The following is a 57,494-nucleotide window of genomic DNA, read 5'->3' as shown; positions in this document are numbered from 1 at the left end:
GCCGTTCTTCTGCATGCAGGCCGCGTAGTCACGCTTGACCTTGATCTGCGCGGGGGTGAGCTTGGGCTCGTTGGCCTCCTCCAGACCCTGGGGGACCGTCCCCTTGAGGTCGGCGCACTTCTTGGTCGCGTTGATGAACTTCGGGTCCTTCTTCAGGGCCAGGCCCTGGCCGGACATGTCGACCTGTCCCTTGGAGTTCGGGTCGGGGAGGTCGACTCCGTTCTGCCGCATGCACGCGACCCACTCGCGCTGGCTGTCGACGTACGCGGCCACGTCGCTCCCGCCGCCCTGATCGCCCGTCTTCCCGGCAGTCTTCCCGGCCGACGCGGACGAGCCGCCTCCGCCGGCCGTCGGGACCTCCGAGCCGTCGTCGTCGCTGCCACAGCCGGTCAGCGCGAACGCCACGACCGACGCCGCCGCGGCCAGCAGTACCCGGTTCGTCCTCATCGGTTCTCCCGCTCCTCCCGCCGGACCCGACCGCGGGCGCGGCGGGCAGGCCGACGGTAAGCCGGAGATGATGAAGAACTTTTGAAGAACCTGTCAGCCGATCATGCGCCTGCGGCTCACCTGCACGCCTATACCACGGCAAGTTGTAGATCGGATGCGCGCACGGCCCTCCATTCGTTAATTCTCGGAGAACTCTTGCAACCATCCGCCGCACGCGCCCGTCTGGCTAACGCAGGGATATTCAGGGAAGCCCAGGCGTCCAGGTGTCCGGGCGTTCATGACTCCAGGTGTTCATGTCTCCAGGTGTCCATGAAGAGGAGCTCAGAACGTGACCGTGCGTTCCTTTGCCCGGCGGATGCGACCGCGAGTCGAGCGGAAGGCCGCCGAGAGGGTGTGGCAGCTGCGTACCCTGCGGCGGCGCCGCAGGGCAGCGGTCACGGACCCGGTGCTCCGCCCGGTGGCGGTGCGCGGTCAGCAGCTCTACGGCCGGGTCGTGACCCGATTCAACGCCGCCGAGGCGGCCGCCGCCAACCTCGGCCTCGTCGTCGCCGCGCTGGAGCGGGAAGGCATCCAGTACTTCCTGGTCGGGACCTCCCGTACGCGCCACACGGTCGGCGTGAACGCCGTCGACCGGGAGCGTTTCCTCACCGCCCTCGAGGCACAGAACGCGGGGAAGGCGGTGTTCATCGGCAGACCGCTGCCCGGCGGAAAGCTCAGGCACCCCGCCCTGTTCATGGACGGTGTCCTGCCGGCCCCACTGCGTACGGCTCCCACCCTGCGGGTCGGGGAGAACCACCTCGGGCCCGCGGGCCAGCTGCTCGCCGGGCCGGAGCTCGCCTGCGACGTCGAGTTCTGGGAGGACGGGGCACAGCTCCTCGCCTCCGACGACGGACCTCGCCGACTGGCCAAGGTGCAGCCGCAGGCGTCCGAGGACATCTTCGCCGAGTCCCTCATCGCGCCGCGGAACAACGGCATCACGGACGTACTGCCGGCGTCCGAGCAGACGCCGGTCACGGTGCGCGTCGGCGACCGGGAGCTGCCGAGCTTCGTCCCGCTCACCCTGCCGACCGTGAACGACGTGACCTTCCCCGTCGACGTCGTCTACACCTGGGTGGACGGCGAGCAGCCGGAGATGCGCGCCAAGCGGGCCCGGTACCAGGAGCGCGGCACCGCCGAGATCCTGGACAAGGAGACCAACGCCTCCCGCTACACCAGCCACGACGAGCTGAAGTACTCGCTGCGCTCGCTCGCGATGTACGCCGGATTCGTCCGGCACATCTACCTCGTGACCGACGGCCAGAAGCCGCACTGGCTCGACGACCGGGCCCCGGGGATCACGGTCGTCGACCACCGCGACATCTTCCCGGAGGGTGTCCTGCCGGTGTTCAACTCGCACGCGATCGAGACCCGCCTGCACCACATCCCGGGCCTGTCGGACCACTATCTCTACTTCAACGACGACGTGTTCGTCGGCCGCCGGGTCACCCCTGAGCACTTCTTCCACGGCAGCGGTCTGATGAGGATCCCGTTGTCTCCGCTCAAGATAGGCATCGGCAAGCCGCACGCCGAGGAGACGGCCACCAACTCCGCGAGCAAGAACGTCCGCCGCCTGCTGCTGGAGAAGTTCGGCCGCATGACGACGAACAACTTCATGCACACCCCCCTGCCGCAACAGCGCGAAACCCTACGGACCCTCGAGGAGCTCTTCGCGGAGGACATCAGCCGCACCACGGCATCCCGCTTCCGCTCGCCGCAGGACATCGCCATGACGGCCCCGCTGCTCTACCAGTACGCGCTGATGACCGGCCACGGCGTGCCGGGCAAGTACAGCTACCGGTACGTGAACATCAGCCGCCCGGACGCCGAAAGACGCCTCGCCGATCTGCGCCGCAACCGCCGCTTCGACTTCTTCTGCCTCAACGACGTCGACGTGCCGCCCGAGGAGCGGGAACGGGTCGGCGTCCGGATGAGCGAGTTCCTGGAGAACTACTTCCCCTTCGCGAGCCCCTTCGAGAAGCAGAAATAACAGAGCTGGGCGGCACGGGCACGGGGAAATGAAGGAATAGGGGAAACGGAGGAATAGGGGAAACGGAGGAATGGGGGGAATGGGGGAATGGGGGGAATGAACGTGCGGGGAATGGACATCCGTCACCACCGCTTCGGAATGCCGGGGGGCATCCGAGCGGCCCGGGACTTTCTGACACACCTGAGCCTCTGGCTGTCGGCCCGGCTCTGGGCGCTGCGCGCGACCCGGCCCCGACGGCGCCTGCGAGCCGCCGTCCCCGGACTGCGCCGGGTCACCTTCGGACCGACGCGGCTGTACGGCCGTACCGTCGCCGCCTACACCGCAGAGGACGCCGCCGAAGCCGATCTCGAGCGGGTGTGCACCCTGCTGGAGGGGCTCGGCATCCCGTACTTCCAGGTCCCCGCCGACCCCGGGCACGGCGTGCCGCCGCAGGTCATCGGCGTCGAGGAGGCGCACCGCGACGCGGTCCTCGCCCGGGCCGCCCAGCGCTTGGCGGGCACCGTCCGATACGTCGGCGCCGTCGGGCCGGACGGCGCCGTGACGCACGCGGCACTGTGGGCCGACGGGAAGCTGCCGAGGGCGCTGCGGCGGGCCGCGGTGCTCCGCACCGGCGTGGTGCGCCTGGGCCCGGAAGGCCAGGTCCTCACCGGCCTCGAGACGGGCTGCGACATCGAGTTCTGGTGCCACGGCCGGGACCTCGCCACCGCCCCGGACCCCTCGTGGCTCACCGTGCCCGGCAGCCGGTTGCCGGACGTCTTCGGCCCGGCGCTCGTCGCCCCGCGCCCCAACCCCGTGTCGGAAGTGCTCCCCGTGGCGGCGCAGCGGCCGGCCGCGGTGACGGGCCGCCGCCACAGCGTGCCGACGTTCGCCCCGTTCGCCGAGCCGGGCATCGACGAGGTGCGCTTCCCCGTGGACGCCGTCTACACCTGGGTCGACGGCGACGACCCGGCGATGGCGGCCAAGCGCCGCGCCCACCAGGCGCTCTCCGACCACACCATCGCCCCGCGCGAGACCGGCGCCTCCCGCTACACCAGCCATGACGAACTGAGGTACGCACTGCGCTCGCTGGAGATGTACGCCGGTTTCGTCCGGCACGTCTACCTCGTGACCGACTCCCAGATCCCCGCCTGGCTGAACCCGGACGCGGAGGGCCTGACCGTGATCGACCACCGGGACATCCTCCCGGCCGAAGCGCTCCCCGTCTTCAACTCACACGCGATAGAGAGCCGACTGCACCACATCCCCGGCCTGTCGGAGCACTACCTCTACTTCAACGACGACGTCTTCATCAACCGCCCGGTACAGGCCGAGCACTTCTTCCACGGCAACGGCATAGCCCGCATCCCGCTCTCCCCCCTGAAACTCGGAGTCGGCGCCCCACACCCACTCGAACCGGCCCCGAACTCCGCCGGCAAGAACGCCCGCGAGCTGATCAGCCGCTTCCACGGCAGACACATCACCCACAAGTCGCTGCACACCCCACACCCCCAACTGCTGTCGGTCATGCGCGAGATGGAGAGCCTAGGAATCGAAGAACTCGAGCAAACGGCCTACTCCCGCTTCCGCTCCACCTCCGACGTAGCCCCGGCATCCACACTCCACCACCACTGGGCCATCGCAACGGGCCGAGCCGTCCCCGCCGACTACCGCTTCCGCTACGTCCAACTGGGCACCCCCGACATGCACCGCCGCCTGGCCCGCCTCACGGCCGGCGAGGACATCGACTTCTTCTGCCTCAACGACGTAGACACCGCCCCCGCGACCAGACCGGCAGCCCAGTCCGCCATCCACACCTTCCTGGAGCGGAAGTACCCATTCCCGAGCCGCTTCGAGGATGCCCCTCGAACCACCTCGCGCCCGGTCGCGCGGCTTACGACGAGCCTCCCGCCGCAGCTGAGGCGGGAGGAGGCGCGGCTTCGCGATTGACGGTGCCGGCATTGGGGCCATTTCATTTGATTCTTCAGGTCACGTCATGTTCGGCCCCGGGCCAGTCGTAGCTCGGTGGGTAGCCTTTGCGCCGGTATGTATGAGCGGGGAGCCGTCGACGGCGGGCGATGCGCTTCGGCCGGGCGCTGACTTGCGCGAACGGTTTGGGTGCGCGCGTGACGAGGTCGACGCCTTTAACCGTGATTTCCCGTTGTTCCCCGCTCGACCTGGTGCGCTTGTGGTGCGGCCATGGTGTGCCTGCCTCGGTCGCACCTGCTGGATCCGAAGCTCTGTATAGATCGGTCATCGAGAACTTGCGTGCGTAGCCTCTGCGGACATAAGTTTTGCGGCACGGCTATGGGCACCGACGGCCTTCTAATTACTGTTGGCCGCAGCAGGGTATTTCAGATGGCGACCAGCCACTGTCGAGTTCATCCTTCACTGCCCATATTTGGAGGACGCAAATTCAGTTCAGATGACGGCGTATCCCTAGAAAACTCTACCCAGTAACCGGAAAATTCTTTCGGGGCATGCACGGTTAGGCGATGTCTACCTTCGGAGACGTAATCGATATTTACGATTCTTGAATCGGTTTTAGAGGATGCTCCCACTAGATTGGAGATCGCAATTCTAGGATTCAATCGCTGCGTTTCCATAACCGAGTGTGCAATCTTCTCGACGGCCGCTCCAAGAAGAATGAAGACGTCGCCCATGAGGTCCAACGAGTAGGAGCACCATTCGCTCACGGCATCGATAGCACCCGGTTGCTGAGCGGCCATCCTTGCTTGCTCTGCACCCTTATTTGCGATCGATAGCACATCCTCCAAGGTTCCTTGAGAGTGCAACCAAAGGCCTGCGCTTCTCCAGGTGTTAAGTAGCTTCTCTTTCCTCACAAAGTTTCCCGAATTTGCAGGGACCGACGACGCCAGCCATGCACCCCGACTCTTTGGGTCCTTCGGCACCCCTTCGGCATCCATCGCTGAGACTAGCTGCTTTAGTGCATTGGCAGTGGTGGGGGGATCAACGGCTAGCTCATTCTTGTAGCCTTCGACGACCTTATCGGTTGCATCCATCACCCTTCTAACCTCTGGCGCGAAGCATGCATCGAGGTCAGCTACCGCTTTCACGTCCAATCCGATCTTTGAACAGATCTCAAACCAGAGCGCAACGGCGCCACTCCCGCCGCACTCAACGAGATCCGTTTGTGCCACGACTTCAGGCGGCTGGGTGCGAGCAAGGGAAACCGTCAATGCGGCGACATCGTGTGGCCCCTCGACCAATACCGGACGCGGAGAGAAGACGAGCTGACTTACGAGTTGAGGATTACCTTGGAGTGATGCGGTTACACGACCCTGCTGCACGTCGAGTACGTGTCGGGATAGCTTCGTTGGCGAGCGATTGACACTGAAGTGCCAGATGGCCGCCAAGTCATCCGCGCTCTTCGGTTTGATTAGGGTGGGCTCGTGGGTAATGATGAGCGCTCTTCTGCCGGATCGTTCGCATTCTGCACTGAGCTCGGTAATCCAAAGTCGAGCCATGGATGGATGCAAGTGAAGTTCAGGCTCATCCACGATTAGGAGCTGCCAGTCCTGTCTGTATGCGGCAGCCAGCAAGACGACAAGTTCCCTGAGGCCATGCCCTTCTTCGCGCAGTAGGGAGTACTCGACATTGTCAATCTGTACATAGGGGTCGAGAAATCCTGCACTCTCGCGAAGTTCGATTGTCCTTCCAAGGGCTCGACGCAGGAAAGCTGCTACCCGCAGCCAAACTTCAGGCTGCTCCTTAAGGGAATACAGTTCCTCATTCCCCATGCCCTTATCTTTCGCGGCCCTAGTCATTTGTTGGCGTTCCCTTTCGCCAATAGGAATTCCTTTCATGTCATTCGGCATCGAACCCCAAGGATAGACCGCGTATGACATGAGCCCGGCGAGCCTGTCGGTGGAGAGGATTCTAGTCTGATCGCTCAATCTGCGAGCGATGGCGTGTGCCGTCTTCGATTTTCCGCTTCCATTTCTTCCCACAAAAAAACTAACAGGCATCGACCAGTCGTCCAGAGCGAGAAATTCCTGATTCAGTTCCGAGGTTCCGGGAAAGACCTCGTTCGCCTGAATGGTCAAGTGCGGAAGCGAGTATGAAGCTTGCGTCATGGCGGAATGATCCCAGGTGATCGATGTGTCTACGCCCCAAACGTGCAGATTGCCGTGAGCTCGCAGGACGGCGGAACGGGTTTGGCCGGTGGCCTGCCCGGCGCGGGACCCTGACCGGGGAGGTGGCTAAAGCCGTGGAGTCGGCCGCCCCAGCCACGATGTACCCCTTCTCTGAGGTCAGATGGCGGGTTGCTGTGCGCGCGGCACGGGCGCCGGCCGGGCTGGAGCGGGGCGGAGACAGGAGCGCAGGCCCGGCCGGGGGTCGGGCCGCGTGCGGTGAGCGGAGCGAGCCGCCTTGAACCAGGAGAAAGCTGTAACTCAGTCGGTCTGCTGGGGCTTGTCCCGTCCCGGGAGATGCTTGACGTTTGGTCCCACCTGATGGTTGACAGCGGCCGTGATCGGCTTTCTGCGCGCGTCGTTGCGACGTGTGGCAGGAGGCCGGGATTGGCGCTGGTGGAGTTGCCGGATGTCGAGCAGATATACCGGGCTGTCCCTGGCGGTTCTGGAGTCGCGGCGGCTTCCGCAGCGAGGCGCGTCTGCAGTCCGGCATTTCGAACGGACTGGAGACCGTGCACTGGCCTCGTCCTACCCCAGGTATGGCGCCGGACGGTTTTCCAGGAAGTGGCGGAGCCTTAGGCGCTGGGTGTGGTGCATGGGCAGTGCGTCCAGTTCCGATGGGTCGACGAATCGCACCTCTGTGGACTCGTTGGAGATGGTCAGCTTTCCACCGGTGATGCGGGCGCGGAAGCAGATGTTGAACTGGCGGCGTACCTCGCCGTCGCTGTAGGCGATGACGTGCCGGGGGTCGGTGTAGGTTCCGATCAGTCCGGTGATCTCGATGTCGTAGCCGGTTTCCTCCTTGACTTCGCGGACTGCGCAGCCGGGGAGGGAGTCGCTCATCTCCATGCCGCCGCCGGGCAGGGCCCACAGGTCGTTGTCCCGGCGGCGTTGGAGCAGGATGCGGCCGTGGTCGTCGGTGACGACTGCCGAGGCGGCCACGACGAGGCTGTTCGGTTCCGGGGCTTCGGGGTCGTCGTAGTATTCGGTGCGGGCCACTAGGTCCCCTCCACTGGCCGGGCGGTCTCCCACACGGCGTCGAGGCTGTCGGCGTACATGTCGAACATGCCGCCATTGTCACTTCTGCGTAGATGCCACACCGGGGCAGCGTAGGCGTTCACGCCGAACAGATGGGCGTTGACCAGCAGCTGATCGTCCGCACGGTAAAGACTGTTGTAGAGGGTCGTTCGGTGCGTCCGTACTTCGATGCCGGCTACGCCGATCAACGGCTGGAAGTGCATGAGCGCCAGTCGGCATCGCGATTCGATGCCGTGGCCGAACTTCTCCTCCCTGCCTCGTTGTTGGACGTTGGGGGATTCCGCGTCTCCCAATGCGATGCGGATCGTGCAGCCGGCTTCTGCCCGTTCCCTCAGCAGTTCGTTGAGGCGGGGATACGCCTCGTGCAGGAACACTGCCGCGTACACCAGGACGTCAATGCGCTCACGTGCAGAGGCGAGCAGATCGATGAATGCGGACACCGGCACGTCCGCCCGGTGCCCGTACAAAGTGACCAGTTCAGGGCTCACCGCCCGCGCTGCCTTGGCCTGCCGCAGGGCAGGCCAGAGGGCGTGGACGTCCTCCCTCAGGGCCTCGGCGGCCTTGTGGGCGGTGCGGCGCCGGGGTACGCGTCCCAGATTCACCCACCGTTCCACGGACTTGGGGTCCACCTTCGCCTTCGCGGCCAGGGACTCGCAGGTCCAGCCCCCGGCCGCCATGACGGCCCTCAGCCTCTCATTCGGCATCTCGTTATCCCCCGGGGTACGTCGGGACGCTTTGAGGGACGTTCTACCGCCCGCAGGACGTCCCGAAGTGGCTTTTGGGAGAGGTTCCTCCGTCCCGGGCATCCGCACGACGATCGCGAGACGAGATCCTCGGTCGCCACTGACCCGCTTCCGGGGAAATGGCCAACCCCAGAAAGTGCAGATCGAGATGGCAGAGACTTTGACCCCGGCGGCGACTCCCACATCCTTGTCCAGTCCGTCGCCCCGCGGGAGCGTCGAGGGCTGGCTGGCCTCCGCCCACCCGTCGCCGGTTACGGCACGCAGTGAGTGGGGCAGCGCCGCGAGGCTCGCGCTGATCCCGCTGGGGAGCCGCTTCGAGGCGGTCCGCCTTCCCGAGGGGATCGTGCACGGCGCTGCTGGAAGCGACGCCCTGTCCATCGTGAGCGATCGGCTCGCGCAGTACCTCTGTGGCGGCCCGGTCATCCATGACCCCGGATTCCGGCGCTATTACGCCCTCGTGCCGCCCGGTACCGCGCAGGCGTGGCTCGCACCGGTCGCGGAGTGCCTGGGAGAGGACACCTACCTGGGCGTGCCGCGTGCCGACCGCACCGAGCCGGACGAGCAGACGCTGGCCTCGTACTGGGTAGTGCCCATGGCCCGTCCGGGCCGCCTGTGCAAGGCCGCCGACGTGCTGGCGCTCGTGATGCGGGGCGACTCCTCTGCCGACGAGGACGAGTCGTGACCGAGCCCGCGACTGAGACTCTGCCGTTGGACCTCGAAGTGATGCGCGCCTGTGCGGAGCGCGTACTGACGGAGGATGCCGAGGCGCTCTCCCCCGAGGAGTCGGAGACGCTCACGCTCCAACTGCGCGGACACCTCACGCTCGTCATTCCCGAGATCGAGATGGCTGAGCCGGACCTGTCCGAGGACGACCTGCCGCGTGTCTGTGCCTTCTTCTGCATCGGGGAGGCGCGCTTGCGGCTGCGCGCGGAACCCGGCCGTACCTCTTCCGCCCGGATCGCCCACACGCAACGCCTCGCCCGTTCCGTCATCGCCCTGTGCAACCACTACGAGAACCGGGACCATCGATGCCCGAGCGGCCCCGAGCGGGCCGCGTACCGACGCATGCTGCTGCACTGCCCCGGGTGCCCGGCCTGCCGGACGGTGAATGACGACGGCAAGGTCATCGGCACGTGCGAGACCGCCGACCGGCTGTACGAGGAGTACCGGCAGGCACGGCGCTGCCCCGCCCCCGCCACAACACCGGAATGAGGCGGAAGGTGAGACGGAACACGTCGACCAGCTCGGATCGCGCCAGCCGGTTCCGGTTGTCAGCGAGTTCCACGAACGCCTCCGGACACTGTGTGTCGTGGACTGCGGCGTTCCGGTACGCCGTTGAGACCTTCGGCCCGCTCAGTAACCTCGACAGTTGCCTGTTCTGTCCACGTTCTGCCGAGTCAAAGCCTGATCATTTGCTGAGCTGTAACCGACCCCTCGCATGACATGTTTGCTGGCCTTGTAGGGTCAGGGCTTCCTGAGCGTGACGCCATGGCCAAGCGGGGGCTCGTGTGTCGATCATCATGGTTGCAGCGGCAATCTACGGGGTGCTGCAACTGGCGGTGCTGGCTTCGCCGGTGAGATCGCTGCGACTGTCGACGCTGCTGTTGACTGTCGCGGTCGGCGTGTACGGGAGCGGGGTTGTCGCTGCGCTGATCGAACTCGGATACGCCCACGCCGTGGCTTCGAGTGCGCAGCAGCCGCTTCGGGAGGCCATGGGGCACGGCAGCTACACGCTCGTCCCGGTCGTGGAGGAACTCGCGAAGCTGGCCCCGCTGCTACTGGCCGGGTTGAACATCAAGATCCGTTACCAGCTCGGGCTTGCGGACTATGTCGTCCTTGGCGCCGCGACAGGTGCCGGCCTGGGGCTGTTCGAGGTTCTCCTCGCCCACCTGCTCGATGCCCAGCGGGCTTCCCCGTACCCACAGGGCGGGTGGATGCTGTCGGGCGGCCTGAGCCTCAGTGCCACCTACATCCCTGACTGGCACACGGTGTTGACAACGTGGCTTCCGGCCTCGCTCGGGAGCCTGGATCTCAGCTTCACCGAGCCCAGCCTGGCCACCAATCTCCATCTCGCCTGGGGTGCCGTCGGCGCACTCGGCGCCGGGCTCCTTTTGCGTGGCCGGGGCTGGCGGCGCCTGCTCGGCCTTTTGCCGATGGGCTACGCGATCGGCCATCACGCGCTGGTCAACTACACCGGGAGCCGTGATGCCCACCCGCCCGGCTGGGCCGAGTGGCTGCTCGGCACCGCCGATGACCTGGTCGCCTACGCGCCACTGGTGTGCCTGGTCATCGCCATGGCGCTGGACTTCGGCCAACTGCGGCGCAGCAAACGAGGCATGCCGGCGGTCTTGCTGTATGCCGAGCGGGCCGGTCGAACGGGAACCGGGGCCCTCGCAGGGTTCGGTGCCCGGTGTGTGCCGTGGACGGCGGTGATCGCGCTGCGCTTCGCCCGCATGCGAAGGGCTCTCCTCTACGCCGCCGGACGAACCGCCCCCGAGCGACTTGAGCTGCTGCACCAGGCCGTGACGGATGCTGCGGCACGGATCGACGCGGCGGACCGCGAGGGCGTATGGGACTCGGGGCGAATACGTGCCTACCTCAAGGCAACTCGCCACAGCCGGCCGTGGCGGCGCCGCTGGCCGCTCCTGGCCATTCCGCTCGTACTGATGCTGCCGTCCCTGCTCTTCCTGGGCGTCGGCTCGTTCACCTTGACCAAGGGCCTGCAGGAGTCCTTCACCACCGGCATCGGCCCGTCGGTCCTGATGTGGTTCGGCATAGCCGGGCTCGTCTGGTGCGTCGTTCAGCTCGCGCTTTTCATACGCGCCTGGCGGACCGCCTCTGGACAACCGCTGGCAGAACCCCATGCTGTGCTGCGTTTACGCGTCTTCACTGCGGTTGGCTCCGCGCTCACCACCGGGCTGCTGCTGGTCGGCCACTACCGTGGTACCCCGCTGGACGGAGAGGCCGCTGAGCCCCTAGCAATGCTGCTGGCGGCTCTGGAAGACCTGGAAATGTATGCGGGCTTCGCCCTCACCATCCTGTCTCTCGCGGCCCTGATCATGCTCTTTCCTCCCGGCGGCCTCGCACTCGCCGGAGGCGGTGTCCTCGCGGGAGCTGCCGGGGCTACATCCGTTGCCGCTGTCGAGGCCGCGGGGCTCGGGACCGCCGGTGTTCTCCTTATGGTCCACGGGGCACCGGGGGGTAGCGGCCAAGGCGGCCAATCTTCCAGTTCGTCGTCCTCGGGAAGCGGCGGGACCTCCGGGTCGGGTGGTCCTGGCAAGGGGCCGTGGCAGGCGGCCGACAACATCAAGGGGCCGGCAGCCGGCAAGGAACTGCGGTTCCCCAATTCCCGGCACACGGTGTCCGGTTCAAAAAGCGGCGAGGTCAAAGAGACCAACAGCGTCATTGTGCGCGGTCGAGAAACGGAAGTAGCCCAGGACATCAGCGACATTGCGCGGGGCAAGGCTCGGTTCGACGGCAACACCGAACGCTACGTGGTCAATGGACGCTCCTACGGCGTTGAGAAGACGGGCACTGTCTACCCGGACAGCGGACCAGGCATCGTCAAACTGGACAGGAACGAATACGCCGCTCTCCAACAAGTGGCCCGAGCCAACGGCGACATCTCGGCCGCACCACAGCTGACGAGGAACCCCCGCTTCGTGAACAACCCGGAAGCAGTCGAAAAGGCGCTCAAGATCTACAAGGGAATCTACCCGTGACCTACAACTTGCTGATCACTACCAGCGTCATTCCCGACCGTCTCGCCGCCGCGCTCGGTCCGATCTTCCAGGTCGACGCGCGAGACGTGGATGTGGCCGATGCCTACGGTGATCCCGACCAGCGAAACTGGGAGGCACTCGTCTCGTGCGAGTACACCGCGATCCAGGGGGATGTCGCCTGGTCACTGGACATCTATGTCCAGGAGCAAGTGACTCAGCGGCCGTCAGAGGCGGAGGTGGCTTCTCGGTTGGCCTCTGCCACCGGCACTGCCGTCCTCTTCCCGGCTGAGGAAGCGCCACCCAGTGCCTACCGGGTGGCCACGGCAGAAGGACGCTTCACCCGCGCCCGCTTGCTCGTCGCGGACACCGAGGACCGCACCTACACCGTTGACGCAGTCGAGGAGTACGTGCGGCAACTGCCCACCGCAGAAGTCACGCGCATTCCGGAAGTGGTGGCGGAACTGCCGATCGCCACGCCGCTCACCGACACCTTCGAATCGCAGCTGCGAGCGTCCACTGGGACCGTAACCGACGGAGCCGGACGCACACCACCGGAGGAATCCGAAGCTGCTTGGTACGCCCGAACCCAGTTGGGCGCATGGGAGAAACTCGTCAACCACATGGCGTCGGGCTGGGCGGGATCCGGTTGGTATCCACCAGACCTGTACCGACGCCGCCTTGAAGCGCGGGACGGCCTCGAAAACATCCGCGAGCAACTGCCACCAGCGGCATCACAGAGCCTTCAGACAGCCCTCCAACAACTGGACGCCACCTTTGCCTCACTCACTGTCGAGGACCATCAAGGGCTGCTGATCCAGCAACTCTGCGGGGACGAACCGCGCAGGGCGCGGGGCTGGTGGTGGCGCCGGCACCCCGAGCCGCTGCCCTGGCCCCCAGCGTGATGGGACATCCGCGCCGTTTCCCTCCGGTCAGGAGTGGATGGATGTCAGAGTCGGCTTCCGCCGCGGCGCGTGCCTTGTTGATGAAGCCGGCTCCGCTGAAGCAGATGAGTCGGGTTCTGATCGTGTCGTAGTGCCCGCCTGGGCGACGAACTGAGACCAGAGAGGTCGCCACGTCGCCCCTGATCAGCCGCGGCCCCAACGACGGTGAGGGCCGCATCAACAACGAGCTCTCGGACGGGGGTCAGCCGCCGTTCTCCACGCTGCTCAGGTGCCGCATCGCGTACCGTGCTCCTCCTGATGCCGCGCCAGCCGAGCCATCACCCCGGCGGTGCGAACGACAACGGCGCCGACGTCGTCGGCCGTCTCCCGGACGGGCGGACCATGGTGATCGAGTGCAGAGCTGGACGGTCCAGTCCTGGCTTGAGCGCTGGGTCGAGAACATCGCCCAGCCGTACGTCTCGGAGAACACGTACGACGGCTATGAGGTCGACGTCCGCGTTCACCTCGTCCCCGACGACGCGCCTCGAAGAGGGGGACATCGAGCCGCACACGACGGAGGAGGTACAGAGCGTCCTCGTCGAAGCGGCCAAGCTCCGCAACAGCGCGCGCTGGGTCGTCACCCCAGCGCTCGGTCTCCGGCAAGGCGAGGCGCTCGGCTCCACTGGGAAGACGTCGACCTGGACGCCGGTTACGTCCGCATCCGCAAGAACCGTCTGCGCCCGAAGTACGCCCACGGCTGAGGGGATGATCCATGCGGGCGGAGGCTGGCTGGATACTTCCCGCGACGGGAGCGGACCCGTCGCGAGGACAAGTCCACCAAGTCCCGCGCCTGGCGGCGCACCATCGGCCTGCCCGACCCGGTGATCAAGATTTTCCGCCAGCACCAGGAAGTGCAGGAACGGGAGCGGATCGCGGCCGGGGTCGACTGGAGGGCAAGGGGTACGTGATCGCCTCGCCGACCGGCGGGCCGCTGAGCCCGAAAACCGACTTCCACACCTGGAAGCGGCTGCTTCGGGATGCCGGTCTCCGGGACGGTCGTCTTCATGACGCTCGCCACACTGCCGCGACCGTGCTCCTGATCCTCGGCGTTCCGGACGTCGTGATCGGCTCGATCATGGTTTGGGAGCCTCCAACTGAGACGGACAACGTCGAAGGGCCCCACCGCGAACGGTGGGGCCCTTCGAGTCGTGCCCGGTGAGGCACTGGCGGAGGATACGAGATTCGAACTCGTGAGGGGTTGCCCCCAACACGCTTTCCAACTGTCCGCATGGCCGTACGGAGACGTTCGTAGGGGTTCACGATGCAGGTCAGAGGGGGTGCGCGTACGGCGGTGAACGGTGGCGGTCGTCGGCGTACTGGACAAAGACCAGGACAACGAGCGGTGCCGATGAACAACGGGTAGCCAAGTCAGGGAACTTGCAGGTGGTGTCGTTGTCCGATGGCTACATTGGCGCAATGGAATCCGCAGCTTTTGGCGGCAGTGATGGGCGGGGTCCCTCTGCCGCGACGATGATCGTTGAAGCCTTCGAGGTGATCACGGCTGTTCTAGCGAGCCTTCGAGCGTTGTTCAACGAAGGGGCACGCGCGGTAAAGGCTTGGAAGTCTTTCCGCCGAGCATGGGACTGACATGACTGTGGCCCACCTCCAACGAGGTGGGCCACAGTCATGTCAGGGGTCAGGACGGAAGGAACCCCGGCTTCTCCCTGCCTAGATCTTGCAGGTGGTTCAGGTAGTCCTGTGCAGCCGGTTCGGTGCTGTAGCGCTGCCTCATGACGGCCGCGAGTTCTCGACTGGTCATGAGCAGGGACGGGACCGACTGACGCTCGCCCTGTAGGGCGCGCTCGCCGTGGATGAGGGCTTGTTCGAGGTCGCCCTCTCGCGCTGCGGTGACCCCCAGGGTCACCCGCGCTTCGGCGTTCCGCATGGGCTTCCGCTCCGTGCCGTCGAAGTCAGTTCCCGCACGCAGCACCTCTTCCGCGAGTGTCCGCGCAAGTCGGTCCTCCCCAACCAGCCGGTAGCAGTCCATCGCGTAGAAGTCGAACTTGGCGGGGTCCACGACAAAGTGGTTGTCCAGGTTCTCGGGATACGGCATCCCCTCCAGCAATCGACGCCCCTTGTCGAGAGCCACCTCAACCTGTCGACGGTCCCCGAGTCGCGCCCATGCCTTGGCCTCCTGGCCGGCGAGCTGCACGGCGACGCCATGGTGTGCTGCGGCCTCTGCCCCGGCTTGCGCTGCCGCGATGACCCCGCGATAGTCGCCGGTCGTGAGGGCGAACCACGCCCGCATCTCGTGCGCCCAACCCGCCACCTCGGGGTGGTCGGCCTCGGTCGCGAGCGACAGAGCGGCACGGCGCGTCGACTCGGCCGCGTGGCGGTCCCCTGTGTCGTACTCGACACAGCCGACCAGCAAGGCGAGCCAACCCGACAGCGCGAGCACCTCGCGATGCTGGGCAAGGGTGAGGCTCTTTGTGTGCAGGTCAACCACGCGGCGAAGCCACTGGCGCCCCTCGACGAGAAGCTGAGCACTCGGCATGAACGGGTACTCAGAGCAGAGGCGGTCCGTGGTGATTCGGAGAGCATCGAGCGTCGCGCTGTCGACGTCGGACCGGTTCAGGCGACTCACGATCTCCAGCGTCTCCATGCCGCTCGCTGCCAAGATCTCCTTGTCTCCGTCCCGGCGAGACGGCGCGGGGAAGAGAGCGTGCGTGACCGTGCCGAACACGGCCGCGATGATCGGTTGATAGAAGTCGTTCGGTGCCTGGCCGGACTCCCAGCGCTTCCACTGGCGAATCATGCTGTCCTCTGCCGGCAGCTCCGTGGGCGCGTGCGCACGCAGGGCCCTGACCGCGTCACGCTGTGACCAGTCGCGCGCCTGTCGTTCGGCAGCGATGCGTCGCGCCCATGCGGGCCTGTCATCAGTCATGCGCCCTCCTCCGAGTGCCTACTCTGAGTCTCGCGCGCGGACAGGGGGGACAGGGAAGGGGACAGAGGGGTGTCACCGGACATGTCCCCACCTCTCCTTCGCCGTCCCCTGGCTGTCACTTACCTCACACACTCCGTTACTCCCATGCTGGTTGCAGATCAAGCGCCACCTGGTGCGGAGCGGCTTTCCAGCGCTTCGAGCCGTTCGGTCAACGCCTGGAGTTGGGAGCGGATTTCCTTGATGTCATCACGTACGTCGCCACCCGGGGCGGACCCGTCGCTGACGAAGTTGCCCAAGTTCCCCGCCGACACGATCAACCCCTCGGCCCGGAGTGCGGCTAGCCCGTTCTGGATGGTCTGGCTGGCGAACCCAAAGCGGTCCATCAGGTCTCGCTGAGACGGGAGTTTCTCCCCCGGCTTCATCTTCTTGATGTCGTCGCGAAGCGCGTCTGCGACCTGCACCGCCTTCGGCTTGGGCCCTCCTGTGACAGTCATGTCTTGAGCGTACCCACCACAGCGAACTAGTGCGCATCACCCCGCAAGGGTTGTGCACCACAGCAGACTAGTGCAAGCTAGTTAGCGAGAGGTCGCCCCGACTCAAAGGGGAAACCGCTTGACCTGCACAGACAGCGCCCGGAGGAAAGCCCGAGGGGGTGAGTACGAAGGAAGCGCCGGTTCCTTGAGAACTCAACAGAGTGCTTTGAAAGATCGGCCCCGGCACCCAGCCGTGAGGGCGCGAGATCGAATCTCGCCCGGGGCTCTTGGCCCGCCGCGACATGCGGCGTTGGCCTTCGTCTCCGGACGCGGCGGCACTCCCGGACAGGACAGCCCGCCGCGCCGGATCTCCCTATCCCGACGTTCTTGAATGGAGAGATCCACCATGCGAATGCGTACTTTCGTCGCCGGTCACGAGGTGTTCGGCGACCTGGAGTTCGCGGAACTGGCGCTCGGTATCGACGTCGACCTGTTCCGGGGCCCGCTGGTGTTCGAGGCGGACGACGAGCGCGCGGCCCGTGAGGACGCGGCCCGTGACGTCCTCGCCGACCTGCGGGAGATGGGCGAGGCCGGTGACGAGATCGCCGGTTGGGATGCCCTGTACGCCGACGCGCTGACCCGTACGGTGCCGTTCCTCCGTTCCGTTCGTGGCCTGCGGTCGGGGACGGGGGAAGCGGCATGAGCGCGGTGACGCAAAACCTGACGACCGCGCACGCTGAGGTGAAGGCGGAGATCGCGCGGACTGACAACAAGACGGCGCTGTTGCTGGCGTTCGTCGGCGCGGTGCTCGCCGGCGCCTGGACGGTCGCCCGTGACCTGTCGCTGAACGTCCCCTCGTACGTGGCGGGCGGGTTGGGGCTGGCGCTGCTGGTCGGGGCGGCGGGTCTGCTGCTGCGTTCGGTGCGCCCGAATCTGCGAGGCCGTCACGGCTTCCCGCTGTGGGCCACGCTCACCCCCGAGCAGATCACTGACACCGCCGCGTCCCGGGACCTCGCCGCCGACATCGCGGGCCTGTCTCGGCTTGCGGTCACCAAGTTCACCTGCCTGCGCCGCGCGGTCGACCTGACGTGCGCGGGCGGAGCCCTGCTCATCCTGGCCGTCGTGTTCGCCCTGGGAGGTGCGGCATGAGCGAGACTCGTAAGCCTCTGACGAGGGTTCAGGTCGGTGTGCTGACGGCCGCGTTCGTGCCGATGCTGGCCACGGGCGTGGTCGGCGGTATCGGCACCTACAGCAACATCGGGCACGCCTACGGCAAGGGGACCGCGCTCGGGGCCCTCGGGGCCGGTGAGGGCGCCACGGCGGTGCTCGCCCTGGTGTTGCTGGGTCTGACCATGCTGGGCCAGTCCTCCCCGCGCGTGGTCCGGATCGGACTGTGGGCACTACCGGCCGCCGCCGCCGTTATGGGCGCCATGGCCGCGCCGGACGCGGGCCGGACGGTCGTCTACGCGCTGACCCCGATGGGCATGTCCGTCTCTGCGGAGGGCATGGCGTTCCTCGCCCGCCGCATCGTCGTCCACACCGACGGCCGCGACGCGGAGAACGAGCGGCACACCGCCGACATCGTGCAGGCCCTCGCCTACCACCGCGCCCGTGCCGCCCACCACCCCAGCGACCGGGTCAGGAAGCGGTCGGACCGGGCGTCATGGCGTCTGGCCCGCAAAGTCGGGGTCGGGGACACGGCGCTCGGATCGAGGCTGCTGGAAGTCCAGCGCGACCGCGTCACCGCCGGTGCGAACGCCGCGCTCCTGTCGATGTTCGGCGGCACCGACCCGGCCCCCGCCCCGGTTACGAATGCGGAGGAATCCACCGAGACCGTGAGGAATCGGTCTATGGCTGACCTGCGGGAATCGACCCCGGCGCCGTCGGTGGTGCTGACTCGATTCTCGGTCGCCGATCCGGTGGCAGTCGACTTCGTGAAGCCGACTCTCCCGCTCAAGCCCGTACCCGCGATCGCCCCGACGGTCGACCCGGTCAAGGCCGACCGTGCGTCGGCCGGGCGGCGGGCGGTGGCGGTCGACTCCCCCCGATCCCGTCGGGCGACCGGCAAGGTTCCCGACGTGGCCCGGTCGCCCCGACCGAAGCGCACGGCGGATCAGTTGCTCGCTGAGGCCCGCACCGCGACCGCCGATTGGCCGGACAGCCGGATCACGGCGGAAGGCATCCGCCGCGAGATCCACACCTCGCCGGCGAACGCGCGGACGCTGCGGGACACGATCCTCGCCGAACGGGCCGCCGACGGCGGTAAGGCCGCGTGAAGCGGCTGACCCTCGCCGACTGCTTCGACCCGGACGGCGAGCGCTTCGGTATCCCCACCTACCCGTGGCGATACGCCCCCGACGACTTGGCCACCCGCCGCCAACTCCGCGTCCGTGGACTGAGGCCGGGTGGTCAGGACATCGCCGCTCAGATCCTGAGGCCGCGTCGCCGGCGCGAACCGTTGACCGCGTACCTGTACCGGGTCGACCTCGCCCGTCCGGTGCGGCCGATGACCCCGGCGAGGTGGGCAGCGCTTGCCAAGGCCAATGCCGCCCGCCGCCGTTGCCCCGAGTGCGGCCGGGACGCCGGATACGTGATCCCCACCTCGCTCGGATCCTGTGTGACCTGCGCCTTTCCCGAGGAACAGTGCGCCGCTTGAACTACCCCGAACCCGGGTCCGGCCGCCCACCTTCCACAGCAAGCCGGCCGGACCCTTCGACTCCCGAAGGAGTGCGTACATCGTGACGGAAACCACCGCCTTCCCGCCCCCGGAGGGCACCGAACAGCCGACGGCCGACATCGTGCCGTTCCCGCTGAAGAAGAAGACCGACCCCGCCGACCCTGCCGCGCTGACCGGCGAGGGCGCGGTGAAGCCGGGGGAGTGGGAGGCCGAACTCCCCGACACCGACGACCCGGAGGCCGAGGGGCTGAGCGAGGGGGCGCCGGTCGACCCGCCGCGCGAGGTCTACCCGCCCTCGGTCGCGGAATGGATGGAGGCCAGGGACAAGGCCCGTATGCCGGTGCTGCCGGACTGGGTGAAGCTCCCTGACCAGCGCACGGCGGTCCGCAAGTGGGCCGTCCGGCACTACTCCGCTGTGGTCGGCTACCACGCCGTGCGGCTCCCGCTGGTCTACACACCGAAGATCTGCATGTACTCGCCGCGCGGCGCGTGGCGGTGGTCGACCGCGATCGGCCGGTGGGTGTTCGACGCGGAGGGCAAGGCGCTGCGGCTCGCCTCCGTGGCGAACGAGGATGCGGCGGAGTACCTGAAGCTGTCGCGGCAGCGCAACGACCGTGTCCGGCTGCGGGGGATCGTGGCGACGTTCGCCGGTTTCGTCGGTCTGGCCGCTGCGCTGACCCTGTACGTCATGGCGCCGTCGTGGCTGCTCATGCTGGCCATGGCGACGCTGACCACCACCCTCGGTGTGGTCGGGGCGCCGGCCGACCGGCCGCTCATCGACTTGGCCAAGGTGACGTTCCGCAAGCGCAAGCTGTCCTCGGACATCGTCATCCGTGCGCACGAGGCGGCCGGGCTGACCACCAAGGATCAGACGATTGCCTTCCCGCGACCGATCGGGCGGGACGGGGACGGCTGGCGCGTGATCGTGGATCTGCCGTACGGCAGGACGTTCGAGGACGCGATGAAGGCTCACGCCCGTCTCGCCTCCGGTATGGACATCGCCCCCACTCAGCTCTTCCTCGACAAAGACGAGACGAGCGGGCGGCGGGTGTCGTACTGGATCGCCGACCGTGACCCGCTAGCCGTCCCGTCGGGCAAGTCCCCGCTGCTGGGGGCAACGCGGGTGGACTTCTGGAAGCCGTTCCCGTGGGGTGTCGACGAACGCGGCAACCCGGTCATGGCCACCATGCTGTGGCTGTCGCTGCTGGTCGGCGCCGTGCCGCGTCAGGGCAAGACGTTCTCCGCCCGCACGATCGCGCTCGCCGCCGCGCTGGACCCGTACGTGCGCCTGTACGTGTTCGACGGCAAGGCGTCGCCGGACTGGCGCAAGTTCGCGCTGGTCGCGCACCGCATCGGCTTCGGCATCGTCCCGAAGAACGGGGTCGACCCGGTGGGGCATCTGCTGACCTCGCTGCGGGAGTTGAAGGCGGATGTGGAGGACCGGTACCACCGGCTCTCGGAACTGCCGCTGCACGTTTGCCCGGAGGGCAAGCTCACCCCGGAGATCAGCCGGGACAAGAAGCTGAACATGCCCCTCACGCTGTTCGTGGTGGACGAGGTGCAGGAGTACCTGACCCACCCCGAGCACGGCAAGGAAATTCTGTCCCTGATGGTCTACCTCGCCCGGGTCGCCCCGGCCGTCGGTGTCTCCGTGATGACGGCGACGCAGAAGCCGGACGACAAGGCGTGCCCGTCAGAGCTGCGTGACCAGCATCAGGCCCGGTTCGCCCTGCGGGTCGGCGCCTACCAGGTGTCGGACACGATCCTTGGTGCGGGGTCGTACTCGGAGGGGCTGGACGCGTCCAAGCTGCTGAAGTCCCACAAGGGTGTGGGTCTGCTCAAGGGCATGTCGGATGACTCCGGGATCGTGCGCACCTACCTCGCCGACGGCCGCGACGCCGAACGTGTCCTGACCAGGGCCGCCGCGTTGCGCGAGGCGGAGGGGACCCTGTCGGGTGACGCGGTCGGCGAGGTTCCGGCGGCGGAGACGTCCGCGACGATCCTTGACGACGTCGCGGCCGTGCTCGGCAAGGGCGAGACCAAGGTGTGGTCGGAAACGGTCGTGGACCGGCTTGCCGACGTGCGCCCGGACGTCTACGGCCCGTGGGCGGAGTTGGAGCCCAAGCCCAAGGCGGAAGCGCTCACCGCCGCGCTCAAGCCGTACGGCATCGGCACGGGGCAGATCAGCCGGCGCATCGACGGCGAACAGGTCAACAAGCGCGGCATTAAGCGCGACGACATCGCCGCCGCGATTACTCAGCGCAACCAGAAGCGGGACGCCGGATAGGTCTCACAGCCTGCTACCGGTAGCGGCAGACGTCGCTACCGGTAGCAACCCTGCTAGCGACCCAAACCGCCCCTGATCAGGTCGCTAGCACGTAGCGGCCGACCTGCGAAAACCCCTCGAACCCCCTCTGAGAGGCCCCTGATGAGCCTTGCAGTCCTCGCTACCGCGTTCCTCCTGATAGTCACGCTCGGTTACGTCGTCAAGTGCTGGCTGAGCCCGTTCGGGGACTGCCGCAAGTGCGACGGCATGGGCCACGGCTTCAAGACCGACCGCAAGGGCAAGACCAAGCGCGGCCGTGACTGCCGCCGCTGCGACGCCACCGGCAAGCGCATACGCGTCGGCCGCTGGATCTACAACCGCGCCGCGCGCACCTACCGCGCCGGCACCCGCTGACCCCGTTCGGAGGCCCCGTGGACATCACCATCTCGCTCGTTCTGTTGCTCGCCGTCGGCGTCGCGCTGCTGCTGCGTTTCAAGGCCGTCGGTGCCGGTGCGGCCGTCGTCGTCGCGCTCTTCGGCTTCTACCTCGCCGGCACCGACGCGAGCGACACCGTCAACCAGCTCGTCACCGCCGTCACCGGCGCCCTCGCCGACGCCGGCCGCTAGAAGGGAGAGCAGCACCGTGAACGAACCCACCGCGTACGGCCGCACGGCCGGACACGAGACGGCCGCCGTCGAAGTCCACACTCCCATCCCGATCGTCCCCGCCCACACCGCCCCGCTCACGCCTGTGCAGCCGGGCACCATTCCGGCCGTGACGAGCGTCGTCCTGCCGGACGGCCGTGTCGTCACCGGCTACGCCATCGAGCCGGCCAAGCCCGAACCGGTCGCGCACAAGCCGGCCGTCTCTCGTGCGGCGGTGAACATCGCGCTCGGGGGCGTGGGGTTCCTCGCGGTGTGCGGCGGACTGCTCATGCTCACCGCGTTTATCACCGCGCTAACCGCGCTGGTGACCCAGCTAGTCATCCTCGCCGCCGTCGTCTTCGGCGGGTGGATCGCCGTGCAGGTGTTCAGCGCGAGCGGCCACGGCGGCGGGACGACGGTCAACATCCGCAAGGCCGTCATCAAGCGCAGCAAGTTCTACGGCTGACAGAGGGAGATCAACGCCTGTGATGCGACTGCGTATCCAGCGGGCTTCCTGGCCCCGCAACGCCCTGATCCTCACCGACACCCCCCGTCCCGACTGCCCGGACTGCGACGGCGACGGGGGGTTCGAGTACGACTACGGCGACCACTACGGCGAGTACGCCGGGAGCGACTGGGAGCCCTGCCGCTGCTGGAACGAGACCCGCCGCTGGTTTCTGATGCCCCTGCCGCGCCGGCCTCGGTGGCTGCGTCGCCGCGACACCGGCCGTGACCCGTGGGCGCCGGACGGCTACAGCAACGAACCGCCCTTCTGATCCGACGGGAGTCTCATGACCTACCGCGGCAACGACCCCATCTCTGACGGACCGCTCGACAACGCCCCATTCGGCCACTCGCCCGAGTCTTTGCAGCGCGATGCCCTGTTCGCCGAACTCGACAACGCGGGCGTTGAACTGGGCACCTACGACCGGCTGATCGTCGACTGGATCGCCCGGTGGGACTACCCCACCGTGGCGACCATCGCGAGCCTGATCCGCCGCGCCTCCCGCACCCCGAAGTAGCTGCGCCCGTGGGCGGCGGTCACTCCCGGACAGGACAGCCCGCCGCCCACGGTCTCCCAATCCCGACGTAGCAGAACAGGAGACCTTCAGCATGACACCTGACTGCACGACCCGGCTTCCCCTTGCCGAGAATCACCCTGACGGGAGCCACCTGCGGACCGCCCTCGCCCTCGCGGCGGCCGGGGTCCCGGTCCTGCCGCTGCGACGCGGCAAGGTTCCGTTCGGCAACTGCCGTTCCTGCAAGGACGGCGCCTGCGGCGGCCGACCCAACATGAAGAGCGCGGGCCCCTGCCAGTGCCCGGCGCCGTGCCACGCGTGGGCCGCCGCGACCACCGACCCGCACGTCCTCACCTCGCCCCTGTGGGCGCCGGTGTGGCGTGAGGCGGTGGCCGTCGCCTACCACCCGGGCGGGGCGGGGCTGACAGTGGTCGACCTGGACAACGCGGCGGCCGTCACGTGGGCCCATGAGACCCTGCCCGCCACCCGCACGGTACAGACGACCCGGGGCGAGCACTGGCTGTACCGGGGCGCCATGCCGTCGTCGAACGCGGTCCGGCCGGGCGTCGACATCAAGTCGCTGATGCAGTACGCCCGTTGGCTCGGTCCCGGGACCGGCCGTATGGCCGTTCTCCCGGCGGCCGTGCGCGCGCTGCTGGTGAAGGAAGACACCACCCCCGCCCCGGGGGAGGTGGCATCTTCTGTCCCCGACCGCACCCCGTGGGGCCGGTCGGTGGCCACCGGATGCCGCCACACCGAGCGCTACGTCCGCACCGGCCTCGAACGCGGCCTCACCCTCGTACGGACCCGCACCGAATCCGGCGCCGGATCACAGGCGTTCGGCGTCGCCCGGTTCCTCGCCGCACAGCACACCGAATGCCCGGGACCGTGCGGCTTGGCCGTCCTCGGGCACGAGATCGTGGCCGCCGCCGTCTCCGTCGGTGTTCCTGAGACCTACGCCCGCCGCGCGGTCGCCAACGGCCTTGAGACGGCTGTAGAGCGCGCGGCATGAACAAAGCATCCCGAACCCCCATGAACGACGCTCAGGGCGCCGTACAGGGCCCGCTACGGCCGCGCGTGGGCGAACCGAAGGTCGCCGCCCGCAAGGGCGTCCTTTCTGCCGTTGGTTCTGACCCGCAGACGGTCACCGTCACCGGCATCACCCCGGGTCTTCAGATCCAGTGCGAGGGCGTACCCGTCGGGGACTGGCTCTGTGCCTGCGGGCATCACGAACGCGCCCGGGGCCGTGCCGCCGTCATCAGGCTGACCGCCCGCGTCCGCGTCGACGTCTGCCCCCACACCACCACCGCCGAAGGGAGGGCGGCCTCATGACTCCACAGCCTGTGGACAGCCCCGACCTGTGGGCCGGACTGCCCACCCTGGAAGACGCGCCCGGCGAGGACGACACGGCCCCGGACGTGTGGGAGGACCCCATTCCCCTCACCGGCCGCCGCGAGCGTCCCGCCTTCCCCGCCCACGTCCTCCCCACCTGGTTGGGGGAGTTCGTGGCGGCCGTCGCGGAAGAGACACAGACCCCGGTCGACCTCGCCGGGTCCATCGCCCTCGCCGTGCTCGCCACGGCGGCCGGCGGCCGGTCGGTGGTCCACGTGCGCGGCAACTGGCGTGAGCCCACCAACCTCTTCACCGTGGTCGCGCTCCCGCCCGGCAACCGCAAGTCCGCCGTCTTCTCCCTGCTGACCAACCCCCTGTATGAGGCGGAGAAACAGCTCAAGGCGGCCATGAAGCCGGTCATCGTGGAAGCGGAGCTGACGGCGAGGCTGGCCAAGGAAGCGGCGGACAAGGCCACCGCCAAGGCCGCGTCCGCCGACGGCGACAAGCGAGACGAGATGGTGAAGACCGCCATCGGTCTCGCGCAGACAGCCGACACGCTCACCGTGCCGGCCGAACCCCTGTTGCTGGCGGACGACTGCACACCCGAGACGGTCACCTCGCTCATCGCGGAACAGGGCGGGCGGCTGTCGGTGATGAGTGATGAGGGGGGAATCTTCGACATCATCGCCGGTCGCTACTCGGGCAGTCCCAACATGGAGGTCTTTCTCAAAGGTCATGCCGGGGGTCGTCTCAGGGTGAACCGGCAGACCCGCCGCGAGTACGTGGACGCTCCCGCTCTGACCATGGGACTGGCTGTTCAGCCCGATGTGCTGGTGGACATGGGGAAGATCAAGGGCGGGAAGGGGCGCGGTCTGCTGGGTCGCTTCCTGTACTCGCTGCCGGTGTCGACGGTCGGTGAGCGGAAGGTCATCACCGATCCGGTCCCCGAGCAGACGGCCGCCACGTACGCCGCGAGGGTCATCGACCTCACCCTGTCGCTCGCAGGCTGGACCGACCCGGCGCTCATCCAGCTCGCCCCCGAGGCGGACGCGGCCCTGATCGCCTATCAGCAACGGGTCGAACCGCGACTCAAGGAGCGCGGCGGGGCACTGGGCCACATCAACGACTGGGCCGGGAAGCTGGTCGGAGCGACCGCCCGCATGGCCGCGCTGCTGCACCTCGCCGAACACGGCGGCAACGGCTACGCCCACCCGGTGACCGAGGCCACCATGAACGCGGCCATCGAGCTGGGGGAGTACTACACCGCTCACGCCCTCGCCGTGTTCGACGCCATGGGGGCTGACGTGGCCCTGTCCCGTGCCCGCAGCGTGCTGGAAGCGCTGAAGGACAACGGATGGGAGGACGTCAGTCGCCGGGACGTCTTCAGCGTCCTGTCCCGCAGCGAGGTTCCGACCGTCGCCGACCTCGAACCCGCCCTCGCGCTGCTGGAAGACCACGGCTATCTGCGGTCCTACCAGCCGGAGCGCACCGGCAAGCGCGGACGCCCCCCGGCACCCCGCCTGCTGGCCCACCCCGCCCTGCGCCAGGGCGGCCGGTGACCCGGCCGCGCCCTCAACCCCTCCCGCACAAACCGCAAAATCCGCAATAACCCCCGGACACCCCGCTGACCTGCGACGGGACCCCTGCCCCATCCCGGACGGGGGCCGTCGCACAATCCCGCGATATTCCGCAAAAAACCGAGCACCGCCCCCCCCGCCGGGGTCGGTCACCGGTCGCCCCCGATTTTTGCGGAATATCGCGGATTTCTGCGGGGCACCGTCCACAACCGCCCCCGTACCGCATCACCGCAGGTCAATGGCCCTCCCCGGTATTTCTGCGGATTTTGCGGTTTGTGCGGCGGCACCTGCCCATGAACTCAGCCCCCACAGGAGCGAGCCTTGGACGAACACGGCACCCTCGCGACCCCCGCCGACGACGACGCCACGTTGGTTCTCCTCACCGTCGAAGAAGCTGCCCGCCGACTCCGCATCGGCCGCACCACATGCTTCGCGCTCATCCGCACCGGCGAACTGGAGTCCATCGACATCGGCCGTCTCCGTCGCGTTCCCGCAGACGCACCCGCCGAATACCTCGCCCGCCGACGCGCGGCCAAACGAGCCGCTTGACCCCGCCCGGGGCGGCAGCACTCCCGGACAGGACAGCCCGCCGCCCCGGTCTCCATCCCGACACCAAGAATCAGGAGCCTGCCTGTGGCAGAGAAGAAGAAGGGCACCCGCCGCGCGAACGGCGAATCCGCGATCTACTTCGGGAAAGACGAGCGTTGGCACGCCCGCGTGCCGATGGGCTACAAGGACAACGGGGAGCCGTACCGCCGACACCTGACACGCAAGACGCGCGAGGACCTGGTCGAGGAAGTCAAGAAGCTGGAGAAGCAGCGCGACGCGGGTTCGGCGCAACAGCCGGGCAAGGCGTGGACGGTTGAGAAGTGGCTTCAGCACTGGGTGGAGAACATCGCCAAGCCGACCGTCAGTGAGAACACGTACGACGGGTACGAGGTCGCTGTTCGCGTGCACCTCGTGCCCGGCGTCGGCAAGCACCGCCTTGACCGCTTGCAGCCCGAACACCTGGAGAGCCTGTATCGCCGTATGCAGGCGAACGGAGAGCGCAAGGCCGGTACGGCTCACCAGGCCCACCGCACCGCCCGAACCGCACTGGGGGAGGCGGTACGGCGCGGCTACGCGGCGAAGAATGCCGCCGCACTGGCGAAGCCGCCACGGATGGAAGAAGACGAATCCGAGGTTGAGCCCTACTCCGTGGAAGAGGTTCAGTGCCTGTTGCTCGAAGCCAACAAGCGCCGGAACAGCGCCCGCTGGATGCTGGCACTGGCACTCGGATTGCGGCAGGGCGAGACACTCGGACTGCGCTGGTCTGACGTCGACCTGGACAATGAGTACCTGAAACTGCGCCGGAACCGTCTGCGCCCCCGATACAAGCACGGGTGCCCGGAAGCCTCCCCGTGCGGCAGGAAGGCGGGGTACTGCCCCGCCAAGGTGCAGGTGCGGCGTGAGACCAAGAACACCAAGTCGCGAGCGGGCCGCCGCGCCGTGCCCCTGCCAGGCCCGCTGGTCGCCATGCTCCGTGCACACCGCGAGACCCAAGCGCGCGAGCGCAAGGCGGCCGGCGACCTGTGGACCGAGTCGGACTACGTGTTCACCAAGCCGCTCGGTGGCCCGCTGAGCCCGAACACGGACTACCACGACTGGAAGCGGCTGCTGGAAGACGCGGGGGTTCGGGACGGCCGACTGCACGACGCCAGGCACACGGCCGCCACCGTGCTCATGCTGCTCGGTGTCCCGGCCCGGGTCATCGATCAGATCATGGGGTGGGAGCCGGGCACCTCCGCGAGCATGCGGGCGAGGTACCTGCACGTGCCGGACGCCATGCTCAAGGACGTCGCCCGGAAGATCGCCGAAGCCATCTGGGGAAGCCCCGAGACACCCGCTGTGGACAAAAACCAGGACAACGAGGGCTGAGGACAACGACGAAGGGCCCTACCTCGCGGTGGGGCCCTTCGACATCGTGCCCGGTGAGGCACTGGCGGAGGATACGAGATTCGAACTCGTGAGGGGTTGCCCCCAACACGCTTTCCAAGCGTGCGCCCTAGGCCACTAGGCGAATCCTCCGCCGCAAACAATACAAGACGTTGAGGAGTGCTCGCGAACTCGTTCCCCCTGGCCGACATCGGGTACTGTGGGCGCAGCCCCTCACGCGGTGCTATCTGACTGAACTCCCCCAGGGCCGGAAGGCAGCAAGGGTAGGTCGGCTCTGGCAGGTGCGTGGGGGGCGCTTTGTGTTTGTCCGGGGTGGGCTGGGCGGGGCTGGTTGTCAGTGGGCGCCTATAACCTCGTATGCGTGTCGTCTCTCGCGTTGTACCGCCGCTATCGCCCGGAGTCGTTCGCCGAGGTCATCGGGCAGGAGCATGTCACTGACCCGCTGCAGCAGGCGCTGCGGAACAACCGGGTCAATCACGCGTACCTGTTCAGCGGGCCGCGTGGGTGCGGAAAGACGACCAGCGCGCGGATTCTGGCGCGGTGTCTGAACTGCGAACAGGGGCCTACGCCGACGCCGTGCGGTGAGTGCCAGTCGTGCCAGGACCTCGCGCGGAACGGACCCGGGTCCATCGACGTCATCGAGATCGACGCCGCTTCGCACGGTGGTGTCGACGACGCGCGTGACCTGCGGGAGAAGGCGTTCTTCGGTCCCGCCGGCAGCCGGTACAAGATCTACATCATCGACGAGGCCCACATGGTCACGTCGGCCGGTTTCAACGCGCTGCTCAAGGTCGTCGAGGAGCCGCCCGAGCACCTCAAGTTCATCTTCGCCACCACCGAGCCCGAGAAGGTCATCGGGACCATCCGGTCGCGTACGCATCACTATCCGTTCCGGCTCGTGCCGCCGGGGACTCTGCGCGACTACCTCGCCGAGGTGTGCGGGCGCGAGAACATGGCCGTCGAGGAGGGCGTGCTGCCGCTGGTGGTGCGCGCGGGCGGGGGGTCCGTGCGTGACTCCATGTCCGTCATGGACCAGCTGCTCGCCAGCGCGGGGGAGGCCGGCGTGACCTACGCCATGGCCACCTCCCTCCTCGGATACACGGACGGGTCCCTCCTCGACTCCGTCGTCGAGGCCTTCGCCACCGGTGACGGCGCCGCCGCCTTCGAGGTCGTCGACCGCGTCATCGAGGGCGGCAGCGATCCGCGGCGGTTCGTCACCGACCTGCTGGAGCGGCTGCGTGACCTGGTGATCCTCGCCGCCGTGCCGGACGCGGCGGAGAAGGGGCTCATCGATGCCCCGGTCGACGTCGTCGAGCGGATGCAGGCCCAGGCCGGCACCTTCGGCGCCGCGGAACTGAGCCGCGCCGCCGACCTCGTCAACCAGGGGCTGACCGACATGCGGGGCGCCACCTCGCCCCGCCTCCAGCTGGAACTCATCTGCGCGCGCGTGATGCTGCCCGCCGCGTACGGGGACGAGCGCTCGGTCATGGCCCGCCTCGACCGCATCGAGCGGGGCGTGAACTTCTCCGCGGGTGGCGGTGCGCCCTCCATGGGGTACGTGCCCGGACCCGAAGCCCATGCAGGCCATGCAGGCCATGGGGGCCATGGGGGAGCGGTGGCCGCGCCGGTCCCGCCAGGGAGTGGGAGTGGTGTCGCCGCGGCCCGGGCTGCGGTACGGGCATCTGGGGCGCCGGCGCCGGGTCCCGGAGTGGCGGCCGGAGCGGGCACGGGTGCCGCGGGGGTGACGGGGCCGGGCGGTGCTTCGGAGGGCCCCGTCACCCCCGCGTCGGCCGGGCCGGCCGGTATGCCCTCCGGGCAGGGGGCACCACCCGCCGGTGCCGACGGGCCGGTAGCGCCCGCCGCCCCTGCCGCCGTGCCCCCGGGCCGCGACCAGGCCCCGCCCCAGCCCGCCCAACCCCAACAGCCCCAGCAGCCCTCCGCCCCGGCCACCCCAGCCCCCGCCCCCGGCGCTTGGCCAACCGCCGCGCCCGCGGGCGGTGGCCGACGGCCCGGCGGCTGGCCCACCCCGACGCCCGCCGGCGGCGGACAGCCTCCAGCGGCCCCGAGCGCCCCCGCGCCGACCCCGGCGACACCGCGGACACCGCCCGCATCAGCCGCCCCGCCCTCGACGCCCGCCCCCATGGCCCCCAGCGGCGGCCCCGACCCCCGCATGCTCTGGCCGAACATCCTGGAGGCGGTCAAGAACCGCCGCCGGTTCACCTGGATCCTGCTCAGCCAGAACGCCCAGGTGACCGGTTTCGACGGCACGACCCTCCAGATCGGCTTCGTCAACGCCGGTGCCCGTGACAACTTCGCCAGCAGCGGCAGCGAGGACGTGCTGCGTCAGGCGCTGGCCGAGCAGTTCAACGTGCAGTGGAAGATCGAGTCGGTCGTCGACCCGTCGGGCGGCTCGGCACCCCCCGCGACCGGCGGCTCCCCCGGATCCAGCGGTGGCTACGGCGGAGGCGGAGGCGCCGGTGGGTACGGCGGCGGTGGCGCAGGTGGCGGCTATGGGGGCGGAGGTGCCGCAGCTCCCCAGCGCCCGGCGCCCACCCAGTCCCCGCCCGCCGAACCCACCGGATCATCGGCTCCGGAGACCGCTCCAAGACCCAACGCGGCCCCCGCACCCCGGCCGTCCGCCCCGGAACGGCCCGCCCCGGTCTCCCCGGAGGACGACGTCCCCGAGGACGACGATCCCGACCTCGACGAGTCGGCCCTCTCCGGCCACGACCTCATCGTCAAGGAGCTGGGGGCGACGGTCGTGGAGGAGTTCTCGAACGAGTAGCGAGGAACGAGTTACTAGTTACTAGTTGCTAGTAACTAGTAACTAGTCGAGTAGCCATCAGCGAGTGACACCCCACCCCCACCCCTTCGGAAGCCCGCGCAAACCCTGTTCAAAACCCCGCTCAGAGCCCCGCTCAAAACCCCGTTAGGCTGACCCCGTGAAGGTCCTCGTCATCGGTACCGGCGCCCGCGAACACGCCCTGTGCCGTTCCCTGTCCCTCGATCCCGACGTCACCGAGCTGCACTGCGCCCCCGGCAACGCCGGCATCGCCGAGGTCGCCGAGCTGCACCAGGTCGACGCCCTCGACGGCGCCGCCGTGTCCGCGCTGGCCGTGGAGCTCGGCGCCGACCTGGTCGTCGTAGGGCCGGAGGCGCCCCTCGTCGCAGGGGTCGCCGACGCCGTGCGCGAGGTGGGTATCCCGGTCTTCGGCCCCTCCCGGGAGGCCGCGCGGCTGGAGGGCTCGAAGGCCTTTGCCAAGGAGGTCATGGCTGCGGCCGGCGTGCCCACCTCCCGTTCGTACGTCTGTACGACCGCGGATGAGGTCGCCACGGCGCTCGACGCCTTCGGTGCCCCGTACGTCGTCAAGGACGACGGGCTCGCCGCCGGCAAGGGTGTCGTCGTCACCGCCGACGTCGAGGCGGCCAAGGCGCATGCGGCCGGCTGCGAGCGCGTGGTCATCGAGGAGTTCCTCGACGGCCCCGAGGTCTCCCTCTTCGCCATCACCGACGGCGACACGGTCCTCCCCCTCCGGCCCGCCCAGGACTTCAAGCGCGCGCTCGACGACGACGAGGGTCCGAACACCGGCGGCATGGGCGCGTACTCCCCGCTGCCCTGGGCCGACCCGAAGCTGGTGGACGAGGTCATGGAGACCGTCCTCCAACCGACCGTCGACGAGATGCGCCGCCGCGGCACCCCCTTCTCCGGCCTGCTCTACGCCGGCCTCGCGATCACCAGCCGTGGCGTACGGGTCATCGAGTTCAACGCCCGCTTCGGCGACCCCGAGACGCAGGTCGTCCTGGCCCGTCTGCAGACCCCGCTGGCCGGCATCCTGCTGGCCGCCGCCACGAGCAATCTCGGCGACCTGCCGCCCCTGCGCTGGAGCGACGAAGCGGCGGTCACCGTGGTCGTCGCCTCGCACAACTACCCCGGCACCCCGCGCACCGGCGACCCGATCACCGGCCTCGACGAGGTGGCCGCCAAGGACGCCCCGCACGCGTACGTCCTGCACGCCGGCACCAAGCGCGATGGCGACGCCGTCGTCAGCGCCGGCGGCCGCGTCCTGTCCGTCACGGCGACCGGCAAGGACCTCGCCGAGGCCCGCGACCGCGCGTACCAGGCGGTCGACCGCATCCACCTCGACGGTTCCCAGCACCGTACGGACATCGCGGCGAAGGCGGCGGCCGGCGCCTGAACAGCCGGACGGAACCTCATCGCCAATAAACCCGACAGGCCCCGAATCCGTCTCAGGATTCGGGGCCTGATCCTTGCTGTCCGTCATCCACCTTTCCCCAAAGCCATTCCATCGAGTGACCGCTGCCCCATACGGCTGACGAGGGTCGGGGCCCCAACTAGGGTGCGGCGCAGGCGTTCCGGCACTTGGCCCACCGGCATTGCGATGTCAGTGGTGGGTGCCACAGTGGGGGAGTGAGCAACGCCAGGAGAGCCAGCCAGCCAGGACAGCAGTGAGGGGGTGAGGTCGGGTCGTGACCGCTATGGGTGTGGAGGCAGGCGCGCAGGCCGCACGGCACCGGGCACTCGCCGTGCTGCGGATCCGCAGCCGCGCGTCGGCCGTGGCCCTGCTGCCCGCGGCCGTCGCCGTGGTGCTGTTGGCCGGCGCTTCCACCGGCCATCTCGTGGGCCCGGGCTGGCAGGCCGCCCGCTGGATCACGGGCGTGGCCGCCCTCCTCGTGCTGCTCGCCGCCGCCGGTATCGCCCTGGTCGTCGCCCGTGCCCGGCCCGCCGTCAGTCCTACGGTCGCGATCGCCGAGGAGTCGGCCCCCGATCTGTACCGGATGGTGCGCGACCTCGCCGACCGCCTCGACGTCCCCGCCCCCTCCGCCATAGCGCTCACCCCGGACTGCGACAGCTGGCTGGAGGACCGCACCCACCCGGCCCACGGCCTGCCCCAGCGGGACGACCACGACGAGATAGCGGGCGTCAGCGCGCACCGCCGTGCCACTGACGCGCCTGTGCTCGTCATCGGCTCCCCGTTCCTGTGGTGGATGCGCGTCGGCGAGCTGCGCGCGGTCCTCGCCCCGGTCGTCGCCGGTACGGGACCGTCGGCGCACCCGGACATAGCGGCGGCCCGCCGCTTCGTGCGCGGTCTGGACGCGGCAGTGGCCGTGACCTCCGCCCCCGGCCGCGGCCTCCCACTCCGTACGGTGCTCGCGGGCGTCGGCTGGGTCGCCCGGCTGCTGCTGCGCAGTTGCCGGGGCCACGCTGCCGAGATGGAGCGGGGTGTGGCCGCCGCGGCCGCCGAGCGTGCACAGGCTGTGGATTACGGTCTCAGGATCGTCGCCCAGGAACAGGTTGGCCTGGCGTACGCGGGCTGGGACCGGCTGCTGACCCGGGTCGCGCTGCCCGCCTGGCGCATGGGCCGCTGGCCCTCCCGGCTGGACGCGGGGGTCGTCGCGGCCCTCACCGAGCTGTCCCGGCGCGACCGTCTGGCCGAGGGCTTCGCCTCCCGACTGGGCGAGCGTCCCGCCTGCGACCTGCTCGAAGAGCCCGGCGTGGTGGACGAGGCGGCCTCGCTTCTCGCCGCCCGCCTCTTCCACGGCGGCCCCGCCGAGTCCGGCCCGGACTGGTCCCCGGTGGACTGGCAGGAGTATCCGGACGAGGTCGTCGACCGCAAGTGGCGCATCGACGCGGCCCGCCTCCACCGCGTCCTGGACACCCTGGGCGTCCGCCGCTCCGCCGACCCCGACGGCCCAACCCTGGCCCGAGTCATCGACCACCTGACGGACCCGCCCCCGTACACCGAGGGCACCTCTCGGCCGGACCACACACTCCACACCGACCACGTGTCCCACGCCGTCCGCTCGCCCGAGCCCGATGACGGGCACGCCACGGGCCGCAAGCCCCGGGCTGACCACATGCCAGAGGCCGACAATCCAGAGGCCGACAATCCAGAGGCCGACAATCCAGAGGCCGACAACCCGGAGGCCGACAACCCAGAGGCCGATAGCCTGCCCATCACCGGCCATGCGCCGCACACAGGCCGTGCGTCCGAGGCCGGCGACGCGCCTCACGTGGACCAAGGTCAGTCTCAGATTGACCCCTCGCCACAGCTCGACCGCCCGCCCACCACCGCCCCCGCGCCCCACCCCGGCCATACGCCCGAATCCACCACCCCGCCTCTCACCCGCCGCACACCGGACCAGCTCGCAGCCCCCGCCCCCGGCCTCCCCCACGAGGACGCCAGAACAACCGGCGACGCCCACACCGACATCAGGACCGGCATCAGGCAGGACGACGACGACCACCCCGCCCACCCCGACAACCACCCCGACGACGGCCCCCCCAGCAGCCCCCGCGGCGCAGCCCTCGCCGCCCGTCTCACCGCCGAGATCGCCCGTGAGGAGACGTTGGCGGAGAGCACCGCGTCGGCGACGTCGGCCAGCACCCCGCCCGCCCCCGGACAGGGCAGCCCCGACACCGCCCTCTGGGACGACGGCATGCTGCCCCTCTTCCCGCTGCAACCACCCCGTACCGGACGCGAACTGCTCGCCGACCACGTCACCGCGATGGTGTGCTGCGCCGCGATGGACACCGCCGGTGCGATCCCGGGCCTCGACTGGCTGGACGGCCCGTCGCTGCTCATCAACGGTGAACGGGCGGCCGACCTGTCCCCCCGCGTCCTCAGCCTCGTCGAGGACGGCGACCCGGCCCCCTTGCGTGCGTGGCTGGTCGAGTCGGGGATACGCCCGGAGAAACCGGTCCGCCTCGTCTGACACGCCCCGCCCTCACCGGCCCCTCTCTCCACCAGCCACCCCCATGTCGGAAGCCCCGATTCCACTTTCGGCCAATTCGCAACGAATAGTGACAGCCTGCGTGCGGAATGTGATGTGCTGGGACCGATCGCGCACGCGGCAAGGGCTTGTGACATACGACAGCCACACGCCCCACGAGAAGCACGCAAGCAGCACGAGCACGCAGCACGCAGCACGCGAGCAGCACGCGAGACACACACCAGCGGGGGAACGAGGGAGGGGAGCCAACATGGGACAGGGACAGGGACAGGGACAAGGACAAGGACAAGGACAAGGACAAGGACAGGGACAGGGACCAGTACCTGGACCAGGACCGGAGCAGATCCGCCGCTGGGAGTCGGGAGCACTCGCGCACGCGGTGACGGACCCCTTCGGCCAGGGCCCCGTCCCCTGGCTGCGCGGCAACGTGACGTACTTCGACGACACTGGCCAGGTCGTCCCCTGGTACGTCGACCCGGACCCGGCCCACGCCCCGAAAGAGGGCCGCAGCGGGTCCCCAGGATCCTCAGGATCCCCAGGATCCCCAGGAACCCTGGGCTCCCCCCGGGTCCCCACCCCCCGCACGGCAGCAAACCCCCGCCCCACCGGCGGCCCCCGCTCCGCAGACGACGTCCGCCGCCAGATCAAGGGCTTCACCTCCACCGGCGCGGTAGCCCCCGGCGAGGCGATCGACTTCCGCATCACGGTCGACCCGCCCCAGGAATTCGGCGTAGACGTCTACCGCATCGGCCACTACGGCGGTGACGGCGCGGCCAAGATCACCACCAGCCCCCGCCTGTCCGGGATCGTCCAGCCCGCGCCCCTCACCGCCGACCGCACGGTCTCCTGCCATCACTGGTGGCTGTCCTGGCGCCTCCAGATCCCGAGTTACTGGAGCATCGGCGCGTACGTCGCCGTCCTCACCACCGCCGACGGCTACCGCTCCCACGTCCCCTTCACCGTCCGCGACAACCACCCGGCGGACCTGCTCCTGCTTCTGCCCGACGTGACCTGGCAGGCGTACAACCTCTACCCGGAGGACGGCCGCACGGGCGCCAGCCTCTACCACGCCTGGGACGAGAGCGGCCGTCTGCTGGGCGAGGCCGACGCGGCGACGACCGTCTCCTTCGACCGCCCGTACGCGGGCGCCGGCCTCCCGCTCCACGTCGGCCACGCCTACGACTTCATCCGCTGGGCCGAGCGCTACGGCTACGACCTCGCCTACGCGGACGCCCGCGACCTGCACGCCGGCCACATCGACCCCACCCGTTACCGCGGCCTGGTCTTCCCCGGCCACGACGAGTACTGGTCGACGCACATGCGCCACACCGTGGAACGCGCCCGTGAGCACGGCACGTCCCTGGTCTTCCTCTCCGCGAACACCCTGTACTGGCAGGTCGAGTTGGGCCCGTCCCCGTCCGGCGTCCCCGACCGCCTGCTGACCTGCCGCAAGCGCAGGGGCCCGGGAAAGCCGGTGCTGTGGCGCGAGATCGACCGCCCCGAGCAGCAGCTGGTCGGCATCCAGTACGCCGGCCGCGTCCCCGAGCCCCACCCCCTGATCGTCCGCAACGCCGGGCACTGGCTGTGGGAGGCGACCGGCGCGCACGAGGGCGACGAGCTCGAGGGCCTGGTCGCGGGCGAGGCCGACCGCTACTTCCCGCGCACCCCACTGCCCGAGCACGAGGACCGCATCCTGTTAGCCCACTCCCCGTACACCGACAGCGAGGGTGCCCTCCGCCACCAGGAGACCTCCCTCTACCGCGCCCCCTCCGGCGCCCTGGTCTTCGCATCCGGGACGTTCGCCTGGTCCCCTGCGCTGGACCGCCCGGGCCACGTGGACCCCCGTATCCAACGAGCCACGGCAAACCTCCTGGACCGCATCTGCAAACGCGACTGAGCCCCGCCCCACAAACCACCCCACAAACCGCCCCACGCTCCGCTCCCCACACCCCGGACCAAGGCCGATCCCCGCCGTACGGGAGAATCGACCCACTTGCACAGAACCGCCGGGAGGAACCGTGTCCGGATTCGCCGAAAAGCCCGAACCCCTTCAGGTTCCGGGTCTGGTACATCTGCACACCGGCAAGGTGCGCGACCTGTACCAGAACGAGGCCGGCGACCTCGTGATGGTCGCCAGCGACCGCATGTCCGCCTACGACTGGGTGCTCCCGAGCGAGATCCCCGACAAGGGCCGCATCCTCACCCAGCTCTCCCTGTGGTGGTTCGACCAGATCGCCGACCTGATCCCGAACCACGTCCTGAGCACCGAGCTCCCCCCGGGCGCCCCCGCCGACTGGGCCGGCCGCGCCCTCATCTGCAAGTCCCTCCAGATGCTCCCCGTGGAGTGCGTGGCCCGCGGCTACCTCACCGGCTCGGGCCTGGTCGAGTACAAGGAGACCCGTACCGTCTGCGGCCTCGCCCTCCCCGAAGGCCTCGTCGACGGCTCGGAGCTGCCTGCCCCGATCTTCACCCCGGCCACCAAGGCCGCGGTCGGCGAGCACGACGAGAACGTCTCCTACGAGGAGGTCGCCCGCCAGGTCGGCGCGGACACCGCGGCCCAGCTGCGTCAGGCGACCCTCGCCGTCTATGCCCGGGGCCGTGACATCGCCCGCGACCGCGGGATCATCCTGGCGGACACGAAGTTCGAGTTCGGCTTCGAGAACAACGAGACCCTCGTCCTCGCCGACGAGGTCCTCACCCCGGACTCCTCCCGCTTCTGGCCGGCCGACGAGTGGGAGCCGGGGCACGCGCAGCCGTCGTACGACAAGCAGTTCGTCCGCGACTGGCTGACCTCGCCGGAGTCCGGCTGGGACCGCAAGAGCGAGCAGCCCCCGCCGCCGCTGCCTCAGCAGGTGGTGGACGCCACCCGCGCCAAGTACGTGGAGGCGTACGAACGCCTGACGGGCACGACCTGGTCGTAACGGACCAGCGGAGACAGACCAACGGAAACAGACCAACGGAAGAAGCCCCCGGCGAAACCGGGGGCTTCTCGATGCTGTGCGATGGAGCGGACGACGAGGTTCGAACTCGCGACCTCAACCTTGGCAAGGTTGCGCTCTACCAGCTGAGCTACGTCCGCACTGCGCCGCAGCGCGAACACAACTATACCCAACCTCGCTCGCGCGCGAGGCGTACCGCCGCATGACGGTTCTCCGCCCCGAGCTTCGAGAGGGCCGACGACAGATAGTTGCGCACGGTCCCCTGCGACAGCGCGGCCCGCTCGGCGATCTCCGCGACGGGCGCCCCGTCGGCCGCGAGCTCCAGCACCTCCGCCTCCCGCGAGGTCAGCGGCGAGTCCCCGGCGGAGATCGCGTCGGCGGCCAACTCGGGATCGACATAACGGTTTCCGGCGTGCACCGTGCGGATGATCTCCGCGAGCCGCTCGGCGCTGACGGTCTTCGGGACGAATCCGCGTACGCCCGCCTCCAGGGCCCGCTTCAGATGCCCCGGCCGCCCGTGACTGGTCACGATCAGCACCCGGCAGCCGGGCAGCTCGGTGCGCAGACCTGTGGCGACCTTCACACCGTCCGCGCCGGGCATCTGGAGATCCAGTACGGCGACATCGGGGGCGTGGGCACGCGCCATGGCCAGCGCCTCGGGCCCGGACGCGGCTTCGGCGACGACCATGAGATCGTCCTCCAGCGAGAGCAGCGCGGCCAGCGCACCCCGGATCAGATGCTCGTCGTCGGCGAGCAGGAGCCGTACGGGAGAGGTCATGCCATGGCCTCACTCACCACGGCCGTACTCAACGGCACCTCGGCGACCAGCCGGAACAGCCCTCCACCGACCCGCCCCGCCTCCAGCGTCCCATCCACCGCGGCGAGCCGCTCCCGCAGCCCGGCCAGCCCCGAACCGTCCGCACCGGAGCCCCTGCCGGCACCGCTACCGGAATCCGCACGGGGGTCCCCACCGAGGTCCGCACCGAAATCCGCACCGGACGACGCACCCGAGACCGCACCGGACGACGCACCCGAGACTGCACCGGACGACGCACCAACCCCGTCGTTCACCACCACCAACACCACACGCCCCTCCACCACCCGCAGACTCACCACACACCGCCCGGCATCCCCGTGCCGCAGCACATTGGTCGTCGCCTCCCGCACCACCCAGCCGAGCGCCGACTGCACCTCGCCCGGCAGCCCGGCCGCCTCGCCGGTCAGCTCGCACCGGATGCCCGCGGCCGTCAACACGCCCTGTGCACCGGCGAGTTCGACCTCCAAGTCGGCCTCCCGATAACCCCGTACGACATCCCGGACCTCCCGCTGCGACTCGCGCGCGATCCGCTGCACCTCGATCATCTGCTCCACGGCCTCGGCCCGACCCCGCCGCGCCAACCGCACCGCCAGCTCGCTCTTCAGCGCGATCACGGCGAGGTTGCGTCCCACCACGTCGTGCAGATCCCGCCCGAACCGCAACCGCTCCTCGGCGACGGCGAGCCGGGCACGGGTCTCGCGGGCCGCGTCGAGTTCGTAGACGACGTCGAGGAGCCAGACGGAGAAGCTGGCCGTGAAGGTGAGGAGCCCGGCGCCGAGCAGCACCGCCAAGGCCGTCAGCGCCGCGGAAGCGGGGGTGCTCAACGGGAGCGACACGCTTGCGGCGCCCGCCGCGAAGCCGCCGACGATCGCGTACAGCCGCCGCCGGTTGCGGACGCCGAGCGCGATGGTGCCGGCGCCGAAGATCAGCACCAGGCCGAAGACTCCGGCCGCCAGGCTGTCGACGCCCTCACCGTCCGGACCGCGCTCCGCGATCCCGATGGCCGCGACGGCGACCGCGGCGGTGATGACGCCGAGCGTCCACAGCAACCGGCCGGGTCGCCCGCGGCGACCGCGCGTCCAGTCCAGCGCCCGCGACGCGGTCACCGCGCAGGCCACGGAGTGCGTGCCCACCATCAGCAACAGGCAGCTCGCCACCCACGGTTCGACCTGGACGAAGCCCTGGAGTCCGATCGAGGCGATCTCGATCACCGCGAAGAAGTGGAACGACCACCGCGTATACGTCTCCACCTTCGCCGGCGTGCTCTTCCCCCGCCACCACATCCCCGGCCCGCGCATCTCCCGCCCTCCCCCCCATACGACCTATACGACCCATACGACCCATACGACCAGTGCGACCAGCACGACCTACGTCAACGCCGCGGCTCCCACCGAAACCACCGCCGTACAGCAAACACCCCCACCGCTACCCAGACCAGCGCGGTCACCACCGCCCCCAGCGCCTCGTATGCCGACAGATCACCGGTCCAACCGCCCCGCACAAGCGTGATCACCGGCGACAGAGGCAGCAGTTCGAACACGCTCGCCACCCGGTCGGGCAGGAGCTCCATCGGTACGGCGATCCCCGAGGCCCCCATCGAGACCAGCACCAGCGGCAGCGAGGTGACCTGCGCGCTCTCCACGGTACGGGTGAAACTCGCCGTCACGGCGGCCAGGGCCGCGCACACCACCAGGCCCAACAGCAGCCCGCCGACGGCGAGATGGGGCGCCTTCGGGGCCGCCAGGTCGAGCAGCGCGGTGCAGCCCGCCACCAGGAGCAGGGACTGTACGAGGCCGATGGCCGCGGCCGGCAGCGTGGCGCCGACGAGGATCTCGCCGTCCCGCAGCTCGCCGGTGCGCAGCCGCTTGAGGACGAGCTCCTCGCGTCGGGAGACGAAGGCGCCGACGAGCACCCCGTACACAGCGAACAGCAGCGAGACGCCGACGGCGGCGGGCAGAAGCACCGTGCCGACGTCCAGGCCGGCCTCCCCCAGGTCCATGTCCTCGAGTGCGGACCGCAGGCTGACCGGCACCACCAGCGGCACGAACAGGGCGGCGACGAGTGTTCCCCTGCTGCGCCCCAGCAACGTCAGCTCAGCGCGCGCCAGCGAGGTCATCCGGCCGACAGGCGTCGTGACAGCAGGCTTCGTGACGACAGGCGTCGTGCCGAGGTCACTCATGCCGCGTACTCCTCAACCGTCTCAAGGGAACCGGCCGCCTCCCGCGCGATCCCCAAAAACGCCTCCTCCAGCGAGGCCGACCGCACGTCAAGGCGCCGCAGTTCCACCCCCGCCGCGTCGGCCCACATCAGCAGCCCGGTGGCCGCCCGCTGAAGCTCCCGGGTCCGCAGCCGTACGACACCCCCCTCGACCTCGTGCCCGCACACCCCCAGCTCACCGAGCGGCGGCAGGTCCCCCAGGAAGTAGCCGTGGGGCAGCTCGAAGGAGATCCGGGACGGCTGGGCGGCGGTCACCTCGGCCGGTGTCCCGGTGGCCGCGATACGCCCTTCGTGCAGGATGGCGAGCCGGTCGGCCAGATCCTCGGCCTCTTCCAAATAGTGCGTGGTCAGCAGCACCGTCGTACCGCCGTCGCGCAGCGCGCGCACCAACTCCCAGGTGTCCCGGCGCCCTTCGGCGTCGAGGCCGGTCGTCGGCTCGTCCAGGAACAGCACTTCGGGCTTCCCGAGCAGCGCCAGCGCCAGATCCAGCCGCCGCCGCTCGCCCCCGGACAACTGCTTCACCCGTACGCCCGCCTTGCGTTCGAGCCCGACCAGCGCGAGCGCCTCCCCTTCGTCCCGGGCCCCACTCGTACACGCCGCCCACATCCGGGCGGTCTCCGCGACGGTCAGTTCGGACGGAAAGCCGCCCTCCTGCAACATCACCCCGGTCCGGGGGCGTACGACGGCCCGGTCCGCGTAGGGATCGTGGCCGAGGATCCGTACTCGGCCCCCGGCCGGCCGCGCGAGCCCCTCCAGCAGTTCGACGGTCGACGTCTTGCCGGCGCCGTTGGTACCCAGCAGCGCGAAGAGCTCCCCGCGGCCCACGGAAAAGCTGATCCCGCGCACGGCCTCGAACCCGTCCCCGTATACACGCTTCAGGTCAGTGACCTCAATCACGTGCTCGTGTCCGCTCGTGTCCATGCCTTCAGCGTCGCGGCGCTCGCGGCCCGCCGACAGTGCGAGCTGTCATCACCGGCCATGACAAATGTCAGTTGCCACATCCGAGACGCACGCACAACAGACGCACCCCGCGCGCACGACACACGAAAAGACCCCGGTCCGATGGACCGGGGCCTGATTCCCGAGCGGACGACGAGGTTCGAACTCGCGACCTCAACCTTGGCAAGGTTGCGCTCTACCAACTGAGCTACGTCCGCATTGCCTCCGACCAGCTCTCACTGATCGGCGCGAGCACCAGCCTACCTGATCCACAAGAGTGGGAGGACCGGCGGTGCAGAGCGGGTGACAGGAATTGCACACTGCGCCTTCCCCCTGGAAGGGGGATGTTCTACTACTGAACTACACCCGCATGGGCTCCGGAACTGGGCCTTTCGGCCTCGCCCCTCGGCGTGCTCCAGACTCTAGCTGACCAGGAGGGGTGCAGCGCAAGTCGGTTCGGCCGAGGGGCGGGTGACCAGCCGTAGGCCCGGTTCACTGCGCCGCGGTGAACGCCTCGTAGACCTTCTTGGGGATCCGCCCGCGCGCCGGGACGTCCATCTTGTTGGACTGTGCCCAGGCCCGGACGGTCGCCGGGTCGGGGGCGACCTCCGTCTGCCGGTACGCCTTGCCGGACCGCGAGCGCTTGCGGCCGGCCTCCATGTACGGCGCGAGCGCCTTACGCAGTTTCTTGGCATTGGCTTGGTTCAGGTCGATCTCGTACGACTTGCCGTCGAGTCCGAAGGCGATCGTTTCCGCCGCTTCCGAGCCGTCGATGTCGTCAGAGAGAGTGACTACGACACGCTGCGCCACGAATATCGGTCCCTTCGTGCGGCATCTCTGTGATGACGTGCCGAGACGCCTCGGAGATGCCGACTGTCCGCCAGTTATTGGGCAAAGTATCGGCTATTACCAATTCATTTGTACAGTGCCCGGCAATGCAAGGTGAAGCCCGACTAAATCTGTCCGCGTGTCCCGGCGCAATAGGGATGGTGGGGAGATCCTGGATCTTTCCCTGAACTTTTCATGACGGCCCCGGTCCGATACCTGATCGTGATGACTGTCACGTAGTTTCCTCCAACTCTACTCGCGTAGAAATTTTGTGCGGGTACCCTGAAGGCACTTGCAGGAACCTGCTCAGCACCACAACACCGGGAGTGCCAGTGGCACGCGTCGTAGTCGACGTCATGCTCAAGCCGGAGATCCTCGACCCCCAGGGCCAGGCGGTGCAGCGCGCACTGCCGCGGCTGGGTTTCGAAGGCATCTCCGACGTACGTCAGGGAAAGCGATTCGAGCTGGAAGTCGACGGACCGGTCGACGAGGCCACGCTCGCCCGCATCCATGATCTTGCGGAATCCTTCCTCGCCAACACCGTGATCGAGGACTTCACCGTCAAGGTGGAGGAAGTCGCGGAGGCCGTGAAGTGACCGCTCGTATTGGCGTCGTCACTTTCCCGGGCAGCCTCGACGACCGCGACACACAGCGTGCGATCCGCCTCGCCGGCGCCGAACCCGTCGCCCTCTGGCACAAGGACAAGGACCTCCACCAGGTCGACGCCGTGGTGTTGTGCGGTGGCTTCTCCTACGGCGACTATCTGCGCGCCGGTGCCATCGCGCGCTTCTCGCCGGTGATGGAGCCCCTCCTCGAGCAGGCGAAGGCGGGCCTCCCGGTCCTCGGTATCTGCAACGGCTTCCAGATCCTCACCGAGGCCCACCTCCTCCCGGGCGGGATGCTCGGCAACGACCACCTCCACTTCATCTGCCGCGATCAGAAGCTGCGGGTGGAGAACGCGGACACCGCCTGGACGACCGACTACTCGGCCGGCCAGGAGATCAACATTCCGCTGAAGAACATGGACGGCCGGTACGTGGCTGACGAGTACACGCTCGACAAGCTGGAGGCCGAGGGGCGGGTCGCCTTCCGCTACGTGGACTTCAACCCGAACGGCTCGCTGCGGGACATCGCGGGCATCACCAACGAGGCCGGCAACGTCGTAGGCCTGATGCCGCACCCGGAGCACGCCGTGGAGCCGCTCATCGGCACCGGCCGCACCGACGGCCTCCCCTTCTTCACCTCGATCCTCAAGAAGCTGGTCAACGTATGAGCCGGACGCCTCTGGACACGGTCGAGCACGCGACCGCGACCCCCGACGTCGAGCTGCCCTGGGCCGAACTCGGCCTGAAGAAGGACGAGTACGAGCGGGTCGTGGAGATCCTCGGCCGCCGCCCCACCGGTGCCGAGCTCGCCATGTACTCGGTCATGTGGTCCGAGCACTGCTCCTACAAGTCCTCGAAGGTCCACCTCCGCCAGTTCGGCGAGAAGGCCCCGCAGTCCGACGCCCTCCTCGTCGGCATCGGTGAGAACGCCGGTGTCGTGGACGTCGGCCAGGGTTACGCCGTGACCTTCAAGGTCGAGTCGCACAACCACCCCTCCTACGTCGAGCCCTACCAGGGCGCGGCCACCGGAGTCGGCGGCATCGTGCGCGACATCATCGCGATGGGCGCCAGGCCGGTCGCCGTCGTGGACCCCCTCCGTTTCGGTGCGGCGGACCACCCCGACACCAAGCGGGTGCTCCCCGGTGTCGTCGCCGGCATCGGTGGCTACGGCAACTGCCTGGGCCTGCCCAACATCGGCGGCGAGGTCGTCTTCGACGCCTGCTACCAGGGAAACCCGTTGGTCAACGCCGGTGCCATCGGAGTCATGCGGCACGAGGACATCCACCTCGCGAAGGCGTCCGGCGCGGGCAACAAGGTCATCCTGTACGGGGCCCGCACGGGCGGCGACGGCATCGGCGGCGCGTCCATCCTGGCCTCCGAGACCTTCGACGACGCCAAGCCGTCCAAGCGCCCGGCCGTGCAGGTCGGCGACCCGTTCCAGGAGAAGCTGCTGATCGAGTGCACGCTCGAGGCCTTCGCCGAGAAGCTGGTCGTCGGCATCCAGGACCTCGGCGCGGCCGGTCTGTCCTGTGCCACGTCGGAGCTGGCCTCCAACGGCTCGGGCGGCATGCGCGTCACCCTGGACGACGTACCGCTGCGCGACTCCACGCTCTCGCCCGAGGAAATCCTCATGAGCGAGTCGCAGGAGCGCATGTGCGCGGTCGTCGAGCCGGAGAAGGTCGACCGGTTCCTGGAGATCTGCGACAAGTGGGACGTCATCGCCACCGTCATCGGTGAGGTGACCGACGGCGACCGCCTCGAGATCTACTGGCACGGCGGCAAGATCATCGACGTCGACCCGCGCACGGTCGCGCACGAGGGCCCGGTCTACGAGCGCCCGTACGCCCGCCCGTCCTGGCAGGACGCTCTCCAGGCGGACGACGCGAACAAGCTGCCCCGCCCGGCGACGAGCGAAGAGCTGAAGGACCAGGTCCTGCGGCTCGTGTCGTCCCCCAACCAGGCCTCCAAGAAGTGGATCACCTCGCAGTACGACCACTTCGTGCAGGGCAACACGGTCCTCGCCCAGCCCGAGGACTCCGGGATGATCCGCATCGACGAGGCGACCGGGCTCGGCGTCGCCATCGCGACCGACGGCAACGGCCGGTACGCGAAGCTGGACCCGTACGCGGGTGCCCAGCTGGCGCTCTCGGAGGCCTACCGGAACGTGGCCACGACCGGCGCCAAGCCGCTCGCCGTCTCCGACTGCCTGAACTTCGGCTCCCCCGAGGACCCGGCGGTGATGTGGCAGTTCGCCGAGGCCATCCGCGGCCTCGCCGACGCCTGCCAGCAGCTCGGCACCCCGGTGACCGGCGGCAATGTGTCGCTGTACAACCAGACGGGCGAGGCCGCCATCCACCCGACCCCCGTGGTCGCGGTCCTGGGCGTCATCGACGACGTGGCCCGCCGTACGCCGGTCGCCTTCCAGGAGGAGGGCCAGCTGCTGTACCTCCTCGGTGACACCCGCGAGGAGCTGGGCGGTTCGGCCTGGTCGCAGGTCGTGCACGACCACCTCGGCGGGCTGCCGCCCAAGGTCGACCTGGAGCGCGAGCGGCTGCTCGCCGAGATCCTGATCTCCGCCTCCCGCGACGGCATGATCGACTCCGCGCACGACCTGTCCGACGGCGGTCTGATCCAGGCCGTCGTGGAGTCCGCCCTGCTGGGCGGCAAGGGCGCGCGGCTGGTCGTACCGGACGGGCTCGACGCCTTCACCTTCCTCTTCTCGGAGTCGGCCGGCCGCGCTCTCGTGGCCGTCCCCCGCTCCGAGGAGGTCCGCTTCAACGACATGTGCGGGGCGCGCGGCCTGCCCGTCACCCGCATCGGTGTGGTGGACGGCGACACCGTCGAGCTCCAGGGCGAGTTCGAGCTGCCCCTGGAGGAGCTGCGGACGGCGCACGAGGAGACGATCCCGGCGCTGCTCGCGTAAGCGGTCCTAGGTTCGTACGACGGTCCTACGGCTCTATGGCCCTACGGCCATGATGGCCTCGCCTGTTTCGACGGGCGGGGCCATCGTCGTTTCGACGGGCGGGGCCATCGTCGTCCTCAGCCGCGCCCCAGGCCGCGCCTCAGGCCGTGTCCTCAGGCCGCGACCCGCTCCTGCGCGGGCCCCGGAGTGACCTGACCGGGCCGGGAACCGGGCAGCCGCAGCGCCAGCACCACGCACAGCCCCATCAGCACGGCCCCGCAGACGAAGACCATGTCCAGGGCGGAGACGTACGCCGCCACAGCGGTCGGCCCGCTGATGGAGCCCGCGTCGCCGGGGCCGTCGTACAGCCGCGTGACGAGGGTGCCGAAAAGGGCGGCGCCGAGGGCCGTGCCCAGAGTCTGGAAGAAGCGGATGCCGGTGATGGCGACGCCGAGCTGGTGGCGGGGTGCCGCGGCCTGCACCAGCTGGATCAGCTGGCCCAGGAGCTGACCGAAGCCGACGCCGAAGAGGAGCAGCTCGGCGCGCAGCAGCCACAGCGAGGTCCCGGCGCCGGTGGTGGCCAGCAGCAGGAAGGCGACCATGGTGACGGCCGAGCCGCTGATCATGAACGTCCGCTCCGACCAGCCGCGTTCGGCGAGCTTGCCGGAGACGATGCCGATGACCGTCATGCCGGCGGCCATGGGGATGAGGTACAGCCCGGCGGAGGAGCTGGTGATGCCGCGGGCGACCTGGAGATAGATCATGACGTAGTACATCGCGCCCACCAGGGCCGTGCCGATCAGCGCCTGGATCGCGAAGCCCCAGCGCAGTTCCCGGACGCGGAACATGGACAGCGGCAGGATCGGCTGGGGCGCGGTGGTCTGGCGCCACAGGAACAGGCCGAGTGCCGCCGTGGCGGACAGCGCCAGGCCGACGACCATCGGCGACGACCAGGCGTACTCCTTGCCGCCCCACTCGGTGACCAGCAGCAGCGAGGTGGAGAAGGCGGCGGCGAGGGCCGCGCCCGGGAAGTCGATGGAGCGGCGCCCCGGGCGATCGGTGTGCCGGGGCAGCTTGATGACCGCGGCGCCTACGGCCAGGACGGCGAGGCCGAGGGGCAGGTTGACGTAGAAGACCCAGCGCCAGTTCGCGTGGTCGGCGAGCAGACCGCCGATCCAGGGCCCGAGCGCCATGCCGCCGCCGGCGACGACGCCACCCATGCCGGCGGCCTTGCCACGCTTCTCCCCGGGCCTCCTGAGGTGGGCGATCACCACCATCGTGACGCTCATCAGGCCGCCGGCCCCCAGGCCCTGCACGGCCCGGGCCGCGATGAGCTGGTCGATCGACTGGGCGGCGCCGCACAGCGCCGAGCCGAGGAGAAAGGCGCCGACCGCTGAGAGGAACACCTGTTTGGGGCCGAGGACGTCGCACAGCCTGCCGTACAGCGGGAGCATCGCGGCCGACGCCAGGGCGTAGGCGCTGACCAGCCACGGGATCTTGTCGATGCCGTGGGCGGGATCGAGGTCCCGGACGATCGGGACGGTCGCCGCGGACACGATCTGCATGTCCAGGACGGCCAGGACGATCGTGACGAGGCAGACGAGGAAGGCGATTCTGCGCTGGGTGTCGGTCATGGGCCTCACCCTGCCCGAGGAATATGTACTCAGTCAATCTTTCATCTGGGATTAAATTTCGTCTTGGTACAGTGATGTCCATGACCGAGGCGATGGGGCTGCGCGAACGCAAGAAGGTCCAGACGGCGAAGAGGATCTACCGGACCGCGGTCGCACTCTTCGCCGAGCGCGGCTTCGACAATGTCTCCGTGCAGGAGATCGCGGATGCGGCCGAGGTCTCCAAGATGACCGTCTTCAACTACTTCGGCACCAAGGAAGACCTGGTCTTCGTCCCGATGGAGGAGCATTTCGGCGACGCGGCCCGGGCGGTGCGCGAGCGTGAGCCCGGGGAGTCGGCCGTGGAGGCCGTCCGCAGGCACTTCCTGGAGATGATCGAGGGGCGCGATCCGTCGATCGGCCTGCACGGCGAGCCGTTCTCCCGCCAGGTGCGCAGGCTCATCCTGGAGACCCCGGTCCTGATGGAGCGCGCCTTCCTCGCCTCCCAGAAGGGCACACGGGAGCTGGCCGACCTGCTGGCGGAGGAGACCGGCGACCCGACCCTGGCGCTGATCGCCGCCGCGACCCTGACCGCCGCCCGCAACGCCCTCGTCGAGGAACACAACCGCCGCGTCGACGCCGGCGAGTCCCCGGAGTCGGTCGCCACGGACGCCCCCGAACTGGCCGAGCGCGCCTTCGCGTTGGTGGAGCGGGGGTTCGCGGACTATGCGCGCAAGGAATGAGCGGGCTGCGGCGTTGACGTATTACGTAGTGTTGACGTAATTACGTAGTGCCGTAATCTGGAGGGCATGGAACTGGAGGACCGCGTCACCGAGCTGGAGCGCCGGATCGCCGCGCTGGAAGGCGCGGGCGCCACCGCTCCGCGTGTCGGGGACGGGGACTTCTGGGCCCTGGAGGCACTCAAGAAGCAGCTGGCCGGTGCACGGGCCGCCGACGGCGGGGTCCTGTTCACCGGCGCCGTCCGCCTGCCGGCCGGGGAGCGGTACGAGTGGCAGCAGGCCGCCCTGACCGAGGGCCTGCTGGACGACGACTGGACCCGGGCCGCCGAGACCTTCGGGGCGCTCGGCCACCCGGTCCGGCTGCGGCTGCTCCGCGAGATCCTCGGCGGTCGCCGCACGGCGGCCGAACTGGCCGAGCTCGAAGAACTCGGCACGACCGGCCAGATCTACCACCACCTGCGCCAACTGACCGGCGCGGGCTGGCTGCACACCACCGGCCGGGGCCGCCACGAGGTCCCGGCGGGCCGGGTGGTGCCGCTGCTGGTGGCGCTGGCCACGACCCTGACCTGACTGACTGGGGGACCGATGTCCGCACGCAAGCTCGTCATGACGACCTTCCGCTTACTCCAGGTTGCCTTCCTGGCCCTGTGGGCCGCCGCCCTTTGGGTAGGTCTGCCGTATCCCGGGTTTTGGAACCTCCTCCTGCTGGTCCTGGCCTACGGCCTCGTCTTCGTCCTGAACAGGACCGGCCGTGACCGCACACCCCCGCCCCCCATCGAGGTGGCCCCGCCCGTCACCGGCCGCTGGTCCGCGCTCAACAGCCCGGCCGACCGCACCCCGAGCCACGGCGTCCACGCCTATGGCCAGACGTACGCCATCGACCTCGTCGCCGAACCCGAACCGGGCGCCCGCCCCGGTTTCCGGCTCCTGTGGCCGCTGGCCCGCCCCAGCCGCGACTTCCCCGGTTTCGGCGCCCCCGTGCTGGCCGTCGCCGACGCCACCGTCGTCAAGGCCACCGACCGCCACCGCGACCACCTCAGCCGCAACTCGCTGCCGGCCCTGCTGTACCTGTTCCTGATCGAGGGCTCGGTCCGGGAGATGCGCGGGGTGGGCCGCATCCTCGGCAACCATCTCGTGCTCGACCTCGGCGACGGCACCTACGCCGCGTACGCCCACCTGCGCCGCGACTCGCTCACCGTCGCCGAGGGCGACCGCGTCCGCGCCGGACAGCCGCTCGCCCAGTGCGGCAACTCCGGCAACTCCACGGAACCGCATCTGCACTTCCAGCTGATGGACGGCCCGGACCCGGACACCGCCCGCGGCCTCCCCTTCCGCTGGCACGGCATCGGCGTACCGAGGAACCGCGAGATCTTCGAGACGCCCGCGAAGGCGACCGCGAAGGCCCCCGCAGACAGCCCCGCAGACAGCCCCGCAGACAGCCCTGCGGACGCTCCCGGAAACACGTCCACGACAGCCTCACGGTCTGCCTAGGCTGGCCCCATGCCCCCGGCCAAAAAACGCGCCCGCACCTACGACCCCGCCAAGATCCGCACCGCGGTACTGGCCCAGTTCGGGAACGTACGACAGTCCGTACGCACCCTCTCCACCGAGCAACTGGCCCTCCCCACGCGCCTCGACGGCTGGACCGTGCGGGACCTGGCGGCGCACGTGACCATGGCCGTGGAGACCGTCAGTCGCAACCTCGACCGGGACGAACCCCCGAAACCCGAGCTCGCGCTCCTGGACTGGCCGTCCGCCACCGCCGCCCGGGCGGGGGACATCGCCGACGGTACTCGGGAACTGGCCATGGCCCACCCCGACCTCGACGCCCTCTACGCCCGCACCGAGGAGCGGATCACCGAGGCCCTCGCCACCGCCCCGGACACCCGCGTCCTCGCCGCCCGCACCGGTGCCATGACGCTGGCCGACTACCTCGTCACCCGCACCGTCGAACTGGTCGTCCACACCGACGACCTGAACGCCGCCGTGCCCGGCCTGGACATCCCCCACGACCGTCAGGCCCTCGCCGCCGCGACCCGGCTGCTGGCCGACGCGCTCGCGGCGAAGGCGCCCGGCGGCTCCACCGAGGTGCGGATCCCGCCGTACGCCGTGGTGCAGTGCGTCGAGGGACTCCGGCACACCCGGGGCACCCCGCCCAATGTCGTCGAGACCGACCCGCTGACCTGGATCCGGCTCGCGACCGGGCGCGTGGCCTGGAAGGACGCGGTCGAGGACGCCAAGGTGCGGGCCAGCGGCGAGCGGGCTGACCTCGGCGGGCTGCTGCCACTCCTGGCGTGAGTCGTCGGCCGGAAAACATAACGGGGGAACCAACCACCCCACCGGCTCCGTCGAATCGGCATGTACAGGCAGAAGCAGCGACTGATCAGGACGGCCGCCGTGGCCCTCATCCCGCTCGCGGCAGCCTGCGGGAGCGAGCAGGCGGACAGCGGGAAGGCGGACAGCGGGAGCGGCTCGGTCGGCGTCGAGCGGCCCGTCACCGGCGTCCGCTGGAACATCGACCGCGTCACCACCAAGGACAGGACCCAGCCCGTCGAGGGCGAGGCGCACCTCACCTTCGACGCGAAGAAGGGCAAGGTCGGCGGCCGGCTCGGCTGCAACCACGTCAACGCCACCGCCACGGTTCGCGACGGACATATCACTCTGGGCCGCCCGTCCACCACCCGAATGATGTGCGACGCCTCACTCATGGACACCGAACGAGCTCTGCTGACCCTCTTCAACGGTGCGCTCAGCTATCGAGTCGATCAAGATGCTCTCACTCTGACCAGCGAAAACGGCACGAGTGCGCGGGCCGTCGTCGCCAAGTGATCCACTGCGGCAGAAAGCTCGCGAGCATTCCCGCATTCGGACCAGTGGTCGATCTCGCCTACACTCGGTGGCGTGCCACGTGGTGACGGTCGACTCAGTCATGATCTGCTCCCCGGCGAGAAAGGCCCCCAGGACGCATGCGGCGTCTTCGGTGTCTGGGCTCCCGGCGAAGAGGTCGCCAAGCTCACTTACTTCGGGCTCTACGCCCTCCAGCATCGAGGCCAGGAATCCGCGGGAATCGCGGTCAGTAACGGCTCCCAGATCCTCGTCTTCAAGGACATGGGCCTCGTTTCCCAGGTCTTCGACGAGACCTCGCTCGGTTCGCTCCAGGGTCACATCGCGGTCGGTCACGCCCGCTACTCGACCACCGGCGCCTCCGTGTGGGAGAACGCCCAGCCGACGTTCCGTGCCACCGCGCACGGCTCCATCGCGCTCGGCCACAACGGCAACCTGGTCAACACGGCGCAGCTCGCCGAGATGGTCGCCGACCTCCCGAAGGACACCAACGGCCGCTCGACCCGCGTCGCGGCCACCAACGACACCGACCTGCTGACGGCCCTCCTCGCCGCCCAGGTCGACGACGACGGCAAGCCGCTGACCATCGAGGAGGCCTCCGCCAAGATCCTCCCGCAGGTCAAGGGCGCCTTCTCGCTCGTCTTCATGGACGAGCACACCGTCTACGCCGCCCGCGACCCGCAGGGCATCCGCCCGCTGGTCCTGGGCCGTCTGGAGCGCGGCTGGGTCGTCGCCTCCGAGTCCGCCGCCCTCGACATCTGCGGCGCCGCCTACGTCCGCGAGATCGAGCCGGGCGAGTTCGTCGCGATCGACGAGAACGGCCTCCGCAGCTCCCGATTCGCGGAAGCGAAGCCCAAGGGCTGCATCTTCGAGTACGTCTACCTGGCCCGCCCGGACACCGACATCGCCGGCCGGAACGTGTACCTCTCCCGGGTGGAGATGGGCCGCCGCCTCGCGAAGGAAGCCCCCGCCGAGGCCGACCTGGTCATAGCGACTCCGGAGTCCGGCACCCCCGCCGCCATCGGCTACGCGGAGGCGTCCGGCATTCCCTTCGGTGCGGGTCTGGTGAAGAACGCGTACGTCGGCCGTACGTTCATCCAGCCGTCCCAGACGATCCGTCAGCTCGGCATCCGCCTGAAGCTGAACCCGCTGAAGGAAGTCATCAAGGGCAAGCGCCTGGTCGTCGTCGACGACTCGATCGTGCGCGGCAACACCCAGCGCGCCCTGGTGCGGATGCTCCGCGAGGCCGGGGCCGCCGAGGTCCACATCCGGATCTCCTCGCCGCCCGTGAAGTGGCCCTGCTTCTTCGGCATCGACTTCGCCACCCGCGCCGAGCTCATCGCCAACGGCATGACCATCGAGGAGATCGGGATCTCCCTCGGCGCCGACTCCCTGGCGTACATCTCCATCGACGGCATGATCGAGGCGACCACCATCGCCAAGCCGAACCTCTGCCGCGCCTGCTTCGACGGCGAGTACCCGATGGATCTCCCGGACCCCGAGCTGCTGGGCAAGCAGCTCCTGGAGACCGAGCTGGCCGCCGGGCCCGCCGCCACGGCCGCGGCCGACGCGATCCGCCGCCCGTAGCCGGCCCGCCTTACCCGCCGTACGACACGAAGGTTCTCATTAGCCATGTCTGAGACAACTGGTGCCGGCTACGCAGCGGCGTCCTACAAAACAGCAGGTGTCGACATCGAAGCGGGCGACCGCGCCGTAGAGCTGATGAAGGAGTGGGTGAAGAAGACGCAGCGCCCCGAGGTCCTCGGCGGCCTCGGCGGCTTCGCCGGCCTCTTCGACGCCTCCGCCCTCAAGCGCTTCGAGCGCCCGCTGCTCGCCTCCGCCACGGACGGCGTCGGCACCAAGGTCGACCTCGCGCGCCGACTGGGCGTCTACGACACCATCGGCCACGACCTGGTCGCGATGGTCATGGACGACATCGTGGTGTGCGGCGCCGAGCCGCTGTTCATGACCGACTACATCTGCGTCGGCAAGGTCCACCCCGAGCGGGTCGCCGCCATCGTCAAGGGCATCGCCGAGGGCTGCGTGCTGGCCGGCTGCGCCCTGGTGGGCGGCGAGACGGCCGAACACCCCGGTCTGCTCGGCCCCGACGACTTCGACGTCGCCGGCGCCGGCACCGGAGTGGTGGAGGCCGACCGCCTGCTCGGCCCGGATCGCATCCGTAAGGGTGACGCGGTCATCGCCATGGCCTCCTCCGGGCTTCACTCGAACGGGTACTCGCTCGTCCGGCATGTCCTGCTGAACCAGGCCGGTCTGTCGCTGGACGCGCGGATCGAGGAGTTCGGCCGCACGCTGGGCGAGGAACTCCTGGAGCCGACCAAGATCTACTCCCTGGACTGCCTGGCGCTGACCCGCACCACCGACGTGCACGCGTTCAGCCACGTCACGGGTGGCGGACTCGCCGCCAACCTGGCCCGCGTCATCCCCGACGAGCTGCACGCGATCGTCGACCGCTCCGCCTGGACCCCCGCCCCGGTGTTCGAACTGGTCGGCAGGACCGGTCAGGTCGAACAGCTGGAGCTGGAGAAGACCCTGAACATGGGCGTCGGCATGATCGCGATCGTGCCGCAGGAGTCGGCGGACGTCGCCCTGGCGACCCTGGCCGACCGCGGGGTCGCCTCATGGATCGCGGGCGAGATCACGGACCGCGGCGACCACGCGACGGGCGCCGAGCTGACCGGCACGTACGCGGTCTAAAGCATGCGGTCCAAAAGCACCGCCTGATGTCTTCGACCGTCCTTGACGGCAGTCTTGACGGCAGTCTTGACGGCAGCGCAAAACCCGGTCCGGGAGTGGGAAACCACCCCGGACCGGGTCAAGCACAGCTGGACAGTCAAGCGCCGCGGCGTTGAGACGCAGGACCGGACTCGTCGTCCTCGTCCTCGTCGTCGTTGTACAGATCCGCGTACTGGGCGTACGGGTCGTCTTCCTCGTCGTCGTCTTCGAACGGCTCGCCATTCGGCGGTTGATTCGAAGTCGAAGCGCCCAGCTCACTGGCCAGACGCGACAGGTCTGTCCCGCCGCTGTTGTACTTCAGCTGGCGGGCGACCTTCGTCTGCTTGGCCTTGGCCCGGCCGCGCCCCATGGCTCGACCCCCTCGGTGACGGGGCTCGACGGCCCCAGAGTCTTGACACGCGTTCATGATCTGGAACGGGCTCTCCGCAGAGAGACCGGTCCGTAGGGCTTCCACGGTACCTGAGCCCGCGCCCATACGGTACGTCGCCCGCATGACGTGCCCGGCCCCAGAACCCGCGGGGAGCCCTGTCCCCGCTGGTCAACCGCGATTTTAACCACTTCTCGACGGGCGACCCGCCGACGAACGTGAGAGTTCTCTCTAACTGCCCGCCGACGGGTACCGCTCACCCGCCGAGAACCACGCCGACACGCCTCGTCAGCGCGCCCCGCGCCCCTCCGCCATCCGCTGCTCGGCGATCCGGTCGGCCGCGGCGGCCGGCGGAATACCGTCCGCCTTCGCACGTGCGAAGATGCCGAGCGTGGTGTCGTAGATCTTCGCCGCCTTCGCCTTGCACCGTTCGAAGTCGAAGCCGTGCAACTCGTCGGCGACCTGGATGACCCCGCCGGCGTTCACCACGTAGTCCGGCGCGTAGAGGATCCCGCGGTCGGCGAGGTCCTTCTCGACGCCCGGGTGGGCGAGCTGGTTGTTGGCGGCGCCGCAGACGATCCTGGCGGTGAGCGCCGGCACGGAGTCGTCGCTGAGCGCCCCGCCGAGTGCGCAGGGGGCGTAGATGTCGAGGCCCTCGACCCGGATCAGCGCGTCGGTGTGGGCGACGGCTCTCACGCCCGTCGGGTGCGCGTCGAGGATCCGCCGTACGGCCTTCTCGCGCACGTCCGTGATCACGACCTCGGCGCCCTCGTCGCGCAGATGCCGCACCAGGTGGTGGCCGACCTTGCCGACGCCAGCGATGCCGACTGTGCGGTCGCGCAGCGACGGGTCGCCCCACAGGTGCTGGGCCGAGGCCCGCATGCCCTGGTAGACGCCGTAGGCGGTCAGCACGGACGAGTCACCGGCGCCGCCGTTCTCGGGCGAGCGGCCCGTCGTCCAGCGGCACTCGCGGGCGACGACGTCCATGTCGGCGACGTACGTCCCGACGTCGCACGCGGTGACGTAGCGCCCGCCGAGCGAGGCCACGAACCGGCCGTAGGCCAGCAGCAGCTCCTCGGTCTTGTCCCGCTCCGGGTCGCCGACGATCACGGCTTTGCCGCCGCCGTGGCCGAGACCGGCCATGGCGTTCTTGTACGACATCCCGCGGGCGAGGTTCAGCGCGTCGGCGACGGCCTCGGCCTCGCTCGCGTACGGGTAGAAGCGCGTACCGCCGAGCGCGGGGCCCAGGGCGGTGGAGTGGATGGCGATGACGGCCTTGAGGCCGCTGGCACGGTCCTGGCAGAGCACGACTTGCTCATGACCCCCCTGTTCCGAACGGAACAGGGTGTGCAGTACATCAGCAGGCGCGCCGGTTACGTCGGTCACTGTGGTGACTCCTGAAGCAAGTAGCGGCGGGTGGAGACCAGCTCCCGTGTGGGTGGCGGAGGCTGTGACCATGAGATTAGACCTGGATGCCCCCGTCATCCGAGCAGTGCTCAGGATCACCCACTCCCGGACTACGTCCGTGCGACGATTTGCATAGTTTTCCCGCTCGTTTGTGTGCGGGTTTCGCAGGTTTTCCCGACAGAGGGCGGGGGAGGGAGCAGGGCGTGCCCAAGGTGTCCTCGGTGATCGTCCCGTACGCGACGTACCTTCGCGTGTACGAACCGCTGGCCGCCTTCCCGGAACCGGAACGCGGCCACTGGGCCCGCTACGCCCGCCGCGCCGACCGTCCCTCGTACCAGGACGAACTGCGCCGCTCCCTGGCCGACTTGCTGCCCACCCCGCCCGTCCCGGTGCCGGTGCACGAGAGCGGCGACGCGTTCGTGCTGGAGATCGACGGCGTGGTGTGCGTGTGCCCCTGGCGCACCCGGCTGCGCGGCTGGCAGGCGCTGGACGAGCTGGCCGAGGAGCTGCCGCCGCCCGTCCTGGACGCGGTGCTGCCCCCGGTCGTCCGGCGCCAGGCGGCCCAGGACTACGAGCGCTGGCTGGCCCGCAACCCGGACGCCCGGCCCTGGATCCGCACCGCGACCTGGCAGGTCCCGCTGAACTGGTTCGTGCTGGTCGGGGACGAGGAGCGGCGGTTCGACAAGGGATCCGGCGAGATCCCCCCGATGCTGCGCTACCGCACGCCCATGGTGCAGGCCCGCCGGCGAGTGGCGCGGGGGCTCAGGGCGCTCAGGGAGGCCATCGACGAGGGGCCGCTCATCGACGGCCTGGTGGACGTCGGGCGCTGGCTGGAGGAGTTCCACCCGCGCTCACTGGTGGAGCTGGACTACGGCGGCCTGGTGCACGTGCTGCCGACCGGCGAGCTGGAGGACGACCACTCGGCGGCGGACGTGGCCGAGGGAATCGAGGCGCTGCGGCACGGCGACGGGGTCACCGCCGGCGAGGCGTACGGGCGGCTCGTGGAGCGGTGGCGGTCGGTGCGGGATCGCCGGTCGGCGAACTGAACGTGTCCTGGGTCACGCACTGGATCACGAACTGACGTTTGACCTGACGCCCTTTTTGGGGTTTCGTCCTCGGACCGGCTTATGTCCTGAGGTTTCGTCAACAACGGACGTAGGTGCCGATACGGGCGTTCGTCTCAAGTGTGTCAAGCGTGACGGACCGCACGTACGCGGCTCTTGCGTCCCTTGCCCCTCCTCATGCCAAAATAGGACAAGGAGTCCGGGGAGGACTCCCTCCGTCCCACTGTGTTCCGGTGTGGGTGGAATCTTCGCATTGCACGCTTTGGGGGGTCTGATGACTCCTGATCGTCCTGTGACTGATCGTCACAGTGGCGTGACTGTCCGCTATGGCATGGTCCATCGGCTTCCGTGGCTGATGAACACCTGGAGGGGCAATTCCATCGGTTTGGCCGACGCGGCTGGACAGATGGTGTAGTTGTAGTGCCGAGGACAAGCCGTTCGTCCTATAACCGACTCGACTCGCGTCCGCCATTTCGGGCAACGCGGGTCAAGGTGCAGAATTTAGAGGAATGAACCGAGAAGGTTCGGTTCTCCCGAGGAGGCCGCTCATGACCGCTCGCACCCCTGATGCCGAGCCGCTGCTGACCCCGGCTGAGGTCGCCACGATGTTCCGCGTCGACCCGAAGACGGTCACGCGGTGGGCGAAGGCCGGCAAGCTCACTTCGATCCGCACGCTCGGCGGGCATCGCCGCTACCGCGAGGCGGAGGTCCGTGCTCTGCTCGCGGGCATCCCGCAGCAGCGCAGCGAGGCCTGAACAACTCAATAGCGGGCAAAACCGACAGGTCCCCCATCTGTCGCGGCGCCCGTGACCCTAGCTTCAACCGACGCGGGTTCTGCCCCAACAGAGCCCACG

Annotated in this window: 52 protein-coding genes, 4 tRNA genes, 1 other RNA gene and 1 pseudogene (1 of these 58 running past the window's edge); 40 read left to right on the top strand and 18 right to left on the bottom strand. The window is 69.1% G+C overall.

Annotation, left to right across the window (positions count from 1 at the left end):
• Window positions 1-447 carry the 5' portion of a hypothetical protein gene (locus AB0I77_RS30250; RefSeq protein ID WP_363285895.1) on the bottom strand. 159 nt of this gene lie to the left of the window's left edge, so only the first 447 of its 606 coding nucleotides appear in the window; it begins with the start codon at window positions 445-447; its stop codon lies off the left edge, out of view.
• Window positions 448-775: 328 nt separating this feature from the next.
• On the opposite strand from AB0I77_RS30250, the gene AB0I77_RS30245 reads away from it, so the two are divergent.
• Both AB0I77_RS30245 and AB0I77_RS30240 read left to right on the top strand, forming a co-directional pair.
• Entirely contained in the window at window positions 776-2,473 is a 1,698-nt protein-coding gene (locus AB0I77_RS30245) for a stealth family protein (protein ID WP_363285894.1), read from the top strand.
• A gap of 111 nt (window positions 2,474-2,584) precedes the next feature.
• On the top strand, window positions 2,585-4,399 hold the full coding sequence (locus AB0I77_RS30240; RefSeq protein ID WP_363285893.1) for a stealth family protein: 1,815 nt from the start codon (window positions 2,585-2,587) through the stop codon (window positions 4,397-4,399).
• A gap of 431 nt (window positions 4,400-4,830) precedes the next feature.
• Here the strand turns inward: AB0I77_RS30240 and AB0I77_RS30235 are convergent, their stop codons facing one another.
• The 3 genes from AB0I77_RS30235 to AB0I77_RS30225 form a co-directional block, all read right to left on the bottom strand.
• Complete coding sequence (locus tag AB0I77_RS30235) at window positions 4,831-6,546, bottom strand: AAA family ATPase (protein WP_363285892.1); 1,716 nt, start codon at window positions 6,544-6,546, stop codon at window positions 4,831-4,833.
• A gap of 585 nt (window positions 6,547-7,131) precedes the next feature.
• A complete protein-coding gene (locus AB0I77_RS30230) occupies window positions 7,132-7,602 on the bottom strand; it encodes an NUDIX domain-containing protein (protein ID WP_363285891.1) in 471 nt (156 codons plus the stop codon).
• The gene (locus AB0I77_RS30225; RefSeq protein ID WP_363285890.1) at window positions 7,602-8,345 is read right to left on the bottom strand and encodes a helix-turn-helix transcriptional regulator; all 744 of its coding nucleotides are present in this window, start codon (window positions 8,343-8,345) and stop codon (window positions 7,602-7,604) included. Before AB0I77_RS30225 ends, AB0I77_RS30230 begins: the two co-directional genes overlap by 1 nt.
• A 226-nt stretch (window positions 8,346-8,571) precedes the next feature.
• On the opposite strand from AB0I77_RS30225, the gene AB0I77_RS30220 reads away from it, so the two are divergent.
• The 5 genes and pseudogenes from AB0I77_RS30220 to AB0I77_RS30200 form a co-directional block, all read left to right on the top strand.
• A complete protein-coding gene (locus AB0I77_RS30220; protein WP_363285889.1) occupies window positions 8,572-9,066 on the top strand; it encodes a hypothetical protein in 495 nt (164 codons plus the stop codon).
• Window positions 9,063-9,596: a DUF6415 family natural product biosynthesis protein gene (locus tag AB0I77_RS30215; RefSeq protein ID WP_363285888.1), complete on the top strand. Its 534-nt coding sequence runs from the start codon at window positions 9,063-9,065 to the stop codon at window positions 9,594-9,596. Before AB0I77_RS30220 ends, AB0I77_RS30215 begins: the two co-directional genes overlap by 4 nt.
• A gap of 296 nt (window positions 9,597-9,892) precedes the next feature.
• Window positions 9,893-12,106: a hypothetical protein gene (locus AB0I77_RS30210; protein WP_363285887.1), complete on the top strand. Its 2,214-nt coding sequence runs from the start codon at window positions 9,893-9,895 to the stop codon at window positions 12,104-12,106.
• Window positions 12,103-13,008, top strand: a complete 906-nt coding sequence (locus AB0I77_RS30205; protein WP_363285886.1) for a hypothetical protein — start codon at window positions 12,103-12,105, stop codon at window positions 13,006-13,008. Before AB0I77_RS30210 ends, AB0I77_RS30205 begins: the two co-directional genes overlap by 4 nt.
• Before the next feature lie 179 nt (window positions 13,009-13,187).
• Window positions 13,188-14,137, top strand: a pseudogene (locus tag AB0I77_RS30200) (site-specific integrase); the annotation flags it as partial.
• Between the two features lie 546 nt (window positions 14,138-14,683).
• Here the strand turns inward: AB0I77_RS30200 and AB0I77_RS30195 are convergent.
• Together AB0I77_RS30195 and AB0I77_RS30190 are read right to left on the bottom strand one after the other, a co-directional pair.
• Window positions 14,684-15,931, bottom strand: coding sequence for an XRE family transcriptional regulator (locus AB0I77_RS30195; protein ID WP_363285885.1), 1,248 nt, complete (start codon window positions 15,929-15,931; stop codon window positions 14,684-14,686).
• Window positions 15,932-16,089: 158 nt separating this feature from the next.
• Window positions 16,090-16,425, bottom strand: coding sequence for a winged helix-turn-helix domain-containing protein (locus AB0I77_RS30190; RefSeq protein WP_363285884.1), 336 nt, complete (start codon window positions 16,423-16,425; stop codon window positions 16,090-16,092).
• Between the two features lie 391 nt (window positions 16,426-16,816).
• Between AB0I77_RS30190 and AB0I77_RS30185 the strand changes: the two genes are divergently transcribed.
• The 15 genes from AB0I77_RS30185 to AB0I77_RS30115 all read left to right on the top strand — a co-directional run bounded on the left by AB0I77_RS30185 (window position 16,817) and on the right by AB0I77_RS30115 (window position 27,836).
• Window positions 16,817-17,107, top strand: a complete 291-nt coding sequence (locus tag AB0I77_RS30185) for a hypothetical protein (RefSeq protein WP_363285939.1) — start codon at window positions 16,817-16,819, stop codon at window positions 17,105-17,107.
• Window positions 17,104-17,553, top strand: coding sequence for a Pycsar system effector family protein (locus tag AB0I77_RS30180; RefSeq protein WP_363285883.1), 450 nt, complete (start codon window positions 17,104-17,106; stop codon window positions 17,551-17,553). The genes AB0I77_RS30185 and AB0I77_RS30180 overlap by 4 nt, the downstream gene beginning before the upstream one ends.
• Entirely contained in the window at window positions 17,550-18,680 is a 1,131-nt protein-coding gene (locus AB0I77_RS30175; RefSeq protein WP_363285882.1) for a conjugal transfer protein, read from the top strand. The genes AB0I77_RS30180 and AB0I77_RS30175 overlap by 4 nt, the downstream gene beginning before the upstream one ends.
• Complete coding sequence (locus AB0I77_RS30170) at window positions 18,677-19,060, top strand: RRQRL motif-containing zinc-binding protein (protein WP_363285881.1); 384 nt, start codon at window positions 18,677-18,679, stop codon at window positions 19,058-19,060. The genes AB0I77_RS30175 and AB0I77_RS30170 overlap by 4 nt, the downstream gene beginning before the upstream one ends.
• 82 nt (window positions 19,061-19,142) lie before the next feature.
• Complete coding sequence (locus tag AB0I77_RS30165) at window positions 19,143-21,368, top strand: cell division protein FtsK (RefSeq protein WP_363285880.1); 2,226 nt, start codon at window positions 19,143-19,145, stop codon at window positions 21,366-21,368.
• Window positions 21,369-21,509: 141 nt separating this feature from the next.
• Window positions 21,510-21,761 (top strand): hypothetical protein, encoded by a 252-nt coding sequence (locus AB0I77_RS30160; RefSeq protein ID WP_363285879.1) that lies wholly within the window; start codon window positions 21,510-21,512, stop codon window positions 21,759-21,761.
• A gap of 17 nt (window positions 21,762-21,778) precedes the next feature.
• The gene (locus AB0I77_RS30155; RefSeq protein WP_360221557.1) at window positions 21,779-21,973 is read left to right on the top strand and encodes a hypothetical protein; all 195 of its coding nucleotides are present in this window, start codon (window positions 21,779-21,781) and stop codon (window positions 21,971-21,973) included.
• Between the two features lie 16 nt (window positions 21,974-21,989).
• A complete protein-coding gene (locus AB0I77_RS30150) occupies window positions 21,990-22,457 on the top strand; it encodes a hypothetical protein (RefSeq protein WP_363285878.1) in 468 nt (155 codons plus the stop codon).
• A gap of 19 nt (window positions 22,458-22,476) precedes the next feature.
• Window positions 22,477-22,767, top strand: coding sequence for a hypothetical protein (locus AB0I77_RS30145; RefSeq protein WP_363285877.1), 291 nt, complete (start codon window positions 22,477-22,479; stop codon window positions 22,765-22,767).
• Window positions 22,768-22,782: 15 nt separating this feature from the next.
• Window positions 22,783-23,013 (top strand): hypothetical protein, encoded by a 231-nt coding sequence (locus tag AB0I77_RS30140; RefSeq protein ID WP_363285876.1) that lies wholly within the window; start codon window positions 22,783-22,785, stop codon window positions 23,011-23,013.
• Window positions 23,014-23,104: 91 nt separating this feature from the next.
• Window positions 23,105-24,022, top strand: coding sequence for a bifunctional DNA primase/polymerase (locus tag AB0I77_RS30135; RefSeq protein ID WP_363285875.1), 918 nt, complete (start codon window positions 23,105-23,107; stop codon window positions 24,020-24,022).
• Between the two features lie 20 nt (window positions 24,023-24,042).
• Window positions 24,043-24,342 (top strand): hypothetical protein, encoded by a 300-nt coding sequence (locus AB0I77_RS30130; protein WP_363285874.1) that lies wholly within the window; start codon window positions 24,043-24,045, stop codon window positions 24,340-24,342.
• Between the two features lie 11 nt (window positions 24,343-24,353).
• Window positions 24,354-25,901 (top strand): YfjI family protein, encoded by a 1,548-nt coding sequence (locus AB0I77_RS30125; RefSeq protein WP_363285938.1) that lies wholly within the window; start codon window positions 24,354-24,356, stop codon window positions 25,899-25,901.
• 339 nt (window positions 25,902-26,240) lie between these two features.
• Window positions 26,241-26,468, top strand: a complete 228-nt coding sequence (locus tag AB0I77_RS30120) for an excisionase family DNA-binding protein (RefSeq protein ID WP_093686248.1) — start codon at window positions 26,241-26,243, stop codon at window positions 26,466-26,468.
• Between the two features lie 84 nt (window positions 26,469-26,552).
• Complete coding sequence (locus AB0I77_RS30115) at window positions 26,553-27,836, top strand: site-specific integrase (RefSeq protein ID WP_363285873.1); 1,284 nt, start codon at window positions 26,553-26,555, stop codon at window positions 27,834-27,836.
• A gap of 62 nt (window positions 27,837-27,898) precedes the next feature.
• Here AB0I77_RS30115 and AB0I77_RS30110 read toward each other — a convergent pair.
• Window positions 27,899-27,986: transfer RNA gene (locus AB0I77_RS30110), tRNA-Ser, on the bottom strand.
• Between the two features lie 72 nt (window positions 27,987-28,058).
• Between AB0I77_RS30110 and ffs the strand changes: the two genes are divergently transcribed.
• The 6 genes from ffs to AB0I77_RS30080 all read left to right on the top strand — a co-directional run bounded on the left by ffs (window position 28,059) and on the right by AB0I77_RS30080 (window position 37,528).
• Window positions 28,059-28,157: signal recognition particle sRNA small type (ffs, locus tag AB0I77_RS30105), an RNA gene on the top strand.
• A gap of 58 nt (window positions 28,158-28,215) precedes the next feature.
• Window positions 28,216-30,639 carry a DNA polymerase III subunit gamma and tau gene (locus AB0I77_RS30100; protein ID WP_363285872.1) on the top strand — a complete coding sequence of 808 codons (2,424 nt, stop codon included), beginning with the start codon at window positions 28,216-28,218 and terminating at the stop codon, window positions 30,637-30,639.
• Between the two features lie 157 nt (window positions 30,640-30,796).
• Window positions 30,797-32,050, top strand: a complete 1,254-nt coding sequence (gene purD, locus AB0I77_RS30095; protein ID WP_363285871.1) for a phosphoribosylamine--glycine ligase — start codon at window positions 30,797-30,799, stop codon at window positions 32,048-32,050.
• Between the two features lie 301 nt (window positions 32,051-32,351).
• Window positions 32,352-34,589: a hypothetical protein gene (locus tag AB0I77_RS30090; RefSeq protein WP_363285937.1), complete on the top strand. Its 2,238-nt coding sequence runs from the start codon at window positions 32,352-32,354 to the stop codon at window positions 34,587-34,589.
• Window positions 34,590-34,986: 397 nt separating this feature from the next.
• Complete coding sequence (locus AB0I77_RS30085) at window positions 34,987-36,504, top strand: N,N-dimethylformamidase beta subunit family domain-containing protein (protein WP_363285870.1); 1,518 nt, start codon at window positions 34,987-34,989, stop codon at window positions 36,502-36,504.
• 121 nt (window positions 36,505-36,625) lie between these two features.
• A complete protein-coding gene (locus AB0I77_RS30080; RefSeq protein WP_363285869.1) occupies window positions 36,626-37,528 on the top strand; it encodes a phosphoribosylaminoimidazolesuccinocarboxamide synthase in 903 nt (300 codons plus the stop codon).
• An 82-nt stretch (window positions 37,529-37,610) separates the two neighbouring features.
• Here the strand turns inward: AB0I77_RS30080 and AB0I77_RS30075 are convergent.
• The 8 genes from AB0I77_RS30075 to AB0I77_RS30040 form a co-directional block, all read right to left on the bottom strand.
• Window positions 37,611-37,686 (bottom strand) — tRNA-Gly (locus AB0I77_RS30075).
• A 23-nt stretch (window positions 37,687-37,709) separates the two neighbouring features.
• Complete coding sequence (locus tag AB0I77_RS30070) at window positions 37,710-38,324, bottom strand: response regulator transcription factor (RefSeq protein ID WP_363285868.1); 615 nt, start codon at window positions 38,322-38,324, stop codon at window positions 37,710-37,712.
• Window positions 38,321-39,661: a histidine kinase gene (locus AB0I77_RS30065; protein ID WP_363285867.1), complete on the bottom strand. Its 1,341-nt coding sequence runs from the start codon at window positions 39,659-39,661 to the stop codon at window positions 38,321-38,323. The genes AB0I77_RS30070 and AB0I77_RS30065 overlap by 4 nt, the downstream gene beginning before the upstream one ends.
• A 74-nt stretch (window positions 39,662-39,735) precedes the next feature.
• Window positions 39,736-40,542, bottom strand: coding sequence for an ABC transporter permease (locus AB0I77_RS30060; RefSeq protein WP_363285866.1), 807 nt, complete (start codon window positions 40,540-40,542; stop codon window positions 39,736-39,738).
• Entirely contained in the window at window positions 40,539-41,501 is a 963-nt protein-coding gene (locus tag AB0I77_RS30055; RefSeq protein WP_363285865.1) for an ABC transporter ATP-binding protein, read from the bottom strand. Before AB0I77_RS30055 ends, AB0I77_RS30060 begins: the two co-directional genes overlap by 4 nt.
• A gap of 163 nt (window positions 41,502-41,664) precedes the next feature.
• Window positions 41,665-41,737 (bottom strand) — tRNA-Gly (locus AB0I77_RS30050).
• Window positions 41,738-41,817: 80 nt separating this feature from the next.
• Window positions 41,818-41,889: transfer RNA gene (locus AB0I77_RS30045), tRNA-Gly, on the bottom strand.
• 122 nt (window positions 41,890-42,011) lie between these two features.
• Window positions 42,012-42,329 (bottom strand): Lsr2 family protein, encoded by a 318-nt coding sequence (locus tag AB0I77_RS30040; protein WP_363285864.1) that lies wholly within the window; start codon window positions 42,327-42,329, stop codon window positions 42,012-42,014.
• A 350-nt stretch (window positions 42,330-42,679) separates the two neighbouring features.
• Here AB0I77_RS30040 and purS point away from each other — a divergent pair, with 350 nt between their 5' ends.
• Genes purS through purL form a run of 3 tightly spaced genes read left to right on the top strand, consistent with a single transcriptional unit; the run spans window position 42,680 to window position 45,875 of the window.
• Window positions 42,680-42,943 carry a phosphoribosylformylglycinamidine synthase subunit PurS gene (gene purS / locus AB0I77_RS30035; protein WP_307675862.1) on the top strand — a complete coding sequence of 88 codons (264 nt, stop codon included), beginning with the start codon at window positions 42,680-42,682 and terminating at the stop codon, window positions 42,941-42,943.
• Window positions 42,940-43,620, top strand: coding sequence for a phosphoribosylformylglycinamidine synthase subunit PurQ (purQ, locus tag AB0I77_RS30030; protein WP_363285863.1), 681 nt, complete (start codon window positions 42,940-42,942; stop codon window positions 43,618-43,620). Before purS ends, purQ begins: the two co-directional genes overlap by 4 nt.
• Window positions 43,617-45,875, top strand: a complete 2,259-nt coding sequence (purL, locus tag AB0I77_RS30025; protein WP_363285862.1) for a phosphoribosylformylglycinamidine synthase subunit PurL — start codon at window positions 43,617-43,619, stop codon at window positions 45,873-45,875. The genes purQ and purL overlap by 4 nt, the downstream gene beginning before the upstream one ends.
• Window positions 45,876-46,027: 152 nt before the next feature.
• On the opposite strand, the gene AB0I77_RS30020 is transcribed toward purL, so the two are convergent.
• Window positions 46,028-47,488, bottom strand: a complete 1,461-nt coding sequence (locus AB0I77_RS30020; RefSeq protein ID WP_363285861.1) for an MFS transporter — start codon at window positions 47,486-47,488, stop codon at window positions 46,028-46,030.
• Between the two features lie 80 nt (window positions 47,489-47,568).
• Here AB0I77_RS30020 and AB0I77_RS30015 point away from each other — a divergent pair, with 80 nt between their 5' ends.
• The 7 genes from AB0I77_RS30015 (at window position 47,569) to purM (ending at window position 53,763) form a co-directional block, all read left to right on the top strand.
• Window positions 47,569-48,207: a helix-turn-helix domain-containing protein gene (locus AB0I77_RS30015; protein WP_363285860.1), complete on the top strand. Its 639-nt coding sequence runs from the start codon at window positions 47,569-47,571 to the stop codon at window positions 48,205-48,207.
• 66 nt (window positions 48,208-48,273) lie between these two features.
• Window positions 48,274-48,774 carry a helix-turn-helix domain-containing protein gene (locus tag AB0I77_RS30010; protein WP_363285859.1) on the top strand — a complete coding sequence of 167 codons (501 nt, stop codon included), beginning with the start codon at window positions 48,274-48,276 and terminating at the stop codon, window positions 48,772-48,774.
• A 15-nt stretch (window positions 48,775-48,789) separates the two neighbouring features.
• Complete coding sequence (locus AB0I77_RS30005) at window positions 48,790-49,695, top strand: M23 family metallopeptidase (protein ID WP_363285858.1); 906 nt, start codon at window positions 48,790-48,792, stop codon at window positions 49,693-49,695.
• 9 nt (window positions 49,696-49,704) lie between these two features.
• On the top strand, window positions 49,705-50,502 hold the full coding sequence (locus AB0I77_RS30000) for a sterol carrier family protein (RefSeq protein ID WP_363285857.1): 798 nt from the start codon (window positions 49,705-49,707) through the stop codon (window positions 50,500-50,502).
• A gap of 60 nt (window positions 50,503-50,562) precedes the next feature.
• Window positions 50,563-51,033: an META domain-containing protein gene (locus AB0I77_RS29995; RefSeq protein ID WP_363285856.1), complete on the top strand. Its 471-nt coding sequence runs from the start codon at window positions 50,563-50,565 to the stop codon at window positions 51,031-51,033.
• A gap of 72 nt (window positions 51,034-51,105) precedes the next feature.
• Window positions 51,106-52,635 carry an amidophosphoribosyltransferase gene (gene purF / locus AB0I77_RS29990; protein WP_363285855.1) on the top strand — a complete coding sequence of 510 codons (1,530 nt, stop codon included), beginning with the start codon at window positions 51,106-51,108 and terminating at the stop codon, window positions 52,633-52,635.
• A gap of 45 nt (window positions 52,636-52,680) precedes the next feature.
• Window positions 52,681-53,763 carry a phosphoribosylformylglycinamidine cyclo-ligase gene (purM, locus tag AB0I77_RS29985; protein ID WP_363285854.1) on the top strand — a complete coding sequence of 361 codons (1,083 nt, stop codon included), beginning with the start codon at window positions 52,681-52,683 and terminating at the stop codon, window positions 53,761-53,763.
• A 136-nt stretch (window positions 53,764-53,899) separates the two neighbouring features.
• Here the strand turns inward: purM and AB0I77_RS29980 are convergent, their stop codons facing one another.
• On the bottom strand, window positions 53,900-54,151 hold the full coding sequence (locus AB0I77_RS29980; RefSeq protein ID WP_363285853.1) for a DUF3073 domain-containing protein: 252 nt from the start codon (window positions 54,149-54,151) through the stop codon (window positions 53,900-53,902).
• Window positions 54,152-54,457: 306 nt separating this feature from the next.
• Window positions 54,458-55,555, bottom strand: a complete 1,098-nt coding sequence (locus AB0I77_RS29975; protein ID WP_363285852.1) for a Glu/Leu/Phe/Val dehydrogenase dimerization domain-containing protein — start codon at window positions 55,553-55,555, stop codon at window positions 54,458-54,460.
• A gap of 224 nt (window positions 55,556-55,779) precedes the next feature.
• Here AB0I77_RS29975 and AB0I77_RS29970 point away from each other — a divergent pair, with 224 nt between their 5' ends.
• Together AB0I77_RS29970 and bldC are read left to right on the top strand one after the other, a co-directional pair.
• Window positions 55,780-56,622, top strand: coding sequence for a hypothetical protein (locus tag AB0I77_RS29970; protein WP_363285851.1), 843 nt, complete (start codon window positions 55,780-55,782; stop codon window positions 56,620-56,622).
• A gap of 566 nt (window positions 56,623-57,188) precedes the next feature.
• Window positions 57,189-57,395 (top strand): developmental transcriptional regulator BldC, encoded by a 207-nt coding sequence (bldC, locus tag AB0I77_RS29965; RefSeq protein WP_003949541.1) that lies wholly within the window; start codon window positions 57,189-57,191, stop codon window positions 57,393-57,395.
• The last annotated feature ends 99 nt before the right edge of the window (window positions 57,396-57,494 follow it).

Origin of the sequence: Streptomyces sp. NPDC050619 (assembly GCF_040654815.1) — a bacterium.
GTDB lineage: Bacteria > Actinomycetota > Actinomycetes > Streptomycetales > Streptomycetaceae > Streptomyces.
This window is presented reverse-complemented; position numbering and strand designations above follow the sequence as displayed.

What these genes read in the sequence shown, in the direction of transcription:
- AB0I77_RS30240 (WP_363285893.1), top strand. Translation starts at nt 2,585, where the DNA reads ATGGACATCCGTCACCACCGCTTCGGAATGCCGGGGGGCATCCGAGCG.
- AB0I77_RS30235 (WP_363285892.1), bottom strand. Translation starts at nt 6,546, where the DNA reads ATGACGCAAGCTTCATACTCGCTTCCGCACTTGACCATTCAGGCGAAC.
- AB0I77_RS30225 (WP_363285890.1), bottom strand. Translation starts at nt 8,345, where the DNA reads ATGCCGAATGAGAGGCTGAGGGCCGTCATGGCGGCCGGGGGCTGGACC.
- AB0I77_RS30195 (WP_363285885.1), bottom strand. Translation starts at nt 15,931, where the DNA reads ATGACTGATGACAGGCCCGCATGGGCGCGACGCATCGCTGCCGAACGA.
- AB0I77_RS30190 (WP_363285884.1), bottom strand. Translation starts at nt 16,425, where the DNA reads ATGACTGTCACAGGAGGGCCCAAGCCGAAGGCGGTGCAGGTCGCAGAC.
- AB0I77_RS30185 (WP_363285939.1), top strand. Translation starts at nt 16,817, where the DNA reads ATGCGTACTTTCGTCGCCGGTCACGAGGTGTTCGGCGACCTGGAGTTC.
- AB0I77_RS30180 (WP_363285883.1), top strand. Translation starts at nt 17,104, where the DNA reads ATGAGCGCGGTGACGCAAAACCTGACGACCGCGCACGCTGAGGTGAAG.
- AB0I77_RS30175 (WP_363285882.1), top strand. Translation starts at nt 17,550, where the DNA reads ATGAGCGAGACTCGTAAGCCTCTGACGAGGGTTCAGGTCGGTGTGCTG.
- AB0I77_RS30160 (WP_363285879.1), top strand. Translation starts at nt 21,510, where the DNA reads ATGAGCCTTGCAGTCCTCGCTACCGCGTTCCTCCTGATAGTCACGCTC.
- AB0I77_RS30140 (WP_363285876.1), top strand. Translation starts at nt 22,783, where the DNA reads ATGACCTACCGCGGCAACGACCCCATCTCTGACGGACCGCTCGACAAC.
- AB0I77_RS30135 (WP_363285875.1), top strand. Translation starts at nt 23,105, where the DNA reads ATGACACCTGACTGCACGACCCGGCTTCCCCTTGCCGAGAATCACCCT.
- AB0I77_RS30130 (WP_363285874.1), top strand. Translation starts at nt 24,043, where the DNA reads ATGAACGACGCTCAGGGCGCCGTACAGGGCCCGCTACGGCCGCGCGTG.
- AB0I77_RS30090 (WP_363285937.1), top strand. Translation starts at nt 32,352, where the DNA reads ATGGGTGTGGAGGCAGGCGCGCAGGCCGCACGGCACCGGGCACTCGCC.
- AB0I77_RS30070 (WP_363285868.1), bottom strand. Translation starts at nt 38,324, where the DNA reads ATGACCTCTCCCGTACGGCTCCTGCTCGCCGACGACGAGCATCTGATC.
- AB0I77_RS30065 (WP_363285867.1), bottom strand. Translation starts at nt 39,661, where the DNA reads ATGCGCGGGCCGGGGATGTGGTGGCGGGGGAAGAGCACGCCGGCGAAG.
- AB0I77_RS30060 (WP_363285866.1), bottom strand. Translation starts at nt 40,542, where the DNA reads ATGAGTGACCTCGGCACGACGCCTGTCGTCACGAAGCCTGCTGTCACG.
- AB0I77_RS30055 (WP_363285865.1), bottom strand. Translation starts at nt 41,501, where the DNA reads ATGGACACGAGCGGACACGAGCACGTGATTGAGGTCACTGACCTGAAG.
- purL (WP_363285862.1), top strand. Translation starts at nt 43,617, where the DNA reads ATGAGCCGGACGCCTCTGGACACGGTCGAGCACGCGACCGCGACCCCC.
- AB0I77_RS30020 (WP_363285861.1), bottom strand. Translation starts at nt 47,488, where the DNA reads ATGACCGACACCCAGCGCAGAATCGCCTTCCTCGTCTGCCTCGTCACG.
- AB0I77_RS30015 (WP_363285860.1), top strand. Translation starts at nt 47,569, where the DNA reads ATGACCGAGGCGATGGGGCTGCGCGAACGCAAGAAGGTCCAGACGGCG.
- AB0I77_RS30010 (WP_363285859.1), top strand. Translation starts at nt 48,274, where the DNA reads ATGGAACTGGAGGACCGCGTCACCGAGCTGGAGCGCCGGATCGCCGCG.
- AB0I77_RS30005 (WP_363285858.1), top strand. Translation starts at nt 48,790, where the DNA reads ATGTCCGCACGCAAGCTCGTCATGACGACCTTCCGCTTACTCCAGGTT.
- AB0I77_RS30000 (WP_363285857.1), top strand. Translation starts at nt 49,705, where the DNA reads ATGCCCCCGGCCAAAAAACGCGCCCGCACCTACGACCCCGCCAAGATC.
- AB0I77_RS29995 (WP_363285856.1), top strand. Translation starts at nt 50,563, where the DNA reads ATGTACAGGCAGAAGCAGCGACTGATCAGGACGGCCGCCGTGGCCCTC.
- purM (WP_363285854.1), top strand. Translation starts at nt 52,681, where the DNA reads ATGTCTGAGACAACTGGTGCCGGCTACGCAGCGGCGTCCTACAAAACA.
- AB0I77_RS29980 (WP_363285853.1), bottom strand. Translation starts at nt 54,151, where the DNA reads ATGGGGCGCGGCCGGGCCAAGGCCAAGCAGACGAAGGTCGCCCGCCAG.
- bldC (WP_003949541.1), top strand. Translation starts at nt 57,189, where the DNA reads ATGACCGCTCGCACCCCTGATGCCGAGCCGCTGCTGACCCCGGCTGAG.